This window comes from Citricoccus sp. NPDC079358 (assembly GCF_040702545.1).
Taxonomy (GTDB): domain Bacteria; phylum Actinomycetota; class Actinomycetes; order Actinomycetales; family Micrococcaceae; genus Citricoccus.
Genome location: NZ_JBFBLI010000014.1, coordinates 1 through 57671, shown reverse-complemented (window position 1 = coordinate 57671; position 57671 = coordinate 1). Strand labels below are relative to the sequence as shown.

The 57671-nt window shown below is 70.0% G+C and carries 48 protein-coding genes (1 of these 48 running past the window's edge); 32 read left to right on the top strand and 16 right to left on the bottom strand.

All coding sequences use genetic code 11. From position 1 onward, the window contains the following. From secA to AB0333_RS14760, 5 genes are all read left to right on the top strand, one after another. Positions 1–1313: the end of a preprotein translocase subunit SecA gene (secA, locus tag AB0333_RS14780; RefSeq protein ID WP_366219462.1), read on the top strand. It extends 1477 nt beyond the left edge of the window; only the last 1313 of its 2790 coding nucleotides appear in the window; its start codon lies beyond the left edge, outside the window; it ends in the stop codon at positions 1311–1313. A 278-nt stretch (positions 1314–1591) separates the two neighbouring features. After that, positions 1592–3244 (top strand): response regulator transcription factor, encoded by a 1653-nt coding sequence (locus AB0333_RS14775; protein ID WP_366219461.1) that lies wholly within the window; start codon positions 1592–1594, stop codon positions 3242–3244. Positions 3245–3375: 131 nt separating this feature from the next. After that, on the top strand, positions 3376–3738 hold the full coding sequence (locus AB0333_RS14770) for a hypothetical protein (protein ID WP_366219460.1): 363 nt from the start codon (positions 3376–3378) through the stop codon (positions 3736–3738). Continuing rightward, the gene (locus AB0333_RS14765; protein WP_366219459.1) at positions 3665–4795 is read left to right on the top strand and encodes a class I SAM-dependent methyltransferase; all 1131 of its coding nucleotides are present in this window, start codon (positions 3665–3667) and stop codon (positions 4793–4795) included. The genes AB0333_RS14770 and AB0333_RS14765 overlap by 74 nt, the downstream gene beginning before the upstream one ends. Positions 4796–4798: 3 nt before the next feature. Next, a complete protein-coding gene (locus AB0333_RS14760) occupies positions 4799–4951 on the top strand; it encodes a hypothetical protein (protein ID WP_366219458.1) in 153 nt (50 codons plus the stop codon). A 44-nt stretch (positions 4952–4995) separates the two neighbouring features. Here the strand turns inward: AB0333_RS14760 and AB0333_RS14755 are convergent, their stop codons facing one another. Together AB0333_RS14755 and AB0333_RS14750 are read right to left on the bottom strand one after the other, a co-directional pair. After that, on the bottom strand, positions 4996–5562 hold the full coding sequence (locus AB0333_RS14755) for an Rv3235 family protein (RefSeq protein ID WP_366219457.1): 567 nt from the start codon (positions 5560–5562) through the stop codon (positions 4996–4998). A 92-nt stretch (positions 5563–5654) separates the two neighbouring features. After that, positions 5655–6434, bottom strand: a complete 780-nt coding sequence (locus AB0333_RS14750; protein WP_366219456.1) for a hypothetical protein — start codon at positions 6432–6434, stop codon at positions 5655–5657. 240 nt (positions 6435–6674) lie between these two features. Between AB0333_RS14750 and AB0333_RS14745 the strand changes: the two genes are divergently transcribed. Further along, positions 6675–7238 (top strand): hypothetical protein, encoded by a 564-nt coding sequence (locus AB0333_RS14745; RefSeq protein ID WP_366219455.1) that lies wholly within the window; start codon positions 6675–6677, stop codon positions 7236–7238. On the opposite strand, the gene AB0333_RS14740 is transcribed toward AB0333_RS14745, so the two are convergent. Beyond that, complete coding sequence (locus AB0333_RS14740; protein ID WP_159551548.1) at positions 7220–7450, bottom strand: helix-turn-helix domain-containing protein; 231 nt, start codon at positions 7448–7450, stop codon at positions 7220–7222. The genes AB0333_RS14745 and AB0333_RS14740 overlap by 19 nt on opposite strands. 205 nt (positions 7451–7655) lie before the next feature. Between AB0333_RS14740 and AB0333_RS14735 the strand changes: the two genes are divergently transcribed. The 4 genes from AB0333_RS14735 (at position 7656) to AB0333_RS14720 (ending at position 16645) form a co-directional block, all read left to right on the top strand. Beyond that, positions 7656–8294: a flagellar biosynthesis protein FlgA gene (locus tag AB0333_RS14735; protein ID WP_366219454.1), complete on the top strand. Its 639-nt coding sequence runs from the start codon at positions 7656–7658 to the stop codon at positions 8292–8294. 8 nt (positions 8295–8302) lie between these two features. Next, entirely contained in the window at positions 8303–9955 is a 1653-nt protein-coding gene (locus AB0333_RS14730) for an ATPase (RefSeq protein ID WP_366219453.1), read from the top strand. Positions 9956–10114: 159 nt separating this feature from the next. Beyond that, positions 10115–15028 (top strand): NAD-glutamate dehydrogenase, encoded by a 4914-nt coding sequence (locus tag AB0333_RS14725; RefSeq protein WP_366219452.1) that lies wholly within the window; start codon positions 10115–10117, stop codon positions 15026–15028. 9 nt (positions 15029–15037) lie between these two features. Beyond that, the gene (locus AB0333_RS14720) at positions 15038–16645 is read left to right on the top strand and encodes a histidine kinase N-terminal domain-containing protein (RefSeq protein ID WP_366219451.1); all 1608 of its coding nucleotides are present in this window, start codon (positions 15038–15040) and stop codon (positions 16643–16645) included. Positions 16646–16758: 113 nt separating this feature from the next. Here AB0333_RS14720 and AB0333_RS14715 read toward each other — a convergent pair whose 3' ends face one another. Further along, positions 16759–17007, bottom strand: coding sequence for a WhiB family transcriptional regulator (locus AB0333_RS14715; protein ID WP_010144519.1), 249 nt, complete (start codon positions 17005–17007; stop codon positions 16759–16761). Positions 17008–17335: 328 nt separating this feature from the next. Here AB0333_RS14715 and AB0333_RS14710 point away from each other — a divergent pair, with 328 nt between their 5' ends. Continuing rightward, positions 17336–17767, top strand: a complete 432-nt coding sequence (locus AB0333_RS14710; RefSeq protein ID WP_366219450.1) for a hypothetical protein — start codon at positions 17336–17338, stop codon at positions 17765–17767. A 182-nt stretch (positions 17768–17949) separates the two neighbouring features. Here the strand turns inward: AB0333_RS14710 and AB0333_RS14705 are convergent, their stop codons facing one another. After that, entirely contained in the window at positions 17950–18321 is a 372-nt protein-coding gene (locus AB0333_RS14705) for a DUF1844 domain-containing protein (protein ID WP_366219449.1), read from the bottom strand. A gap of 248 nt (positions 18322–18569) precedes the next feature. Here AB0333_RS14705 and infC point away from each other — a divergent pair, with 248 nt between their 5' ends. The 4 genes from infC (at position 18570) to AB0333_RS14685 (ending at position 21563) form a co-directional block, all read left to right on the top strand. After that, positions 18570–19739: a translation initiation factor IF-3 gene (gene infC, locus AB0333_RS14700; RefSeq protein ID WP_366219448.1), complete on the top strand. Its 1170-nt coding sequence runs from the start codon at positions 18570–18572 to the stop codon at positions 19737–19739. Between the two features lie 126 nt (positions 19740–19865). Further along, positions 19866–20060: a 50S ribosomal protein L35 gene (gene rpmI, locus AB0333_RS14695; protein WP_159551536.1), complete on the top strand. Its 195-nt coding sequence runs from the start codon at positions 19866–19868 to the stop codon at positions 20058–20060. 88 nt (positions 20061–20148) lie between these two features. Continuing rightward, positions 20149–20535 (top strand): 50S ribosomal protein L20, encoded by a 387-nt coding sequence (gene rplT, locus AB0333_RS14690; protein WP_159551534.1) that lies wholly within the window; start codon positions 20149–20151, stop codon positions 20533–20535. 56 nt (positions 20536–20591) lie between these two features. Then, the gene (locus tag AB0333_RS14685; protein WP_366219447.1) at positions 20592–21563 is read left to right on the top strand and encodes an RNA methyltransferase; all 972 of its coding nucleotides are present in this window, start codon (positions 20592–20594) and stop codon (positions 21561–21563) included. 110 nt (positions 21564–21673) lie between these two features. Here the strand turns inward: AB0333_RS14685 and AB0333_RS14680 are convergent, their stop codons facing one another. Both AB0333_RS14680 and AB0333_RS14675 read right to left on the bottom strand, forming a co-directional pair. Beyond that, positions 21674–21949: a GlsB/YeaQ/YmgE family stress response membrane protein gene (locus AB0333_RS14680; protein ID WP_366219446.1), complete on the bottom strand. Its 276-nt coding sequence runs from the start codon at positions 21947–21949 to the stop codon at positions 21674–21676. A 133-nt stretch (positions 21950–22082) separates the two neighbouring features. Further along, positions 22083–23336 carry an MFS transporter gene (locus AB0333_RS14675; protein ID WP_366219445.1) on the bottom strand — a complete coding sequence of 418 codons (1254 nt, stop codon included), beginning with the start codon at positions 23334–23336 and terminating at the stop codon, positions 22083–22085. Between the two features lie 110 nt (positions 23337–23446). On the opposite strand from AB0333_RS14675, the gene AB0333_RS14670 reads away from it, so the two are divergent. After that, positions 23447–23953: a (deoxy)nucleoside triphosphate pyrophosphohydrolase gene (locus AB0333_RS14670; RefSeq protein WP_366219444.1), complete on the top strand. Its 507-nt coding sequence runs from the start codon at positions 23447–23449 to the stop codon at positions 23951–23953. 4 nt (positions 23954–23957) lie between these two features. Here AB0333_RS14670 and AB0333_RS14665 read toward each other — a convergent pair whose 3' ends face one another. Beyond that, on the bottom strand, positions 23958–25076 hold the full coding sequence (locus AB0333_RS14665; RefSeq protein ID WP_366219443.1) for an Rv2578c family radical SAM protein: 1119 nt from the start codon (positions 25074–25076) through the stop codon (positions 23958–23960). Between the two features lie 56 nt (positions 25077–25132). Between AB0333_RS14665 and pcp the strand changes: the two genes are divergently transcribed. Continuing rightward, complete coding sequence (pcp, locus tag AB0333_RS14660) at positions 25133–25858, top strand: pyroglutamyl-peptidase I (RefSeq protein WP_366219442.1); 726 nt, start codon at positions 25133–25135, stop codon at positions 25856–25858. A 122-nt stretch (positions 25859–25980) separates the two neighbouring features. Here the strand turns inward: pcp and AB0333_RS14655 are convergent, their stop codons facing one another. Continuing rightward, positions 25981–27180 carry an MFS transporter gene (locus AB0333_RS14655; protein ID WP_366219487.1) on the bottom strand — a complete coding sequence of 400 codons (1200 nt, stop codon included), beginning with the start codon at positions 27178–27180 and terminating at the stop codon, positions 25981–25983. Between the two features lie 395 nt (positions 27181–27575). Between AB0333_RS14655 and AB0333_RS14650 the strand changes: the two genes are divergently transcribed. Continuing rightward, positions 27576–28565, top strand: a complete 990-nt coding sequence (locus tag AB0333_RS14650; RefSeq protein ID WP_366219441.1) for an LLM class flavin-dependent oxidoreductase — start codon at positions 27576–27578, stop codon at positions 28563–28565. A 42-nt stretch (positions 28566–28607) separates the two neighbouring features. Here AB0333_RS14650 and AB0333_RS14645 read toward each other — a convergent pair whose 3' ends face one another. Beyond that, entirely contained in the window at positions 28608–29093 is a 486-nt protein-coding gene (locus tag AB0333_RS14645; RefSeq protein WP_366219440.1) for a hypothetical protein, read from the bottom strand. 145 nt (positions 29094–29238) lie between these two features. On the opposite strand from AB0333_RS14645, the gene pheS reads away from it, so the two are divergent. The 3 genes from pheS to AB0333_RS14630 all read left to right on the top strand — a co-directional run bounded on the left by pheS (position 29239) and on the right by AB0333_RS14630 (position 33853). Next, positions 29239–30330, top strand: a complete 1092-nt coding sequence (gene pheS, locus AB0333_RS14640) for a phenylalanine--tRNA ligase subunit alpha (RefSeq protein WP_366219439.1) — start codon at positions 29239–29241, stop codon at positions 30328–30330. Positions 30331–30336: 6 nt separating this feature from the next. Continuing rightward, positions 30337–32961, top strand: a complete 2625-nt coding sequence (gene pheT / locus AB0333_RS14635; RefSeq protein ID WP_366219438.1) for a phenylalanine--tRNA ligase subunit beta — start codon at positions 30337–30339, stop codon at positions 32959–32961. 151 nt (positions 32962–33112) lie between these two features. Next, positions 33113–33853: a 4'-phosphopantetheinyl transferase superfamily protein gene (locus AB0333_RS14630; protein WP_366219437.1), complete on the top strand. Its 741-nt coding sequence runs from the start codon at positions 33113–33115 to the stop codon at positions 33851–33853. Here AB0333_RS14630 and AB0333_RS14625 read toward each other — a convergent pair. From AB0333_RS14625 to AB0333_RS14615, 3 genes are all read right to left on the bottom strand, one after another. Further along, a complete protein-coding gene (locus tag AB0333_RS14625) occupies positions 33845–35389 on the bottom strand; it encodes a M1 family metallopeptidase (protein WP_366219436.1) in 1545 nt (514 codons plus the stop codon). The genes AB0333_RS14630 and AB0333_RS14625 overlap by 9 nt on opposite strands. Beyond that, on the bottom strand, positions 35386–39561 hold the full coding sequence (locus AB0333_RS14620; protein ID WP_366219435.1) for a Pls/PosA family non-ribosomal peptide synthetase: 4176 nt from the start codon (positions 39559–39561) through the stop codon (positions 35386–35388). Before AB0333_RS14620 ends, AB0333_RS14625 begins: the two co-directional genes overlap by 4 nt. Positions 39562–39737: 176 nt before the next feature. Then, positions 39738–40733 (bottom strand): quinone oxidoreductase, encoded by a 996-nt coding sequence (locus AB0333_RS14615; protein ID WP_366219433.1) that lies wholly within the window; start codon positions 40731–40733, stop codon positions 39738–39740. 179 nt (positions 40734–40912) lie between these two features. Between AB0333_RS14615 and argC the strand changes: the two genes are divergently transcribed. The 6 genes from argC to argR are packed head-to-tail and all read left to right on the top strand — an operon-like array spanning position 40913 to position 46950. Beyond that, positions 40913–41953: an N-acetyl-gamma-glutamyl-phosphate reductase gene (argC, locus tag AB0333_RS14610; RefSeq protein WP_366219431.1), complete on the top strand. Its 1041-nt coding sequence runs from the start codon at positions 40913–40915 to the stop codon at positions 41951–41953. Next, entirely contained in the window at positions 41950–43110 is a 1161-nt protein-coding gene (gene argJ / locus AB0333_RS14605; protein WP_366219430.1) for a bifunctional glutamate N-acetyltransferase/amino-acid acetyltransferase ArgJ, read from the top strand. The genes argC and argJ overlap by 4 nt, the downstream gene beginning before the upstream one ends. Positions 43111–43127: 17 nt before the next feature. Then, positions 43128–44111 (top strand): acetylglutamate kinase, encoded by a 984-nt coding sequence (gene argB, locus AB0333_RS14600; protein WP_366219429.1) that lies wholly within the window; start codon positions 43128–43130, stop codon positions 44109–44111. 6 nt (positions 44112–44117) lie between these two features. Then, positions 44118–45428, top strand: a complete 1311-nt coding sequence (locus AB0333_RS14595) for an acetylornithine transaminase (RefSeq protein WP_366219428.1) — start codon at positions 44118–44120, stop codon at positions 45426–45428. A gap of 2 nt (positions 45429–45430) precedes the next feature. Then, on the top strand, positions 45431–46456 hold the full coding sequence (argF, locus tag AB0333_RS14590; protein WP_366219427.1) for an ornithine carbamoyltransferase: 1026 nt from the start codon (positions 45431–45433) through the stop codon (positions 46454–46456). Beyond that, positions 46453–46950 (top strand): arginine repressor, encoded by a 498-nt coding sequence (gene argR / locus AB0333_RS14585; RefSeq protein WP_366219425.1) that lies wholly within the window; start codon positions 46453–46455, stop codon positions 46948–46950. The genes argF and argR overlap by 4 nt, the downstream gene beginning before the upstream one ends. Positions 46951–47042: 92 nt before the next feature. Here the strand turns inward: argR and AB0333_RS14580 are convergent, their stop codons facing one another. From AB0333_RS14580 to AB0333_RS14570, 3 genes are all read right to left on the bottom strand, one after another. After that, positions 47043–47807 (bottom strand): hypothetical protein, encoded by a 765-nt coding sequence (locus AB0333_RS14580; RefSeq protein ID WP_366219423.1) that lies wholly within the window; start codon positions 47805–47807, stop codon positions 47043–47045. 225 nt (positions 47808–48032) lie between these two features. After that, on the bottom strand, positions 48033–48764 hold the full coding sequence (gene rpf, locus AB0333_RS14575) for a resuscitation-promoting factor Rpf (protein WP_366219422.1): 732 nt from the start codon (positions 48762–48764) through the stop codon (positions 48033–48035). Between the two features lie 259 nt (positions 48765–49023). Continuing rightward, positions 49024–49488: an ankyrin repeat domain-containing protein gene (locus AB0333_RS14570; RefSeq protein WP_366219421.1), complete on the bottom strand. Its 465-nt coding sequence runs from the start codon at positions 49486–49488 to the stop codon at positions 49024–49026. A 222-nt stretch (positions 49489–49710) separates the two neighbouring features. Here AB0333_RS14570 and AB0333_RS14565 point away from each other — a divergent pair, with 222 nt between their 5' ends. From AB0333_RS14565 to tyrS, 5 genes are all read left to right on the top strand, one after another. Next, positions 49711–50958, top strand: a complete 1248-nt coding sequence (locus tag AB0333_RS14565; protein ID WP_366219420.1) for an argininosuccinate synthase — start codon at positions 49711–49713, stop codon at positions 50956–50958. A gap of 93 nt (positions 50959–51051) precedes the next feature. Further along, on the top strand, positions 51052–52455 hold the full coding sequence (gene argH / locus AB0333_RS14560; RefSeq protein WP_366219486.1) for an argininosuccinate lyase: 1404 nt from the start codon (positions 51052–51054) through the stop codon (positions 52453–52455). After that, positions 52452–53192 carry a DNA-3-methyladenine glycosylase gene (locus tag AB0333_RS14555; protein WP_366219418.1) on the top strand — a complete coding sequence of 247 codons (741 nt, stop codon included), beginning with the start codon at positions 52452–52454 and terminating at the stop codon, positions 53190–53192. Before argH ends, AB0333_RS14555 begins: the two co-directional genes overlap by 4 nt. Positions 53193–53328: 136 nt before the next feature. Beyond that, positions 53329–55569: an AAA family ATPase gene (locus AB0333_RS14550; RefSeq protein WP_366219485.1), complete on the top strand. Its 2241-nt coding sequence runs from the start codon at positions 53329–53331 to the stop codon at positions 55567–55569. 82 nt (positions 55570–55651) lie between these two features. Beyond that, positions 55652–56998 carry a tyrosine--tRNA ligase gene (gene tyrS / locus AB0333_RS14545; protein WP_366219417.1) on the top strand — a complete coding sequence of 449 codons (1347 nt, stop codon included), beginning with the start codon at positions 55652–55654 and terminating at the stop codon, positions 56996–56998. The last annotated feature ends 673 nt before the right edge of the window (positions 56999–57671 follow it).

Here is a 57671-nt window from a genome sequence, read left to right as displayed (position 1 = left end):
CCGACATCATGCTGGGCGGCAACGCGGAGCACAACGCCGTCGACGCGATGCAGAAGCGTGGCGTGGACCCCGTCGAGGACGCCGAACGCTATGAGGAACTGTGGGACGAGGTCCTGGCCGCCGCCCAGGAGGGCGTCAAGAAGGAACACGAGGAGGTCCTCGAACTCGGCGGACTCTACGTGCTCGGCACGGAGCGCCACGAGTCCCGGCGCATCGACAACCAGCTGCGCGGCCGTTCCGGGCGTCAGGGTGATCCGGGCGAGTCCCGTTTCTACCTCTCGTTGACAGATGACCTGATGCGCCTCTTCAACCCGGGTGCCGCATCCCGCATCATGAACTCCGCCTCCGTGCCGGACGATATGGCGCTGGAGTCGAAGATGGTGTCCGGAGCCATCCAGAACGCGCAGCAGCAGGTCGAATCGCGCAACACCGAGCAACGCAAGAATGTGCTGAAGTACGACGACGTGATGAACCGCCAGCGTGAGGCCATCTACACGGACCGCCGGCACATCCTGGAGGGGGAGGATCTGCGGTCCAAGATCCAGAATTTCCTCGAAGATGCCGTTTCCACCGTGGTGGATGAGGCCACGGGTGTCGGGCACGCCGGCGACTGGGACCTGGACCAGCTTTGGACGGATCTGAAGCAGATGTACCCGGTGGGCGTCACCGTGGACGAGGTGGTGGAGGAGTCCGGCGGTCTGACGAAGCTCAAGGCCGAGGACCTGAAGCGCGAGCTGGTCTCCGACGCCCGGCTGGCCTACGAGGACCGCGAGAAGGCCATCGGGCCGGACACCTTGCGCGAACTGGAGCGCCGTGTGGTGCTCTCGGTGATCGGACGGAAGTGGCAGGAACACCTCTACGAGATGGACTACCTCAAGGAAGGCATCGGCCTGCGGTCCATGGCCCAGCGTGATCCCCTGGTGGAGTACCAGCGAGAGGGTTTCATCCTGTTTGAGGCCATGATGGAGGCCATCCGGGAGGAGTCGATCGGCTACCTGTTCAACCTGGAGGTGCAGACCGCTCCTGCTCCGACCTCCTTGCCCGGAGTCCAGGACGCCCGGTCCGCGACGATGACGCCGGTCTTGAACGTCAAGGGCCTCGACGCGCCTCGCCAGCCGTCCACCCTCCGGTTCTCCGCGCCGTCGGACTCCGGTGAGGTCACCACTCAGGTGCGCCGCACCGATGGTGCGACCGGCGGTCAGACCCCTGCGGGGGCCGCTGACGAAGCCGGTCGGAATGGCTCCGGCAACGGGACCGGTGGGGCGAAGAACGCTCCGCGCGGTGTCAAGAAGTCCAAGAAGAGCCGCCGCTGACTGTCCTTGACTGTCCTTGACTGTCCTGACGTGGCACGTGAGGTACGGATCAGGACAGCGAGCAGTCGCCCCACGGCGTGGCCTCAATCAGTCCGTATTCCGCCCGCCCGTCGAGTAGCTGCGGGATGATCGCCGTGACGGGCTGGGCCACGGTGCAGGCCGGGGCGCTCAGCGCGCCTCTCTGACGTCCATGTCCCCGGGGGCAGGCCCTCGTGGCCCGCACCGGCGGCATGGTCCTGAGCCCGGCGACGGGGCTACCCTGAGTCAGGAGCCCCTCCATGACCGATCACCCCCTCGACACCGATGTTCCGCTGGCCACGGCGCGGACAGCGTACGCCCGCGGTGACTGGGACCGTGCCGTGCGGGAGTACTCCCGCATCCATGCCGCCGAGGGGCTGGCGCTGGAGGACCTCGACCGGCTGGGCAGTTCCCTGTGGTGGGTCGGCGAGACCGCGGAGTCGTTGGTCATCTCCGAGGATGTCTACCACCGTTACGAGGACTCCGGCGAGGATGCCCGGGCAGCCATGAAAGCCCTGAAGCTGGGCCTGCTGTGGTTCATCCGCGGGGACCAGGTCATCGCCTCCGGCTGGGCCAGCCGGGCCCGGCGCAATCTCGCGGTGCTCCCGGAGTCCGCCGAACACGGGTTCCTGCTCTATCTGGATGCCGCCGTTGCCTTCTCGGAGGGCGATACCGGACCGGCCCGGGACGCCGTGGTGCCCCTGGAAGAACTCGGCCGGAGGGTCCACGCGCCACCGTTGCAGGCGTTGTCCCTGGTGCTCGCCGGCATGGTGGACCTCGTCGAGGCCCGCACCGTCACCGGCTTCGCCAAACTGGACGAGGCCATGCTGCCGGTCCTGGCCGGGCAACTGGACCCGGAGTGGGCGGGCGACGTCTACTGCACGGTCATCCATGCCTGCCATCGGCTCGCGGACGTGCCCCGGATGCGGTCGTGGACCCGTGCCACCGAGCAGTGGTGCCGACAGTTCCAAGGCGAGGTGGTGTACACGGGCATCTGTCGGGTGCATCGGCTCCAACTGATGTGCGCGGAGGGACACTGGGGCGAGGCCGAAGAAGCCATCGAACGCTGCGGCGCCGAACTGGTCGGCACGAACAACTGGGTGGCCGGCGAGGCCTACTACCAACTGGGGGAGATCCGCCGGCTGCGCGGCGACCACGCCGCGGCGGTGGCCGCCTTCGGGCGGGCCCGGGACCTCGGCACGGATCCGCAGCCAGGCGAGGCCCTGCTTCAGCACGCCGACGGGCTGACGGAGGCCGCCTGGTCGGGTTTGTGCTCGGCGCTGGCCGGCAGGGACCGGCTCGCGGCCGCTTCACTGTTGGGGGCCGGCGTCGGGCTGGCCCTGGCGTTGGGGAAGGGCGAGGAGGCCGAGTACCTGTGCGCCGAGCTGGAGGCGACGGCCGAGGGGTTCGGGTCCCCGGGATTCCGGGCGTGGGCGGCGCACGCGCGTGCAGCACTGCTGGTGGCCGAGGGCCACTACGGCGAGGCGATTCCGGTGCTGGAGGGCGTGGCTGCAGACTACCGAACGCTACGCCTTCGCTACGAATCGGCGGGCGTGCAGGAGCTGCTCTCGAGGGCATTCGAGGGGCTGGGGGATGCCGGGGCGGCCGCCACGCACCGGTCCAGGGCGCTGGCCACCTACCGGGAGCTGGGCGCCGCCCCGGACATCGCCCGGCTTGACGCCGCCGAAAGGCTACGGGTGGGTGTGTCCCGGGCCGGCGCACCCGGGGGCCTGACCGGCCGGGAGGTCGAGGTCCTGCGGCAGATCGCCGGCGGTGCGAGCAACCGGGCGGCGGCCGAGGAGCTGTTCATCAGCCAGAAGACGGTGGGCCGCCACCTGGCGAACATCTTCACCAAGATCGGGGTGTCTTCCCGGACCGCCGCGGCGGCGTGGGCCCATGAACACGGCCTGTAGCTCCCTGCAGCAAACGCCCCATGCGGTCCGCCGAGAATGGGTGCTCTTCCCGATGCCGCGATCCCGTGAGCTTTCTATCGTTGTGGGTGTCACGACGAAGGCTTAAGGACGAAGGCTTAAAGAGGCCAGCCATGGACGTCACCCCGGCGGTCATCGCGGGAAGCATCTCCTCCGTCCTCTTCGCCGCCAGCGTCATGCCGATGGTCTTCAAGGCGTTCCGCACCAGGGACCTGAGCTCCTACAGCCCGGGAAACCTCGTGATGGCCAACATCGGCAACCTCGTGCACTCCGTGTACATCTACAGCCTGCCCATGGGGCCCATCTGGGTCCTGCACGGCTTCTACCTGATCACCACCGGTTTCATGCTGGCCATGTATGTGCGCCACCGGAATCCGGCCACCCCGGAAGGCAAAATCAACCATGAGCACCGACCTGAACACCCAGAACACCCAGAACACCTCGGCGTCCGCCGTCTGGGTGTCTCCGTCCGTTGACCCGGCCGCAGCCGAGGCCTTCGGCAACCGCTGCGTCGGCATCATGAACGATGCGGCCATCGCCCTGCTGATCAGCGTGGGCCACCAGGTCGGCCTCTTCGACGAGCTGGCGCAGAACCCTGGATCGACCAGCGGGCAGTTGGCCGAGAAGGGTGGCCTGACGGAACGCTACGTCCGCGAGTGGTTGGCAGGGATGGTGACCGCCGGGATCGTCCGCCTGGACCCCGGCACCCGGACCCACACCCTGCCCCCGGAGCACGCCGCCGTGCTGACCACGGCGGCCGGGCACAACAACATGTCCCACCTGATGCAGTACATCGCGATGTTCGGCGAGGTGGAGCAGAAGGTGGTCGAACGGTTCCGCCAGGGTGGCGGGCTGTCCTACGGCGACTACCCGAACTTCCACCGGGTCATGGCGGAAGAGAGCGCGGCCGTCAACGATGCAGCCCTGATCGAGGTGATCCTGCCTCTGGCGGACGACCTCCCGGAACGATTGGCGGCGGGGATCGAGGTGGCGGACATCGGCTGCGGCTCGGGCCATGCCGTCAACCTCATGGCCCGTGCCTACCCGGCCAGCCGGTTCACCGGGTTCGACTTCTCGGACGAGGCCATCGCCACCGCGCGCCGAGAGGCCGCTGCCTGGGGACTGGACAACGCCCGCTTCGAGGTCCTGGACGTCGGCGGCTGGGCGGCCGAGGAGGCCTTCGATGCCGTCACCGCCTTCGACGCCATCCATGACCAGGCACATCCCGCGCAGGTGCTGGCCAATATCCACCGGGCGCTGCGCCCGGGTGGGATCTTCCTCATGGTGGACCTCACCGCGGAGACCGCAGTCGAGGACAACATCGACCTGCCGTGGGCCAGCTACCTCTACGCCATCTCCCTCTTCCACTGCATGACGGTCTCTCTGGGGCTCGACGGCGACGGGCTCGGGACCGCCTGGGGACGCCAGCTGGCGCTGCGGATGGTCTCGGAGGCCGGCTTCGCGACGGTGGAGGACAAAGACATCGACACCGATCCGTTCAACACCTACTACGTCGCCCGCCGGGGTGGGTGAGGCGTGCGAGACAAGGAGGTCGAGCGGTTCAACCGCAGCGTACTGGAGGAAGGCGCCCACGCCTGCCCCTACACCTCAGAGGTCCAACGCATCGCGGGCCTTGGCGGTTTCCTGCACCGCCACCATCATCTCGGCGGACACACCGCACTCCAGTGATTCTCACCGGCAGGCCGTGTAACCGACCTGGGCGGATAGTACCGCTAGCCGAGTTCCAATGCCGTGACCTTCCACCGGTTGCGGTGCTTCTCGATGCGTAAGGCCATGGCCCGGGCGCGGTCGGGCAATTGGACGGTAGCACTGGCTTCGTAGGCCTCCTGGCCCAGGCGACAGGCCCGGGCCCCGAGCGCCTTCGGGGCCGCGGCGGGGCCATCCGTCCGCGTGGCCCGGATGCGTTGGGCCAAATCGGCCCGACGGATCATCTTCTGGTAGGTGGCCAGGTCGAGCCAGGCGGACAGCTGACGTGCCGGCCGCAGCCCGAGTTCGGCCTCCACGCAGGCCAGGGCCACGATCCGCGCCAGGGAACGGACATGGCGTTCTTCCTCCCTCCGGCGCTCGGCCTGGGCACGCTCGGCCGTCGCGGTCTTGTCGAGTGGTCGCTGCCGGGGCGCCCACGCCGGGTGCGGCTGACTCCGGGAGGGTCGGGAGGCGAACCCCCGGGTGGTTCCGGCCGCGGAGTCCAGGGGTGGCTGGGCCGCGGGGACGGCGGTGACGGTCAGGACGGGAGTCCGCTCCGGGGCCTGCTCTGCGGCCGTGGTCAGGGTCGTCATGGTTCCTCCGGTTGTACTGGGATCAAGCGTGGACGGGGATCGGTGGTGCTGCGGCCCGGTGAGCGGGTCCGTGGTGCGGTGCGGGACGCAGCCTAGCTCAGGGGCGGTGCCGTGAGGACGGTGCCGGGGATGAGCAGATCGGCGTCGCCGCCGATGACGGCGCGGTTGTGGTCGTGCCACTGCCGCCATCGGCCGTCCACTTCCAGGACGGTGGCTGTGGGACCGAGTTCGTGTGCGGCGATGTCCCACAGACAGTCACCCCGGCGCACCGTGATGGTCTTGGCGTCGTCCGTGGCGGCCTGGCCCGAGCGAGGTGCACCGGGCGCGGACGGCACCGGGGCCGAGGGTTTCCACGTGGGCGACGGCACCTGCTGCTCGTCCGGCAGGGAGGCCGAGGCACCCGAGAGCCAGCCCGGATGGGGGAGCGCGGTGGGTGTGTACACGGAGGCCTCCTGCGCGGTGGAGTCCTGGGCCACCGGAAATGGCGCGAGGGCGGAACCGGGCGTGGCCCACGCCCCGGGTGCCAGCAGTAAGTTGACTCCCAGGACTGACGTCGCCACCCGGCGGAGGAAGGCGGGGGAGACAGCGCTGCCGCAGCGGATGAGGAGGAGCGACCTGGTCCGGTGACCCAGAGCCGCCACGGCCGTGCCGAGCACGGCGAGAAGCCACCAAGCGGCGACGACGGCGCCCGCTCCGGCGCAGAGGGAGGCGACCAGCCGTTCGACGAGGGGCAGACCCGCGCTGGGAACGGCGCCTCCCACTCCGGTGGAGCCGAACCACCACAGCAACGGTCCGGCCACAGTGCACAGCAGGGTCAGAATCAGATCCTCGCCCCGGAGGGCCGGGTGGCGGTTCTCAGACGATGCACTCACGTGGTGCCCCTTCAGCCTCGCGGGCGTCGGGCGCCCTCATTCTTCGTCGATGGACTAAGGCAACAGTAGGTCGCTACAGATGTCAATAGACGAAGTACAGTGGTGATCGGTGCCGTTTGATTTCGTTTGATGTGCTGGGGCTATATCGGGTGTACGAGAGTCGCCAGATTCCGGACCGTCGGCGGCACGTGCCGTCCGCCCGTTGAGGGGGTCGCCATGTCACCGGTTTAGGCTGGGGAGATGAGATGGGACGGTCTGTTTGCCGATCTGGAGGCCCAGCTGGCCCAGGGGCACTGGCAGGACACGGAGGCCGAGGCGGCCGAGCTGACGCGCGGCGAGCGATCCGCGATCGCCCTGATCGATCGATTGCGCGGTGCGGTGGGGTCGACGCTGGCGCTCGTGCTAGCAGACGGCCAACGGCTGGAGTTGACCCTCTCCACCGTGGGATCCACGTGGATCGGCGGGACGGACCGGAGCGGAAGCCTGGTGGTGAACCTCGCCGCCGTGGTGGCCATCGACAGTCCTCTGGCGGCGGTGGTCCCGGAAGCATCTCCCGGGCGACGGAAGCTGGGCATCGGCTTCCTGTACCGGTCGTTGTCCCGTGCCCGCGTGGCCCTCGTGGTCGCCGGCCGGGACGGGCGGCTGCTCGGAGAGGGGACCATCGACCGGGTGGGGCTGGACCACCTCGACCTGGCCGTCCACCCTCGAGACGAACAGCGTCGCGGGCGCAATGTCCGCGGGGTCAGGGTGATTCCCTTCGATGCCATCCACCTCGTGCGTTCGGCTCAGGCGTCCTCGGTCTGAGGTGCACCGGCCTTTCGGGCCTCGGCCTTGGCGGCCTGCTGCACGTAGAGGTCCTCGATGTACTCGTCGAGCTTGACCTGTTCCACCCGCCACTGGCCACGACCGCCGATCTGGATGGCCGGCAGCTCCCCACTGCGCACCAGCGCGCGGGCCTGCGCCATGGAGACCTGCAGCTCCTCGGCGACATCGGTCAGGGTCAGGAAGCGCGGCATGGGTCCTCCGGGTCGAAAGTGGGCATCGGTCACTGTCATTCTTCCACGGTCACCGTGGGTGCAGGGGTTGTCCACAGGGGCGGTCCGGTCCGCTGGGTCCACCCCGACTTGTCCACACCCTCGCCTGGGCGGCGTGGGGCTTGGATAAGGTGGTCAAGGATGTCGGCGGCGCATGAGGCGGCCGGACCGGAGAGGGAGGACGCCCGTGGAGGCGACGAACACGGCGGAGGCTCCGCGGCTCACGCGGCCGGGGTGGAAGGATCCCCGGTTGCTGGCCGGGCTCCTGCTGGTGCTGCTGTCGGTGGCCGGCATCGTGGCACTGGTGCAGTCACTGGACCGCTCGGAGGGCTATTGGGCCGCCGGACAGGACCTGGTTCCAGGCAGCGTGGTCGAGACCGACCAGTTGACGGTGGTGCAGGCGCGGCTGGGCGACGCGGCCGACGACTACCTCCCCGCGGACGAACCGTTCCCCGAGGACCAGGCTGTGGTGGGCACGGTACGCCAGGGCGAACTGCTCCCGGCCGGTGCCGTGGCCAGGGTGGACCCACAGTCACGGCAGGCCGTGTCCCTGACCGTGGCCGATCCGCTCCCTGAGGGAACGGCCCCCGGTGGCCGGGTGGATGTGTGGATCGCCGCCCAGGACGGCAATCAGGGGTTCAGCGAACCGGAACTGGTTGCCCCGTCCGCCGAACTGGCCGAAATCACGGAGGCCACCGGTTCGTTCGGCTCCACGGGTGGGATCAACGTGCAGATCCTCGTGGGTCCGGAGCAACTGCCACAGGTGTTGGACGCCAAGGGCAATGGGGCGCGCATCAGCGTGGTCCCGTCGCTTGCCGGACAGTAGGAGTGCTCGTGCGCAAGGTCTCGGTGGCCACCACCATCATGCCCGGCTTCGACCACGTCTCCGGACTCGAGCGGCTGCGGGGGCCCGTCACGGTGATCCGCCGCTGCGAGAGCCTCGCCGAACTGATCTCCGTGGCCCGCACGGGACTGGCGGATGTTGTGCTCGTGGCCGGCGACACCGATCAGCTCACGTTGACGTTCCTGGAATCCCTCAGTGCCGGAGGGGCGAGTTCCCGGACCGCTGCGGTGGTGGCGCTCAGCGAGGTGGCCGCTGAACGAGTCCGCCTCTCCGGACTCGGTATCCCGGTGGGCTCGCCTGACCTGTCCGCGGAGGAACTGGCCATGCTGCTGACCGACGCCGCCTCCCAGGATCAGCAACGTCAGCGCATCACGGCTGAACCTGGGGCTCGCGGCCGCCGGTCCGCCCAGAACGGCGCTGACGAGCCGGCCGGGCCCGAACGTCTGACGACGCCGGCACGTCCGGCCGATGACGAGGTGCTCTCTCCCCCGAGGGGAGCAGGCCATGCACCGGCTCAGTCCGCCGCCGTCATGAAATCTGAGACCGTCGGGGCGGAGGCAGAACGAGGTGGCGCAGAACCGGATGGCCCAGCAGAACGGGATAGCGCAGAACGGGGTGCCCCAGCACGGGGCGATGCCGGCTCCGCCGCGCCCGGCGACCTGGTGCCGGACCCCGGTGACGAGCCGGACACGGAGGCTCCCTCCGATCGGGACGGTGAGCCGGAGGCCCTGGTCTCCGGGGGAAGTGCCACCGAAACCGCGGCGCCGCCCCGGGTGACCGCCGTCTGGGGTCCCGCGGGAAGCCCGGGCCGTACCACGGTGGCGGTCAACCTGGCGGTAGAACTGGCCCTGTCCGGGCGCAGGACGCTGTTGATCGATCTAGACACCTATGCGGCCTCTGCGGGCATCCACCTGGGTCTGCTGGACGAATCCGCGGGCATCGCCCAAGCCTGCCGGACCGCCGACCAGGGAGGGATCTCCCCGGAGGGGATCGGGCGAGCAGCGCTCCGGGCGCGGGTGGCTGGGACCACCCTGCAGGTGCTCACGGGCCTCACCCGGGCTGACCGGTGGCCGGAGCTGCGCCGCGCCGCCCTGGACGACGTACTGTCGGCGGCTGCCGCCGGCTGGGACGAGGTCGTGCTGGACTGCGGGTTCTGCCTGGAGGAGGATGAGGAACTCAGTTTCGACATCCCGGCTCCACAGCGCAACGCGGCCACGTTGGCCGGGTTGGCGGCCGCGGACCGCATCCTGGCCGTCGGCACCGGTGATCCGGTGGGGCTGCCCCGGCTCATCCACGGTCTGGACGAGCTGGGGCTGCAGGTGGACACCGTGGAGCGGAGCCGGGTGGAGGTGGTCGTCAACCAGGTCCGGCCGGATGCCTCGGGGGTGGCCCCGCAATCACAGATCACCGGCGTCCTCGACCGCTTCGGCGGGTCGTGGACCGTCGGAGGGTTCCTGCCCTGGGACCGCCGGGCCTTGGACCGTGCGCTGCTCGGCGGACAGGTGCTGGCCGAGGCTGCACCGAAGTCGGCCCTGCGCCGCGCCGTGGCCCGGCTGGCCGGTACGGCCGCCGGAGCCGTCCAGACCAGATCCGCCACGGCCGCCGTCGGACCGGGTCTGCGGACGTTGCTGCGGCGCAGCTGACCTCCGCACCGCTCTGCAGCGGGCACGTCGTTCACGCTTTGACCTGCGGGCCGTTAGGCTCGCCGTAGTGGACCAAGGACGTTCCACTCATCCGGTCGCACCCGGCCCAGGCCCGGTGCCTCCGGTACAGCTGCAGCGATGGAAGAGGACAACCCCCAGATGTCGTCGTCAACCCCTTTGTGGACCGATCAGCAGGCCGCCGGCACCCCGGATGCCCCCCTCGGTCTCGAGCACCTGGCCCGCGCGTATTTCGAGCATGTCTCAGAGGCGGACCTGGCCGAGCTGGACCCGCCCACGCGTGAGAGGCTCGTCGCCACGCACGTGGAGATGGCTGCCGGCCGTGGCACCAACGAAGCTGTCGTGCGGGTGACCCCCAGCAGGCCCCACGGCTTCGTCCAGATCGTGCATGCGGACATGCCCTACCTCGTGGACTCCGTCACGAGTGAGCTGACCCGTCAGGGGCACGCCATTCGCATGGTCGCCCATCCGACCGTGATCACCCATCGGGCCAAGGACACCGGGCAGCTGACCGCGGTCCACCGCGTCCCCACCCAGCAGGGCACCGCCAGCGGTGACACCACGGCAGCGCTCGCGGACCTCGGCCCGCTGGTCACCGGTGATGGCGCACGTGCTGGAGTCGAGTCCTGGATCGGCGTGCAGACCGTCGGCCCGCTGGACGATGAGGAGGCCGTCCGGCTTGAGAAGGGCCTCGGCCACGCACTGGCGGACGTGCGCGCCGCCATCGCCGATGCTGACCGCATGCGAGCGGCGGCCTTCACCGCCGCCCGCACCCTCACGCACGATGCCCCGGCGACGGTGCAGGGCGTGCGCGAGAGCAGTGAGCTGCTCAACTGGATGGAGGACGGCCACTTCACGTTCACCGGCTACCGGGAGTATGTGCTGCACAGTGGGGACAACGGCCAGGTGCTGGTCCCGGTGGAGGACACGGGCCTGGGCATCCTGCGCCGGCGACCTACCACGCCGCCGGCGCCGCTGTCCATCGCTGGTCGCAACCAGATCGAGCGCCCCATCCCGCTGATCATCACCAAGGCGAACTCGCGCTCCCGGGTGCAGCGTTCCGCCTACATGGACTACGTGGCCGTGAAGACCTACGACCGTGACGGCAAGGTCACCGGAGAGCGCCGGTTCGTGGGGTTGTGGGATCCCAAGGCGTACTCGGTGTCACTCGAGGACATCCCGCTGGTGCGGGAGAAGGCGGCCGAGGTGCTGCACCGGTCCGGCTTCCCACGGGACTCCCACTCCGGAGCCGAGCTCCAGCAGATCCTCGAAACCTACCCCCGTGACGAACTGTTCCAGGTGGGCGTGGATGAACTGTGGGACACCTGCCGGCAGATCCTGCAGCTGCAGGAACGCCGCCGCACCAGGTTGTTCCTGCGGCCGGACACCTACGGCCGCTTCATGAACGCCCTCGTCTTTCTGCCCCGCGACCGCTACAACACCGATGTGCGCGGCCGCATCCAGAACGTGCTCCTCGACGCCCTGGGCGGGGAGTCCTTGGACTTCCAGGTCAGGCTCACCGAGTCCGTGCTGGCACGCCTGTACTTCCGCATCCGGCTGCCGCGCGAGCGCGAACGCGCCGCACCGGTGGACGCCAAGGACCTCGAGGAGCGGCTGGTCCGGGCCGTCCGATCCTGGAAGGAGGGGGTGGACGAACAGGCGGTCGAGGCGTTCGGCGCCGACTCCGGCGTGGATGCCGCCCGCTTGTGGGATGAGGCCTTTCCGCCCGCCTACCGGGTGGCGTACGAGATCGACAACGCTCTCGAGGACATCGGCCGGTTCAACGGGCTTCCGGGGGAGGGCGCACCCGTGGTGCATGTCGTGCCGGAACACCAGGACGAGCGATCGCGGATCGCCGAGGAACGGGTCACCGACCGGACGATCGGGCGCATGAAGGTCTATTCCGACCGGCCGCGCACGCTCACGGAGATCCTGCCCGTGCTGCACAACCTCGGCCTGGCCGTCCTGGATGAGCGGCCCTTCGAGGTGGAACCCGCAGACGGGCGCAAGTTCTACCTCTACGACTTCGGTCTGGGCTATCCGGTGGGCTCGGAATCCGAGGCCACGGCCGGGCTGCTCGAGGACGCGGTCGTCGCCGCGACCACCGGTGTCTCCGAGTCCGACGCCCTGGATCGCCTCGTCCTCGCCCACGGCCTGGACTCCCGGACCGTGAGCGTGCTGCGCGCCTACGCGAAGTACCTGCGTCTGCTCGGGATGCAGAACTCCTTCGACTTCATGGCGGACGCGCTCCTGGCCCACGAGGCCGTGACACGGGCCCTGGTCGACTACTTCTTCACCCGCTTCGATCCGACGACCCCCTCGGCCGCGGACGACGCCGGCCCGGATGCCGGCGAGACCCGTCGCCGGAGCCTGGAACAGGTTCGCGAACGGGCCGACGAGGCGCTGGAGGACGTCGCCACCCTGGATGCCGAACGTGTGCTGCGGGGTTTCCTGACCGTGATGCAGGCCACCCAACGCACCAACTTCTTCCAGGGGCACCGGCGCCTGAGCTTCAAGATCGCGACCTCGGAGATCGACTTCGCTCCGCAGCCCCGGCCCGCGCGGGAGATCTGGGTGTACGACCCGGAGGTCGAGGGCGTGCACCTGCGGTTCGGTCCCATCGCGCGCGGCGGGTTGCGCTGGTCGGACCGCCGGGAGGATTTCCGTACCGAGGTCCTCGGACTCGTCAAGGCCCAGCAGGTCAAGAACGCCGTCATCGTCCCCACCGGGGCCAAAGGCGGGTTCTTCGCCAAGCGGCTGCCGGACCCGGCGGTGGACCGCGGTGCCTGGATGGAGGCGGGCCGGGAGGCCTACCGGACCTTCATCCGCGGCCTGCTGGACATCACCGACCAGCAGTCGCGCAGCGCCGACGGAACCGAGATGGTCTTCTCCACCCGGGAGCGGATCGTGCGTTATGACGAGGACGACGCCTACCTCGTGGTGGCGGCGGACAAGGGCACGGCGTCCTTCTCCGACACCGCCAACGCCATCTCGGCCGAGTATGGCCACTGGCTGGGCGACGCGTTCGCCTCCGGCGGTTCGGTGGGCTATGACCACAAGGCGATGGGCATCACCGCCCGCGGAGCCTGGGAGTCGGTCAAGAGCCACTTCGCGTCTCTCGGCCGGGATACCCAGAGCGAGGACGTCACCGTGGTGGGGATCGGAGACATGTCGGGCGACGTGTTCGGCAACGGGATGCTGCTCTCCGAGCACATCCGCCTGGTGGCGGCCTTCAACCACCTGCACATCTTCCTGGATCCGAATCCGGACCCGGCCGTGTCCTTCGCCGAGCGCCGTCGGCTGTTCGACCTGCCCCGGTCCTCCTGGTCCGACTATGACGGGTCGCTGCTCAGCGAGGGCGGTGGCGTGTATGACCGCAGTGCCAAGTCGGTCCCGGTGAGCCCCCAGGTCCGGGACCTGCTGGATCTGCCGGCGAGCGTCACCGAGTTACGGCCCAACGAATTGCTCCAGGCCATCCTGAAAGCTCCCGTGGACTTGCTCTACAACGGCGGCATCGGCACCTACGTCAAGGCAGAGACGGAGGTCCATGCCGAGGTCGGGGACCGGGCCAACAACGCGATCCGCATCAACGGCGGCGAGTTGCGTGCGGCCGTCGTCGGGGAGGGCGGCAACCTCGGTTTCACCCAGCGGGGCCGCATCGAGGCCAGCCTGTCCGGGGTGCTGATCAACACAGACGCGATCGACAATTCGGCCGGCGTGGACTGTTCCGACCACGAGGTCAACATCAAGATCATGGTGGACCAGCTGGTCTCGACCGGCGCGCTGGACGCCGACGATCGGTCCGGCCTGCTGGAGTCCATGACGGAGGAGGTCGCCGAACTGGTCTTGGCAACGAACGTCGACCAGAACACCCTGTTGCGCAATGACTCGCAGAAGGTGGCCGAATGGTTGCCGAGCTTCGAACGGCACATCCAGTGGTTGGTCGAGCACGCGGATCTGGACCGCGAGTTGGAGGACCTGCCCAGCGACGACGAGCTGGGCGAACGCCTCGAGCAGGGCCAGTCCCTGGCCACGCCCGAGCTGGCGGTGCTGGTGGCCTACGCGAAGACGAACCTGTCCGACCAGTTGCTGGACTCATCACTGCCGGATGATCCCTGGTACGACCAGACCCTGGACGCCTACTTCCCCTCCGCTCTGCGGGAACGGTACGCCGAGCAGATCCAGCAGCATCCGCTGCGCCGGGAGATCATCGCCACCGTCGTGGCCAACGACGTGGTCAACACCGGAGGCACCACCTTCGTGTTCCGGGCCATGGAGGAGACGGGGGCGGATGCCGCGGCCGTGGTCGCCGCCTACTCGGCGATGAAGGAGATCTTCGGCTACGGCGACTACTTCGAGGCGATCCGGGCGCTGCCCGCCAGCGTGGACGGCGAGGTCAAGGCCCGCGTCTACCTCGATGCCCGCCGACTCCTCGACCGGGCGGTGCGATGGCTGGTCAACCACCGCGCCGAGGGCGAGGGCATCGGCGCGGTCGTCGAGTCCTACGCCGCCCCCCTACAGGCCCTTGTCGAGGACCTGCCCCAGCTGATGCAGGGCCAGGACGCCGAGCGCTTCGCCGCATGGCGGGACGCCTCCCTGGAGGCCGGCCTGCCGTCAGGCCTGGCCAACAGGCGGTCCATTCTGTTCGAGTCCTTCGGTCTGCTGGACGTGGTCCGCCTGGCCCGGCAGGCGGGACGGGAGCCGCGGCACGTGGCGGATGTGTACTTCCGTCTCTACGACCGGTTCGACGCCGAGGCGATGCTCAACCTGATCACGGAGCTGCCCCGGAGCGGACGCTGGAAGGCACTGGCCCGAGCCGCCCTGAGGGATGACCTGTACGCCCTGATCGTCAACGCCACCACCGACGTCCTGGCCGGCGAGTCCGAGTCGGACGCGGCCGACGGGGCCCGCCTCGTCGAGGAATGGGAGGAGGAGAACGCTGCCCGGCTGGAGCGGGCCGAGCGCTTCCTCGAGGAGATCCGCGAGTCGGGCTCAGACGATCTGGCCTCCCTCTCCGTGGCGTTGCGCCAACTGCGATCGGTGACGGCCCAGTAGAACTGTTCCATGGCCCTGTTCACCGACCCCCTCCACGACAACCCCGACCTGGCGGAGGGCGATGTCGACTGGCTGCACATGATGGTCGGTGAATGGCAGCTCATCGCGGATCTGGACTTCGCGGACCTGGTGCTGTGGTACCCGGTCGCGGGCTCGGAGATCACCGGCCGCGGCTTCGTGGCCCTGGCCCAGGCTCGGCCCTTCACCTCGCAGACCTCCCTGCACCGGGACATCGTGGGCAGCCGGGTCCGCTCCGACCTGAAGTCCCTGGTGGACCAGGCCTGGACCACCGGGGAGCCGACAGCCACGGCGCCCTCGGTCCACGGACCGGACAGTTCCATGCGGGTGGCGGTGTGGCCCGTGGTCCGCCATCACCGGTGCATCGGGGTGGTCACGGTTCATCAGAACCTCACGGGCCAGCGCACGCCGTCCCGGCTCGAGCTGGTCTACCGGGAGAGCGCCACGCAGCTGCTGACGATGCTGTCCCGCGGCCAGTGGCCGGAGGCGGACGACCCCGTCAGCAGCTCTCACCGGGGCTCGCCCCGGGTCGGGGACGGTGTCCTGCGCCTGACGGCCGAGGGGGTGGTGGACTTCGCCACCCCGAACGCCGTCTCGGCCTTCCGCCGGCTGGGGGAGACGGAGCCCCTGGAGGGACGGTCCCTGGCGAGGATCGTCACGGACCTGCAGGATGAACGCCGGCCCGTGGACGAGTCTCTGCCGCTGGTGCTGACGGGCAAGGCCGCGGCCCGCGCCGAACTCGACGTCCGCTCGGTCAACCTCACCCTTCACACGGTGCCGTTGCGCGATGACGCGGGACGTTTCGGGGCTCTGGTGCTCCTACGGGACGTCACGGAGCTGCGCCGGCGGGAACAGCAGCTCATCGGCAAGGACGCCACCATCCGGGAGATCCACCACCGGGTGAAGAACAACCTCCAGACCGTGGGGTCCCTGCTGCGGATGCAGTCGCGGCGGATGCACTCCGAGGAGGCAAAGAAGGGCCTGGAACAGGCCATGCGCCGGGTGGACACCATCGCCCTGGTCCACGAGACGCTGTCCCGGGGCCTCGAACAGCAGGTGGACATGGACTCGCTGCTCGGGCGCCAGTTCCGACTCGCCGTGGAGGTGGCCGGTGATGGCCGGGAGATCAGCACGGAGTTCCGGGGCGGTTTCGGCCAGCTGCCCTCCGACCTGGCCACCCCTCTGGCCCTGGTGATCAATGAGCTCGCCATGAACGCGGTGGAGCACGGGACCGGGCCGGAGGGTGGCCACGTGGGGCTCTCGGCTCGCCGGACGCAGACGCCCTCCGGCGAGCGGCTGGAGGTCCGCCTCTGGGACAGCGGAACGGAGGCCGGTGCGGGAGGCCATGACCTGGTGCCCGACGGCGGCGGCGAACCCGAGCGGGAAGCCGGCGGTCTGGTGACGGGCGCCGGAGCCGATCCCCGGAAGGCCAAGGGTGACCCCGCCGGCGTCGTTCCAGCACCGGGGCAGAGCCCCGGCCTCGGTCTGCACATCGTCCGCACGCTGGTGGCGGGGGATCTGCGGGGCACCATCGACTGGATGGTGCTGGAGTCCGGTGGCACCGAGGTGGTCATCCAGGCACCGGTCCCGGAACATTGACCACTGATGGCGTGCCCAGAGTATGGACAGGACACGCCACAGGCCCCGACCTCACGGGGTCAGGGCCTGTGGCGTGGTGCTGAGGCGGGAGAGTTCCCGGTCTGGCTTCCGGACTAGGAGGCGCGGCGGGCGCGGGCCGCGCGGCGCTTGAGGGCGCGGCGCTCATCCTCGCTCATGCCGCCCCAGACGCCGGAGTCCTGTCCGGACTCGATGGCCCACTGCAGGCACGTGTCGACCACTTCACAGGTGCGGCAGACAGCCTTGGCCTCTTCGATCTGGAGCAGGGCCGGACCCGTGTTCCCCACCGGGAAGAAAAGTTCCGGGTCCTTGTCCAGGCACGCTGCCCGGCTACGCCAATCCATGCTGATCGTTCACTCCTTCGCTGCCGGGCACACGGGTGGCCCCGGCAATACTGTCTCGGGTCATCGGACGGTAGTCCTCAAGCGGGGACTGATCTGCCGCATCCTGTCGATGGCAACAAAAAAGGGCCGTTGCGACGACCCCCGCTGAACTTCGTGAAATATCTTTTCATGTCGATGACGAGTAAACAAGAGGCCCAGCAGGTAAACGTGCGGTTATCATGCGATGTTGATCACAGCGCGGAACGGGTGCCGTAGACTATTCCGGCCCGCCGTCACCACTGTCAAGGGTGCGGCCGTCAGCCCACAGAGCAACAGAAAGCCGGATGCCGTGCCCACGCCAGAACACCAGACCACCCCCCGGTCATCGACCACCCGCGGACCCGGGCATCGGCCGCCGGCCGTGGTGGCGCTGACTCTGCTGCTCCTCCTCCAGGCTCTCGCGGTCCTCGGTGTCGCCGTGGTGTTCGCTCTCGAGATCGGCAGCGGCGTGTTGAACCTGGGTGCGCAGATCTTCCTGGTCGTCCTGGTCGTGGCCGCCGGGGTCTGGATCGGTGCAGCCGCCTTGAGCCTGTGGGCCGGCCGGGCCTGGGTCAGGGCAGCCGTGGTGGTGATCGAGCTGTTCGCCGTGATCCTGTCCGTCAGCTTCTTCTCCGCCGGGAATGTGGCGACTGGGCTGCTCTTCCTGGTGCCGGCCGCCGGGATCCTGTTCCTGATGTTCAGCCGACAGGTCGCCGAGCACCTGGCGGGCCTCCACCGCTGACAGCCCGTGACCCAGGGGGGTGACGCTCAGGGCCGTCGTGGCGTGCGGGGGCTTCCGGACGCCACAGGGGCCCGGTGCCGTCCGTGGTCGGCACCGGGCCCCTGGTCGGTCCCCTCACGGCGAGGCCGCTGATGCGGCCATACCGTGGCGGTCAGGTCGTCATACGGTCCTTCGGTCGGCGGTCAGTTCACAGCGCCGGTGTACTTCTCGCCCGGACCCTTGCCCGGGGCGTCCGGGAAGGGCGAGGCCTCGCGGAACGCCAGCTGCAGCGAACGCAGACCGTCGCGCAAGGGACCGGCGTGCTGGCTGCCGATCTCCGGGGCGGCGGACGTGACCAGGCCGGCCAGTGCGGTGATCAGCTTGCGCGCCTCGTCCAGGTCGATCAGTTCCTCGGCGTTGGACGTGTCCGCCAAGCCGACCTTCACCGCGGAGGCGGTCATGAGGTGCACGGCGGCGGTGTTGATGAGTTCCACGGCCGGGACCTCATGGATCTCCCGCACCCGATCGTTGACGGGATCGTCCGCGGGGGTGGGATTCTGCTGTTCGTCATTCATGCTGGTAAGCTTGTCACAGACCAGCTGGTCCCGTGTCCCATTCCACCGCAGTACTGGTGTGAGATGGGTGACGAGACCAGTTATCGAAGTGGAGGCCATCTCCCACCCGCGTCAGCAGGACGCCCGCTCCGGCGGGCCGAGTTGCCGGGTCACCGGTCGGACGGCCCCGGAAGGGAACCGTCCGCCGATGGGTCGTCGGATACGTCCGTCGGCCAGGCCTCCGTCTGCGTTGAGCACGGAGGCCTTAGTTGTCTCCGGGTCTGCGCAGGGAGCCGCACCGGGAAGGTGGCCCCGTATCCACAGCGTCCAGAAACAGGAGTTGCAAGATTAGCGAGCCAAGAATCAACGAACGGATCCGCGTGCCCGAGGTGCGCCTGGTCGGCCCCCAGGGCGAACAGGTGGGAATTGTGCGCATCGAGGATGCGTTGCGTCTAGCCGCCGAGTCCGATCTGGACCTCGTTGAAGTGGCCCCCACGGCCAAGCCGCCGGTCTGCAAGCTCATGGACTTCGGCAAGTGGAAGTACGAGGCTGCCGTCAAGGCCCGTGAGGCCCGGAAGAACCAGACCAACACGATCCTCAAGGAAGTCCGCTTCCGCCTGAAGATCGACAAGCACGACTACGAGACCAAGACCGGTCATGCCCGCAAGTTCCTCACCGCTGGGGACAAGGTCAAGGCCATGATCCAGTTCCGTGGACGTGAGCAGCAGCGCCCCGAGTTGGGCATCCGCCTGCTGCAGAAGTTCGCCGAGGACGTGGCCGATGTCGGCATGGTCGAGTCGAGCCCGCGCCAGGACGGCCGCAACATGGTCATGGTGATCGGTCCGCTGAAAAACAAGTCCGAGGCCCGTGCCGAGGCACGCAAGCATCAGGAGCCGAAGCAGGAACGCGTCGGCTCCCGCCGTGACGTGGCGGCCCGCGAGGCGAAGCAGAAGGTCGCTGAGGACACCTCCTCGGCGCCGCTGTCCAGCACGATGTCGGACGCCATGCCCGAAGAGCTGAAGAAGCTGGCCCAGGCTGGTACCGAGGCTCCGTCCGCTCCGGTGGAGAAGCCGGCCGAGAAGCCTGCAGTTGAGCAGGCCCCGGCCCAGGCTGCTCCGGACGCCGAAGCTCCGGTGGACCCGGCAAGCAAGCCGGCTCCGGCGGACCAGCCGGCCCCGGCGAAGGCGGCTCCGGCGAAGGCGGCTCCGGCGAAGGCGGCTCCGGCGGCCAAGCCGGCGACCGCGAGGCCAGCCGTTGCCAAGCCTGCTGCGGCGCCGAAGCCCACGGTGACCAAGCCCGCCGCGGCACCTAAGCCTGCGGCGGCCAAGCCCGCCGCGAAGCCGGCACCGGCTCCCAAGCCGGCCATGCCGAAGCCGTCGGCGGCACCCAAACCCGGTGCTACGCCGAGGCCCGGTCCCAAGCCGGGCGGAAGCAAGTAGACCAGCACCACCCTTTCGTCACCGGCTTCTGGCCGGGACGGACCAGATCGGCCCCACCTCCGGGAGGGTCCACGTAGCACTGTCCGCCCGACGGGCGGACAGCCAACATGAAGGAGAACGGCAGCCATGCCGAAGATGAAGACCCACAGCGGAGCCAAGAAGCGCTTCCGCGTGACCGGTTCCGGCAAGCTGATGCGTCAGCAGGCCAACCGCCGCCACTACCTGGAGCACAAGCCCTCCACGCTGACCCGCCGTCTGGCCTCCGACCAGTTGGTCTCCAAGGCCAACGTCAAGACCATCAAGCGGATGCTGGGCATCTGACATTTCCCCGTGGCCCTCTCGGCCGCACACAGCTAGCCGCCGCGACTGACGAAGGACGCGGTGGGCATCGATTCGAAGGAGTACGCACGTGGCACGTGTGAAGCGGGCAGTCAACGCCCACAAGAAGCGCCGGGTGGTCTTGGACCGCGCGGCCGGTTACCGCGGACAGCGTTCCCGCCTTTACCGCAAGGCCAAGGAACAGCTGCTGCACTCGTATGTCTACAACTACCAGCACCGCAAGAAGCGCAAGGGCGACTTCCGCCGCCTGTGGATCACCCGTATCAACGCGGCCTCCCGCGCCAACGGCATGACCTACAACCGCTTCATGCAGGGCCTCAAGCTGGCCGGCATCGAGGTGGACCGCCGCATGCTCGCCGAGCTGGCCGTGTCCGACTCTGCCGCGTTCGCCGCCCTGGTGACGGCCTCCCGTGCAGCCCTGCCGGCTGACGTCAACGCCCCGGCAGCCGCGAAGTAGAGACGCGTACCCGGTGACGGTGGCGGCCACACGGCCGACACCGGACTCGGAACACCATGAACGAGCGCCCCGATCAGGACGTGATGACCAACCCCCGGGCAGACCGGGTCCGGAAGGTCGCACGCCTGGCGGGGCGCTCGTCGCGTTCCCGGGAGGGTCTGTTCCTGGCTGAGGGCCCGCAGTCCTCCCGGGAGGCGCTGCGGGCACACCTGGGGATGCTGAGCCCTCGTCCCGAGCGCGATGCCGACCCTGCCCAGCCCGCCGACGGCCGGCCCCCTCGTCCGCCGAGACCCACCCAGTGGATTCCGGGCCGGGTCGTGGAGTCCGTCTACCTCTCCACCCGGGTGGCGGAGCGTGACGCTGAGCTGGCGGACCTGGTCCGCCGTGCCGCCGACCGGGGCGTGCCGGTGCGGTGGGTGACCGACGAGGTCCTGGACGCCATGGCCGATGCCGTCACCGGGCAGGGCATCCTCACCGTCTGTCACCTGCCGGACACCGGCGCCGCACCCATCCTCGCCGCTCTGCCGGAGCCACGTCTGGCCGCCGTCCTGTGTCGAGTCCAGGATCCCGGCAACGCGGGCACCATCCTGCGGGCAGCGGATGCCTCGGGCGCCGGTGTGGTGGTGCTGACGGCTGGATCCGTGGACGTGTTCAATCCCAAGGTGGTGCGCTCCACGGCGGGGTCGCTGTTCCACGTACCGGTCGTCACCGGGGTGGAGGCCGCCAACGCCGTGGATGCGCTCCGCGACCATGGTCTGGCGGTGCTGGCGGCGGACGGCTACGGGTCCGTGGTGCTGGACCGGCCGCCGTCGGGCCTGCTGGCCGCGCCGACCGCCTGGTTGTTCGGCAACGAGGCCCAGGGTCTGTCCGCCGAAGAATTGACCCTGGCCGACGAACGGGTGGCGGTTCCGCTGTATGGTCGGGCCGAATCGCTCAACGTGGCCACGGCCGCCACGGTCTGTCTCTACGCTTCGGCGATGGCGCAGCACGCGCCTGATGACACCGCGGCCGGAGAAGATCTGGTCTGAGGCGATCCCGGCCGAGGCCGGAACTACAGCTCCGGCGCCCTCATGAGACGACGCAGGGCGCCCCTGCTGAGGGGGCGCCCTGCGCGTGGTGACGTGGTAGCGGAGGCAGGTCAGGCCTTGGCGCGGCTGGTCCGCCGGGTGATGGCCTGCCAGATGAAGGCGACGATCACACCGCCGATGATGGCGAAGACCCAGGTCCAGAAGTCGAAGAAGCCCTCGTTGAGATCGAGGCTGAACAGGGCCCCGCCGATCCAGCCGCCGAGAATGGCGCCGAGGATGCCGGTGAGGAGGGCACCGAGCCAGCCGCCGCCCTGTTCGCCGGGAAGGATGAGCCGGGCGATGGCACCCGCTACGAGGCCCATGATGATCCAGCTGATGATGCTCATGATGTTTACCCCTTCGTGCTCGTGAAGCAGTACGGATACGGATAGTGTCCGTCTACGGCGTGCTCCCAGTCCACGGTTGATGAACGGTCAGGGACCCCGCCTGAGCACAACAGAGCAAGCCGGAGCGGAAATCTCAGGTGTTGCGGGACCGGAGTAGGACCAGGGACAGCAGGAGCCCGACGCCGGCGAGAGCGGCTCCGGCGCCTGCGGGCACCTGGAGGCCGAGACCGGCCTGGATCACGGCGGCTCCCACCCAGGCGCCCATGGCATTGGCGAGGTTCAGGGCCGAGTGGTTGAGTGCCCCGGACAGCTGGGGTGCCTGCGGGGCGGCGTCGACGAGCAGAACCTGGAGGGACGGGACCAGGGCCGAGGCCGCCATGGCGGCGGCCAGCAGCGGCACCAGGGAGAGGATCCACCACTCAGCGGTCAGGCTGAAGCAGGCCAGCGCCACGGCGACGATGGCCAGCATCCACTGCAGGGTCCGCCGCGCCGAGCGGTCGGACAGGGTGCCGCCGACCAGGGTGCCCACCACCATGCCGACCCCGTAGAGGGCCATGATGACCGGCACCAGCTGCGGAGCCATGCCGCCGACGTCCGTGAAGACAGGAGCGATGTAGGTGTAGAGGGCGAACATGCCGGCGAAGCCGATGATGCCGACCACGATGGCCCGCCAGAGTGCCGGAGACCTCAGGGCCGTGAGCTCGCTGCGCACGGAGGCGCCGGGGGGAGCCGGGACGCGGGGGACCAGCCACGCCACGGCGGCCAGGGTGGCGACACCGAAGAGCCCCGTGACGATGAACATCCACCGCCAGCCGAAGTTCTGGCCCAACCAGGTAGCCAAGGGAACGCCGATGAGGTTCGCGACGGACAGTCCCGCCATGACCCAGGCAATGGCCTGACCGCGGCGGGCCGGCCCGGCCAGGTGGGCGGCGGCCAGGGCGGCGGCCGAGAAGTACGCCCCGTGCGGCAGGCCGGAGATGAACCGGGCCACGAGCATGGTGGTGAAGTCCGGGGCGAACAGGCTGGCCGCGTGGCCGACGACGAACAGTGCCATCAGCCATAGGGCGGAGGTACGCCGATCGATCCGGGCCATGCCGGCGGCCAGCAGCGGCGCCCCGACGACCACGCCGAGGGCATAGGCCGAGATGAGGATGCCGCCGGCGGGCAGGTCGACGCCCAGATCCGCGACGGCCTCGGGGAGCAGGCCCATGATGGCGAACTCGGTGGTGCCGATCGCGAAGCCGCCGAGGGCCAGCGCGAGGATGCCCGGCAGGATGGCGCGACGGCCGGACCGGTCGGACCGGTCGGAGTGCGGGCCTGAGCGGGAGGCGGACGATGACGTGGACGGTGAGGTGGAGGAGGGGTCGTCGGCAGCGGTGTTTGGCACTGATCCAGACTACGGTCCCCACGCGCTCACGCGCTCACGCGCTCACGCGCTCACGCGCTCACGCGCTCACGCGCTCACGCAACGCCGTCAAGGGTCGGTAGGCTCGCGTGATGAGTGACATCACCTCGGACTCTCCGGCAGTGCGCGTCCCCGGGCAGGAGGCCAACGCCGGCTCCCGCCCCGTCGCCCGATCGCCCCGGCCGGTCGTCGGGGCTGCCGTGGTGGACGAGCTGGCGGCACCGACGGTGCTGCTGGCCGCCCGGCGAAGCGCACCGGAGGCCCTGGCGGGCCTGTGGGAATTCCCGGGCGGCAAGGTGGAACCGGGGGAGGACCCTCGCGAGGCGCTGATCCGGGAGGTGCGCGAGGAACTCGGGGTCCTCGTCCGGCTGGACCTCGAGGTGACCGCCGATCATCCGGAGGGCTGGCTGCTGGGTAATGGGGCCAGGATGCGGGTGTTCACCGCGGTGATCGTCAGGGGCGACCCCCAGCCGCTGGAGGACCACGACCTGCTCGAGTGGCGTGCCCTCGACCGGGCCACACTGCAGGAACTGGAGTGGATTCCGGCGGACCGGCCCATTGTGGATGCGCTGGTGGAACTCGTGCGCCCCGAAGGCTGAGACCTTAGAACAGCGCCGGTTGCGGGGCGGGGACCGGCTGGGCTGGCCCCGTGGTCCCGGCCGGAGCCCGGTGGTCATCCGCGCCGGGGCGATGGGCGGCCGGACTCGGCCCGTCCCCGTCCGGGCGGGTGAGGCGGTGGGCCCCCTCGTGGTGCAGGCCGTGACGCCGGGCTGCGGCGGAGGCCCGCCGGCCGAGGGCCTTGCGGTAGGACGCGGGCGCGTAGGAGCTGCGGCCGTAGAGCTGGCGGTATCCGGCCAGCAGGTGCGGGTGGTCCTCCTCGATCCACTGCAGGTACCACTGCCGTGCCCCGGGCCGCAGATGCAGGGCCCCGGCCAGGACGGATTGCGCCCCGGCCCCGGACAGCGCGGCCATGAGGTCCTCCAGCTGGCGGTCTGAATCGGTGAGCCAGGGCAGCAGGGGCATGGCCATGACCGTGACCTGGGCGCCGGCCGAGGACAGCTTCTCGATGAGCTTGAGCCGGGCCGCCGGGGTGGGGGTGCCCGGTTCGACCCGGTGGGCGAGTCCCGCGTCCAGCATGGCCAGGGAGACGGAGACCTGCACCGGCACCCGGCGAGACGCCGAGGCCAGGAGGTCCAGGTCCCGTCCCAGGAGGGTGCCCTTGGTCAGGATGGAGAAGGGGGTGCCCGCATCCGCCAGGGCGGTGATGATGCCGGGCATGAGCCGGTACCGGCCCTCGGCCCGCTGATAGGGGTCCGTGTTGGTGCCCAGCGCCACCAGCTCGCGGGTCCAGCTGGGGCGTGCCAATTCCCGCCGGAGGATCTCGGGGGTGTTCACCTTGACGACGATCTGCTGATCGAAATCGGTGCCCGCATTGAAGTCCAAATACTCGTGGGTGCTGCGCGCGTAGCAGTACCGGCACGCATGGGTGCAGCCCCGGTAGGGGTTGACGGTCCAGCGGAAGGGCATGGGAGAGGAGTCAGGGACCTTGTTCAGGGCCGACTTGGCCACGACCTCGTGGAAGGTGGTGTCCGCGAACTCCGGCGTGGTGATGGAACGCTGCAGGCCGGAGAGCGGGAGCAGGGCGGCCGGTGCGGCCGGAGTGCCGCCGTCGCCCTGCTCGATCCCGTCCCCGGCCTGCAGTGTCTGCGCTTCCCATCGCATGCCTTGATTAGAACACATGTACTAACGGGGGTGCAAGGGGGCGCTACGCTGGAGCCATGACCGGTCCCGCCACCGCAGCACCCCACGACCCTGGCCTCGCACCCCTCCTGCTCACCGGCTTTGAGCCCTTCGCGGGGGATGGGCACAACCCGTCCTGGCCCGCGGTGCAGGAGGCGGCCCGCCGACTCCGAGACCGTGGCGTCGACGCGGTCGCCGTGAGGCTGCCTTGTACCTTCGCCGGATCCACCGAGGTCCTGGAGCGGGCGCTGGCCGAACACCGGCCCGGGATCGTCATCTCCTGCGGCCTGGCCGGCGGCCGGACGCGGGTGGCCGTGGAGAGGGTGGCCGTCAACCTTCAGGATGCCCGCATCCCGGACAACGCCGGTGCCCAGCCGGCAGGACGGGCCGTGGACGACGCCGGCCCCGCCGCCTATTTCTCCACCCTCCCGGTCAAACGCATCGTCGCCGCGCTGCGCGAGGCCGAGATCCCGGCCGAGCTGTCCCTGAGCGCGGGCAGCTTCGTCTGCAACCACCTCTTCTACGCGCTGATGGCACGGGCCGAAACCAGTTCCGTGCGAACCGCCGGGTTCATCCACGTGCCGTGGGACGAGAGCGCGCCGCGACGACCAGGGCGGGTGGGCGCGCACGCCGATGACGGGGACCGTCCGGAACCGTGGCCGACCGTACCGGGAACCCAGCTGGCAGAGGCGCTCGTGATCGCCGCGCTGGAAGCGGCGCGGCCGACGTCGGACCTCGACGAGCCAGATGGCTCGCTGTACTGATCACCGTCCAGCTGGACCTGCAGTACGCGTTGTACTCGCTGGATTCGCGCTGCTGGTGGGACGCACCGCCCGCACCGCAGCGGCGCGGTTCGGAGTTCCGGGCCGCAGACGAGGGCCGCGAATTAAGCCGGGGTGGAACCCCGCTGCCGGGGCCCGGGCATGCGCCCGGCGGCCTGGACGGCCAGCAGCCCCGCGATGGTGAAGGCCAGGGTGGCGGCGAGGACCAGCAGGATCGGGGCGGTCCAGCCCGCGGTGGCGGTGTGCAGCCAGCCGGCGAGCGGCGGGGTGATCGTGGCGGCCAGGTAGCCACCCGTCTGGACGAAGGCTGAGCCGGCGGCGGCCTCGGAATCGTTGCCGGCCATCCGGGCGATGATCGAGAAGATGGCCGTGAAACCGCCGCCCTGCGCCACACCACCGGTCAGTGACCACAGCGTGTAGGCGTCGGGCGCCAGCAGCAGGCCGAGCGGCAGGGACAGCCACAGGGCCGCCACCACCGCCATGGGGACCCAGGGCCTCGTCCGTGCCGCCAGGAGGGGAACGCCCAGGGCGCCCACGATGGCGGCGACCTGGAACAGGGACGCCGTGGCGCCGGAACCCGCGGTGTCCAGACCCTGGGAGTCCGCCAGGATCGAGGGCAGCCACGTGGTGGTGGTGTAGTAGCCGGCCGACTGGCCGCTGAAGGCGATCACCAGCAGCCACGTGACGCGGCGGAACGGCGGAGTCGGCCGGCCGCTGGCGCTCCGGGCCGTAGGACTGGCGCTCCGCGCCGTAGGAGCTGTCTGCGCGGAGGCCGGGCCCGCCTCGGAGGAGCCGGGCTGCCTGCCGGGGACCGTTCGCAGGCGCCGCCGGACCAGGGCCAGCCAATAGGCCATCCCGACCACGGCGAGCACGCTCCAGAGCGCGAGGGCCCAGCGCCAGCCGACGGCGGCGGCCAAAGGTCCGGTGCCGATCAGGGTCGCCATGGAGCCCACGTTCATGCCGGCGGAATACAGCCCCGTCGCCAGGGAGACCCGGTCCCACGGAACCTCCCGGCGGATGATGACCGGAACCACGATGTTCCCCAAGGTCAGCGACAGGCCGATGACGGCGGTGCCGGCCAGGACCATCCACGCCGGCCCGGCGGAGCGGAGCACGGTCCCGGCCAGCACCCCCGCCAGGCAGGCGAACACCGTGGCCTCGGACCCCCACCGGCCGATGGTCCGGGTGGCCAGGGGGGTGGCCAGGGCGAAGAGCAGGATCGGCAGCCCGGTCAGCAGCCCCGCCCCGACGGCGTCCAGTCCGGTGTCGGCCTGGATGTCCCCGAGAACGGCCGTGGGCGCGATGATCGGAGCTCGGAGGTTGAGGGCGAGGATGACGATGCCGACGATGATCCACGGCAGGATCGGGCTGGCTGTGGGTGGGCGGCGCGAGGTGACTCCCTACGGAGAGCGGACGGGGGAGGAACACGAATCAAGGACCGGAACAAGTACAAAAACAAGAACAAGAACAAGAACCGGACCGACTCCGGAACGTGTCGATCTTAGTCAACAGACACCGACGCCGGCCCCCGGCCACGGCGACCCACATCAGCCGACGCGAATCGGCTCCGAACACACGGCTATCACGTGGAGCATGGCAGGAGCATGTCAGGGAAGACGTCCGTGGAATAGAAAGGCCGTCAGCGGTGGTTGTCCCTGACGAACACACCTGCTTCTGCCAACGTGAGGAACGTCCACCATTGTCTGTGCCCTTGAGCATTCTTGACCTGGTCTCCATTTCCGAGGGGTCCACTGCCCGGGACGGTATCGCCGCCTCGATGAATTCGGCCCGCATCGCTGATCAGTTGGGCTTTCGCCGGATCTGGTTCGCGGAGCACCACAACACCCCCAATCTGGCGTCCAGTGCCACCGCACTGCTGATTTCCCAGGCCGCCTCGGTCACCGAGCGGATTCGGCTGGGGTCCGGCGGAGTGATGCTGCCCAACCATGCCCCGCTGATGGTGGCCGAACAGTATGGGACCCTCGCCAACATCCATGGGGACCGGATCGACTTGGGCCTGGGGCGTGCACCGGGAACGGACATGATGACCGCCCAGGCCTTGAGCCGCTCCTCAGCCGAGCCGCAGGCCTTTGCCCAGAGCATCTACGATCTGCAGGGCTGGTTCGGTGAGACCGGAACCGCCCACAGCGTACCGATCGTGTCCTCCGTATCCGCTGGGACCGAGGTGCCCATCTGGGTCCTCGGGTCGACCGTCAACGGAGCGTCCATCGCCGGCCAGCTGGGCCTGCCGTTCTCCCTGGCCTCGCATTTCGCCCCCGACCAGATCGATCAGGCCATCCAGGTGTACCGGGACTCCTTCACTGCCGATGCACCCACCGCGCAGATCGACGAGCCCTACGTGATGGCGGGCATCAACGTGATGGTGGCCGCCACCGACCAGGAGGCAGCACGGGAGCACACGGTGCTCGAGCAGATGTTCCTCGACATCCAGCGCGGGCAACGCCGCAAGATTCAGCCGCCAGTGGACCCGGCCACCATTGCCGGGCCAGGCGGAGAGGGCAATCCGATGCTGCGGATCAAAGCCGTGGGCGCCCCCACGACGGTGAAGACCCAGCTGGAGGAATTCGTGGAGCGCACCGGCGCCGATGAGCTCATCACCGTCACCTATGCCTTCGACCCTGCCGTGCGGGACCGCTCTCTGGAACTGCTGGCCGAAGCCTGGCTCTGAGTCCCACAGGGCAGGGCGGACCGGCATCGGCCGACCAGCCACCTACCGCCGCCGTGGCCACCGCACCGGGCGCTCGCGGTAGCCGCCGGCCGCCAGACCGGCGTGGCGCTCGAACAGGTTCCGTGAGGCCGGATCACCGGTGCGCAGCACGGACCAGCCGGCCGCGGTGAAGTACAGCACCAGGAAGGGCAGGCCCAGGCACCAGGCGTACTGGGTGGCATGCCGTCCTTCGTGCTCCAGCAACCGGGCCGTCGGAGCGGTGTGGGGCCGGAACAGCACGAGGTTGCCCACGGTGAAGGCGCCGCCGTCGGGAAACGCCCACCGGTAGCCGAACGCGAGGATCAGTCCCTCCGGGCCCCGCTGGATCCGGCAACCGGAGGCCAGGGCCAGCACGAGTCCCAGGGGCGTGGTCAGGTTGGCGGCGTTGCACAGCTGGCGCAGTCGCAGCCCAGCGGACCAACGGGAGGACGCAGACAGTGAGCTCGGCGTGCGCGGAGGGTGCGGCCGGGAGGACGCAACGGTGGGCATGGCAGTAAGTCTAGGACGCCGGTGTGCGGCGGTCCTCGGACGACTACTAGACTGGCCGAGGCCTCCTGCCGGGTGCGGGTGGCCAGGGACCAGCCCCACCTCAGTGCCACATCCGAACCTCAGAACATGAAGGTCGTTGCCCGCCATGACGGAAACCCCCCAGGACCGGGCCGGAACCCCGGTCGACACGGTCGAACAGCCGGAGATCTCCCCGGCGGACGAAGCCGCGGTGCACGCCGCCGTCGAGCAGGCCCTGGCGGCCTTCGCCGCCGCCGCCGACCTCGACGAGCTCAAGGCGGCCCGACTGGCCCACACGGGGGAGAAGGCGCCGCTGACGCTGGCGAACCGGGGGATCGGCCAGCTGCCCAAGGACCAGAAGGCCGTGGCCGGCAAGCTCATGGGCGGGGCCCGCAAGTCCATGGAACGGGCGCTCGCGGCCCGCACCGAGGTCCTCGAGGCCGAGCACGCCGCCCGCATGCTCGTCGAGGAGACCGTGGACGTCACCACGGCCGTGCGCCGCCGGCGTGTGGGCGCCCGGCACCCGCTGTCCGTGCTGCAGGAGCGGGTCTCGGACATCTTCATCGGCATGGGCTGGGAGATCGCCGAGGGGCCTGAGCTCGAATCGGAGTGGTACAACTTCGATGCGCTGAACTTCAAGCCGGACCACCCGGCCCGCGAGATGCAGGACACCTTCTTCGTGGACCCGGCCGAGTCCCACCTCCTGCTGCGGACGCAGACCTCGCCCGTGCAGATGCGCGCCATGCTCGAGCGTGGCGTCCCCGTGTACGTGCTCTCGCCGGGCCGGACCTTCCGCACCGATGAGCTGGACGCCACCCACACCCCGGTGTTCCACCAGTTCGAGGGTCTGGCCGTGGACAAGGGCCTGACCATGGCGGACCTGCGCGGCACCCTCGAGTACTTCGCCCGTCAGATGTTCGGGCCCGAGGCCACGATCCGGCTGCGCTCCAACTTCTTCCCGTTCACCGAGCCCAGCGCGGAGATGGACATCTGGCACCCCGGCGCCAAGGGCGGTCCGCAGTGGATTGAATGGGGCGGCTGCGGCATGGTGCACCCGAACGTGCTGCGTGCCGCCGGGCTGGACCCGGAGGTCTACTCCGGTTTCGCCTTCGGCATGGGCGTGGAACGCACCCTGATGTTCCGCAATGAGGTCCTCGACATGCGAGACATGATCGAGGGCGACGTCCGCTTCTCCCAGCACTTCGGAATGGAGATCTGATCACCCGTGCGCATCCCGCTGTCATGGCTACGTGAATATGTCCCGGTCCCGGCGGACGCGACCGCCGAGGACGTCATGGCCGACCTGGTGAGGGTCGGCTTCGAGGAGGAGGACGTCCACCGTCCCCTGGACGAGCTCTCCGGCCCCCTCGTGGTCGGCGAGGTCCTGGAGATGGTCCCCGAGCCGCAGAAGAACGGCAAGACCATCAACTGGTGCCAGGTCCGCGTGGTGCCCGAGGGCCAGGAGCAGACCCTGTCCGGCGAGGGCATCGACCCCTCCGGAGTGCAGGGCATCGTCTGCGGCGCCCACAACTTCCAGGTGGGGGACAAGGTCGTCGTCACCCTGCCCGGCGCCGTGCTCCCCGGTGACTTCCGCATCACCCCGCGCCAGACCTACGGCCACCTCTCCGCCGGGATGATCGCCTCGGCGCGCGAGCTGGGACTGGGCGAGGACCACGAGGGCATCATCGTGCTGTCCTCCCTCGGCTTCTCGCCCGAGAACGGCAACGACCCGGAGCCCGGTACGGACGTCTACGACCTCCTGCACCTGAGGGATGAGGCGGCCGAGATCAACGTGACGGCGGACCGCAGCTACGCCTTCTCGATCCGCGGCGTGGGCCGTGAATACGCGCACGCCACCGGGTTGCCCTTCACCGACCCGGCCTCCCTGGTCACGGCTCCCGAGCCGAACGGCCAGGGCCACCCGGTACGTCTGGAGGACGAGCACCCCATCTACGGCGTCCCCGGCTGCGACCGCTTCGTGACCCGGACCGTCACCGGCCTCGACCCGAGCCGCCCCACCCCGCCGTGGATGGCCCAGCGGCTGCGTCTGGCCGGCATGCGGTCCATCTCCCTGGCCGTGGACATCTCCAACTACGTCATGTGGGAACTCGGGCAACCGCTGCACTTCTATGACGCGGCGAAGCTGCAGGGCCCGATCGTGGTCCGCCGCTCCGCCGAGGGCGAGGCACTGACCACCCTGGACGGCAAGTCGCGGACGCTGTCCGCCGAGGACCTGCTCATCACCGACGACCGGGGCCCGATCGGCTTGGCCGGCGTGATGGGCGGCGGCGAGACCGAGGTGTCCGAGTCCACCACCACGATCGTCATCGAGTCAGCGCACTTCGATCCCGTGTCCATGGGCCGCACCCGCCGCCGTCACCGTCTGCCCTCCGAGGCCTCCAAGCGCAACGAGCGCGGCGTGGACTGGGAGATCGCGGACGAAGCGGCCGAACGGGCCGTCCAGCTGCTCGTCCAGCTGGCCGGCGGCACCGCGGACGCGGGGATCACCGAGGTGGGCACCCGCCCGGAGCCGAGCGTCATCGAGCTGCCGGCCTCCTACCCCGTCGCCCGCATGGGCATCGAGTACACCGAGGACCAGATCGAGACGACCCTGCGGGACCTGGGCGCCACGGTCGCCCGCGGCACGGCACCGGAGGCGGGACATCACGACGCCGGCCCGGCCGGGACGGTCTTCACCGTCACCGCCCCGACCTGGCGCCACGACCTGGAGATCCGGGACGACCTGGTCGAGGAGATCGCCCGCCTGATCGGCTACGACCAGATCCCGTCCACCCTCCCGGTGGCCCCCCCGGGGCGCGGGCTGACCCGGGAGCAGGCGGCCCGACGCCGGGTGGTCCAGGGCCTGGCCGACGCCGGGATGACCGAGGTGCTGGCCTACCCCTTCGTGACCGAGGCGCAGAACTGCTTCTTCGGCTCCGCCACCGAGGACGAGGGAGCCGCGCAGCGGATGGTGCACTTGGCCAACCCGATCTCCGCCGAGTTCGGGTACCTGCGCACCTCCCTGTTGCCCGGGCTGCTGGACATCGCCCGCCGCAACCACTCCCGCGGTTTCCGGAACCTGGCCCTCTACGAGTCCGGGCTGGTGTTCCTGCCCGGTGAGCAGCTGGGCTCGGCCACGATCCCTCCGCTGGGCGCCCGCCCCGCGGAGGAGGTGCTGGCGGACCTGGAAGCCGGCATCCCGGACCAGCCGCGCCACCTGGCCGCCGTGCTCACCGGACACGACTCCGCGCCCGGTGCCGGCCATCAGCCCCGCACGTATGACTGGCAGGACGCCCTCGGCGCCGCCCTGGATGCCGCGGCGATCCTCGGCGTGGACCTGCGGGTCGTCCAGGGATCTCACCAGGCCTTCCACCCGGGCCGCACGGCCGAGCTGCGCTTGACCGGATCTGGAGACCCGGTGGACGGTCCCGTCATCGGCGTGGCCGGAGAACTGCTGCCGTCCTGGCTTGAGGACGCCGACCTGCCCGCCCGCACCGTGGCCATGGAACTCGACCTGGACGCTCTGATCGCCGCAGCGGCCGACGTGGTGGTGGCCCGGCCGATGTCCACCTTCCCGCTCACCAGCCAGGACGTGGCCCTCGTGGTCGCGGACGACGTGGTGGCGGGAGATGTCCTGGAGACCCTGCGGGAGGGGGCGGGGGAGCTGCTCGAGGACATCAGCCTCTTCGACGTCTACGCCGGGCCGGGCGTGGAGGACGGCCGCCAGTCGCTGGCCTTCTCGCTGCGGTTCCGTGCCCCGGACCGCACGCTGACCGCGGATGAGGCCTCCGCCGCCCGCGCGGCCGCCACCGACCTGGCCGCCCGGCGCCATGGAGCCGTCCAGCGCTAAGGTGGACTCGGCCACGAGGCCGGGAACACCGCCAAGAGGGCGGGCAGAGCAGGCGGAGCAAGCCGGGCAGGCAGCGCAAGCCGGGCAGGCAGCGCAGGCCGGGCAGGCAGCGCAAGCCAGGCCGGCACGGGACGCAGGGAGGGCGGGGTCCATGGGCACAGGCGACGAGCCGGCGTCGGGCCCGGGATGGCATGTGGTGGTCACCGGTCCCCGGGCTGGTGACCAGCGCCGTGAGGCCCTCGACTTCCTCGCCGTGTCCCTGGGGCTGCGTCCGGGGACCTTCGAGGTCACCCACCGCTGCCCTCACTGTGGGTCCGAGGACCACGGCCGGCCGGGGCTGCGTCACAGCCGGCTGGCCCGGCGCCGGCGGGGCCCGGATGCTCTCGCGGCGGGGGACCTGGCCGCGCCACTGCCGGCCGTGAGCTTCAGCCGGGCCGGAGGATGGCTGGCCACCGCCTGGCTCGGGGCAAGGGACGCGGCGGCGGGCTGGCGAATCGGGGTCGACCTCGAACAGGCTGGGTCCGCGGCCTTCACCGGACCCTCCGAACTGGCCGGCGTCGCCTTCTCTGAGGAAGAGGAGCAGCTGATCGGTGGCCTGGAGGACCAGGTGCGTCCGGGAGCCCGCGGTCAGCTGTGGTGCGCCAAGGAGGCCCTCGCCAAGGCTCGCGGCACCGGTTTCATCGGCGACCCGGCCGACGTGGCGGTCACGGTGCCCGGGACCCTGGAACTGGCGGTGCCGGACCAACCGGGATCCGTCGTCGTCCCGGACCGCGACTGGCCAGGGGGCCACGCCCCCGATCACCTGCTCGGCGCCGTCGTGCTCCTGCCGCCCGCCGGGCCCCGGCCTCCGTCCGGCACGGAAGCGGAAGGAACGCCCGCAGCGTCAGCGTGAGGCGGGGAAGGCCGGCAGCCCGGGCTCGCACAGCCAGGGGCGCATGACCGCGCGGGCATGACCGGCCGGGTGACCGGCCGCCTCGGCCTGCCGGTCGGCATGGTCCAGGAACATCTCGGTGTCCACGGAGGCGTGCCGGTGCTCGGCCACCCAGGAGCGGATCAGGTGGGTGAACACCTCGTCCCCCACGGCCCTGTTGAGGGCGAACAGGGCCAGCGCCCCGCGCTTGTAGATCCGGTCGTCGAACATCAGATCAGGCCCCGGGTCCGCCACCACCAGGTCCTTGGCCTTCAGCGCCAGTCCTCGCCAGGCGGTGCGGGCCAGGGAAACCAGCGTGCCATGCCCCGATTCCGCGCCCCACAGCCACTCGCTGTAGCAGGCGAACCCCTCGTGCAACCAGATGTCCCGCCACCGGCGCAGGGTCAGCGCGTTGCCGAACCACTGGTGCGCCAGCTCGTGGGCCACCAGCCGCTCGGCGGCCCAGGAACCCGTCAGGTGATTGGACCCGAAGATGGACAGGGACGCCGCCTCCAGCGGGATCTCCAGCGCGTCGTCCGTCACCACGGCCGTGTACCGGTCGAAGGGGTAGGGACCGAAGTGCCAGCTGAAGCACGCCATCATCTCCGTCTGCCGCCCCAGGGCCTCCAGGGCGCGGTCCTGCAGGGCCGGGGAGACTGCGAGGAACACGGGAGCCGGCTCGTGGTCGGCCACGCCCGCGAGGCCCATCTCGCCGTGGCCCTCGCCCTCGTTCCGGCTCTGGTCCTCCTGGCCTTCTCCGGCCTTCGGGAGATGACCTGGCCGCCATTCCCCGTCCGTGCCAGGCAGCAGGTCCTGCACCAGGCCCTGCACCCGCTGCCGGAAGGACCCGGTGGCGCGGTGGCGGCCCGTGGGGTGTTCCGGCACGGCGACCAGCTGGTACCGGCCGATCTGCAGGGTGACCAGGTAGGTGGGGGCCGGGTCACGCAGCTCCCAGGTCCACTCCTCACGGGAGGACCGGCGGCGGTGACCGGTGGGCAGGCCGTTGCAGACCGGCAGGTAGCCGGCGTCCGTGGCCACGGTGAAGTGGTAGGTGGACTTCACGGACGGGTGGTCCACGCAGGGAAACCAGGTGGCTGCGCCGTTGGGCTGGCCCGCCACCAGCACCCCGTCGTCCAGTTCTTCCCAGCCGATCTCGCCCCATGGCCCGTCCAGCATCTTCGGCACCCCTGCGTAGGTGACCTCGAGGGTCAGGGGGGCACCGGCGTCGAGCCTGGTGGCCAGGTCGACGACCAGCCGGCCCCTGCGCACAGCGGACTTGGCGACCTTCACGGTACGGCTCTCCGAGGCAGCGGTGACCTTGCTGACCGAGAGGTCATGCAGATCGAGCTCGATCCGCTTGGCCGGCCGCAGGACGGTCCCCTCGAGGCGGGCCTTCCCGGCGATCCGGTTGGCGGCCAGCTTGACCTCCAGCTGCAGGTCGTAGTGGCCCACCGTGAAGTCCGGCGTCCCCGATCCAGGGATGTACGGATCGGGCAGAACCGGGGTTTCCACACTCACGGGCGGCTGTGCTCCTCAGGGTCTTCGGCCGCAGTCGCGGCTGTTGTCTCGGCGGCTCGTTCGGCGGCTCGCCTTTCGGCAGCCCTCTCGGCTGTCTTCTCGGCCTTCTCCTCGAGCCGTTCCAGTCTAGTGATGGCCGCAGCGCGGCCCTTGACCTTGGGCCCCTTCCAGGGCGCCACCGGGTTGCCGGTCCACCACGAGTGGCCCGGGACCACCTCCCCGCGCATGATCAGCGATCCGGCGCCGACCGTACCGCCGTCGTCGATGGCGGCCGCGGGCAGGATCACCGAGTTCGGGCCGAGGGTGGAGCCCTCGCCCAGCGTCACGGTGTCCAGGGACATCACGCGGTCATGGAACAGGTGGGTCTGGACCACGCAGCCCCGATTCACGGTCGAGGAGTCGCCCAGGGTCACCAGGTCGGCCTCCGGCAGCCAGTAGGACTCGCACCACACGCCGTGACCGATGCGGGCGCCGAGCGCGCGCAACCACCAGACAAGGGAGGGAGTGCCGGAGGCGATCCGCCCGAACCAGGGGGCGGAGACCACCTCGATGAAGTTGTCCACCACCTCGTTGCGCCAGATGAAGGAGCTCCAGAGGGGATGCTCGCCGGCGCTGACCCGCCCGACCAAGACCTTCTTGGCCAGCACGGAGGAGCCGGCCGCCAGCGCGCCGGCCAACATCAGGACCACACCGCCGAGCACGGCGGCGAGCCACCAGCCCCCCGGCCCGGCCCCGTCTGCGGCGCCGCCACCCAGCTGGGCGAGCCCGTCGAGGGCGACCACCACGGCCACGGCGATGACCACGGAGCACCAGACGGCCAGCAGGCGCAGGGACTCCCACGCGCTGCGCACCAGCTTGAGTCGCGCCGGCGGGGCATAGGTGAGGGCGTCGTCCGCCTCGACCTCCGTCCGGCGCAGGCGCACCGGAGGGGACCCCAGCCAGGAGGAACCGGACTTGGTCTTCTTCGGGGTGGCGGACAGAACAGCCACGAGGGAGTTCTTGGAGAGCTTCCGCCCGGCGGCGACCATGCCGGAGTTGCCCACGAAGGACTTCTTGCCAACCTTCGCTTGGCCCACGTGCATCCACCCGCGTTGGAGTTCGTAGGAGCCGATCATGGTGTCGTCGGCGAGGAACGCGCCGTCGCCGATCTGGGTCAGGGCCGGCTGCAGGATGACCGTGGAGGCCTCCACATTGGTGCCGACGTCCGCCCCGAGCCACCGCAGCCACACCGGGGTGAAGCGGGAGGCATACACCGGGAAGAGCAGGTCACGCGCCGTGTCCAGCACCCGTTCCGTGGCCCACAGTTGCCACCCGATGCGCGAGCGCACGGCGTGGTGGCCTTCCGTGACCCCGAGGGACAGCAGCCGCACGGAGGCCACGGTGAAGAGCATGTTCGCCCCGAACCACACTGCGGCGATCAGCGGGCTGGCGGCCAGCAGCCGCCACGCGGAGCCGACGGCGGTCTCGGGCGCGCCGGCCGACCCGAGCGACTCCAGCTCGCCGGCCCGGCCGGACGGTGGTGCGTCCGGCCACCAGGTCAGCGACCACAAGCCGACCAGGGCCGCGGCCAACGCCGCGGCCACGGGCAGCAGGGCCAGGACGCCGGAACCGATGGTGGACAACACGAGCCATCCCGTGGCGCGCGGCGGATCGATGTTGGGGCCGTGGTACCGGGCCTTGCCGAGCCGTTGCGCGGGGGAGCCGGCGTACTCGAGGCCGTCTTTGGCCTTGCCGATCACCGTGGAGCCGGGCTGGACCACGGTGCCCGTGCCGATCACGGCGCCGGGCATCAGGGTGGAACGGGTGCCGATCACGGCGTCCTGGCCGACGGTGACGGCACCGATGTGGACCACGTCGCCGTCGATCCAATAACCGGACAGGTCCACTTCGGGTTCGACCGAGCTGCCCGGACCAAGGTCGAGGAGGCCGGTGACCGGGGGGACGGAGTGCAGATCCACGTTCCGGCCGATGCGGGCCCCGAGCAGCCGGGCGTAGGTCGGCACCCACAGGGCGCCGCCCAGGGACACTGGGTCGACGAGGTCGGAGATGTGCTGCGCCAGCCACAGGCGCAGATGGACCTTGCCGGACCGCGGGTAGGAGCCGGGTCGCAACCCGCGCAGCAGCAGCCGGGCCGCCACCACGGAGATCGCCATGCGCCCCGGCGGGGAGACGAAGACCAGCCAGCCGGCCAGCACCCACCACCAGGAGACGGTCGGTGCCCCGGGCAGGACACCCCAGGCCGCGGCCAGATTGGCTCCGGCGGCCAGGTAGACGACCCAGCGCATGGCGACGAGGATGACCAGGGGGATGCCCATCAGCGTCTGGAACACCTGGGCCCGGCGGGCGGTGCGGACCACCGGACGCGGCTCCACGGGTTCCGCCGGTTCCACCGGGCGGCCATCATTGCCGGTGACGGCCTCCAACAGGGCTCCGGCGCGGGGGTGGGCGTAGACATCCCGCACGGTGACGGAGGGATATCGCGTGCGCAGCCGGGACACGAGCTGGGCGGCGGCCAGCGACCCGCCGCCGGAGGCGAAGAAGTCGGTGTCCAGGTCCTCCGGGGCTACGCCCAGCACGTCGGACCACTGGGACAGTACCCAGCCGCCGGGGGACTCGGGATCCAGGGGGAGGTCGGAGTTCGGGCCGGAACCGCCGTGGCCGGAGCCCTGTCCGGACTGGCCTGGCAACGGCCACGGCAGGGCGTTGCGGTCCACCTTGCCGGAGGTCTTGGTGGGCAGGGTCTCCACCGTGACCAGGCGGGGGACCAGTGCTCCGGGCAGTTCCTTCTCGAGGAGCCGGCGGAAGGCCTTCAAGTCGGGTTCGCCGTGTTCCGTCGTCGACGCCGGCACCGCCAGGTACCCGATGAGCAGTTGGGTTCCGGCGGGGGTCGTCTGGACCGCGGCGGCCCCGCCGGCGACGCCCGGCAGGGCCTGGAGGGCCGCATCGATCTCTCCGAGTTCGATGCGGCGGCCGCCGAGCTTGACCTGCTCATCGGCGCGGCCCACGAACAGCAATCCGTCCGGGTCCCAGACCACGAGGTCCCCGGAACGGTAGGCGCGGTCCCACCCGAGGGACTCCATCGGGGCATACTTCTCGGCATCCTTGGCCGGGTCGAGGTAGCGGGCCAGGCCGACGCCGCCGATGATGAGCTCTCCGGTCTCGCCCTCGGCCACGGGGATACCGGTGGCGGGGTCCACGACTGCCAGGTCCCAACCGTCCAGGGGCAGGCCGATCCGCACCGGCCCCTGTCCGTCCAGGGGGGCTGCGCAGGCCACCACGGTGGCCTCGGTGGGTCCGTAGGTATTCCAGAGCTCACGGTCGTCCTCCGCCAGCCGGGCCGCGAGCTCCGGTGGGCAGGCCTCGCCGCCGAAGATCAGCAACCGGACGTTCTCCAGGGCCTCCGGGGGCCAGAGGGCGGCCAGCGTCGGCACCGTGGAGACCACGTTGATGGAGCGGGAGACGAGCCAGGGGCCGAGGTCCATGCCGGAGCGGACCAGGGAGCGTGGGGCGGGGACGAGGCAGGCACCATGACGCCAGGCCAGCCACATCTCTTCGCAGGAGGCATCGAAGGCGACGGAGAGCCCGGCCAGGACCCGGTCGCCGGGTCCGAGGGGGTCGTTCTGCAGGAAGATCCGGGCCTCGGCGTCCACGAATGCCGCGGCGTTGCGGTGGGTGACGGCCACGCCCTTGGGCGTGCCGGTGGACCCGGAGGTGAAGATGATCCAGGCATCGTCCTCCGGCCCGGGTGGGCGGGGGCTGGGGGACGGCTTGGGACGCTTCGAGGACGTCTGCACCCGGCCCTGACCGGAGAGGATGGCGGCCACTTTGGCCTCGGAGAACACCAGCCGCGCCCTCTCGTCCGGGTCGTCCGCGTCCACCGGGACGTAGGCGGCTCCGATGTACAGGGTGGCCAGGATGGAGACGTAGAGCTCCACCGTTCCGGAGGGGATGCGGATGCCGATCCGGTCCCCCGCGCCGAGGCCGGCACTGTGCAGGGCCCGGCCTGTTACTTTCACCTCGTCCAGCAGTTCGGCGTAGGACAGGACGGTCTCGCCGTCGTCCAGGGCCGGCGCCTCGGGGTGCTGCCGGGCGGTGGCCTCCAGCAATTGGACCAGGGTCCGGACCGGAGGGGCCTTCTCGGCGGAGGACAACTGGGGCACATGGGGGGACACGGTGGCGTTCGGCCTACTTCCGACTCAGGTTCAACGGGATCGAAACGGGATAAAAGTGCGGATCGAAAAAAGAATGCCTGTCATCTTATCGTGATTCCTGACCATCGGTCCGGAGATGTCGCCGCCTGACGGCCGCCCGGGGATGCGCTCGGCCGGTGTCCCGGCCGCCGGCTGGTCTACGGCAGCAGCAGGGACTTTCCGGTGGTGCGGCGGGATTCGAGGTCCCCGTGCGCCCGGCCTGCCTCGGCCAGGGGGTAGGTAGCTCCGATCCGGAAGTCGAGGGTGCCGGCGTCGAGGGCGGAGAACAGTTCCCGGGCCCGCCACCGGGTCTCCTCGGCCGTCAACGTGTGGTGCGCCAGGGTGGGGCGGGTGAGGAACACCGAGCCGGCGGAGTTGAGGCGCTGGGGGTCCACCGGTGGCACCGGCCCCGAGGCGCCGCCGAAGAGGGCCAGGGTTCCACGGATCCGCAGGGACGCCAGGGATTCGTCGAAGGTGTCCCGGCCGACCCCGTCGAACACGGCGTCCGCGCCGCGTCCGTCGGTGAGGTCCCGCACGGAGTCGGCGAACCCCGAGTAGTCGAGGACATGGCTGGCGCCTGCCGCGCGGGAGAGCGCCTTCTTCTCCTCGGTGGAGGCCGTGGTGATGACGATGGCGCCGTGGGATACGCATAACTGGGTCAGCAGCAGGCCCACGCCCCCGGCCCCAGCATGGACGAGGACCGTCTGGCCCGGCTTCACCTCCACGGTGGACCGGCACAGATAATGGGCGGTCATGCCCTGCAGGGGGATGGCCGCGGCCTCAGCCAGGTCCACTCCGCTCGGCACCGGCAGCAACTGGTCCACCGGGGCGGTGAAGTACTCGGCGTAGGTCCCGGACCCGGCCGCCGTGGCGACCACATCGCCGACCGCCGCGGACGCACCGTCGGCCTCGGGGCCGAGGGCGACCACCGTCCCCGATCCCTCGGAGCCGGGAGTGAACGGGTGGGACATCCGGTACACGCCCGAGCGCTGGTAGGTCTCGATGAAGTTCAGGCCGGCGGCCGCCGTCCTGACCAGGACCTCCCCGGGGCCCGGCGAAGGGACGGGGACCTCCGTCCACTGCAGGGTCTCGGGCCCTCCGGAGGCGTGGACTCGAACGGCGTGCTGGGTGCTGGGGAGGGGGGTCTCGGTCATGGGGCCTACCGTAGTCGCGCCCGGCGGTCCGTGGGGCGGTGATGCGTAGACGGTGCGTGGTCCCACGGTGACCGTCGGGTGAACAACCCGCCATTGCCGGACCGCCCGTCGAAGGTGTGCACGCGGCACGGTCCTGCATAAATATTGGCATCACTGCATATTTCACCTAGCATGGGCCCATGAGTCTCACAGTTGCCGTCTCCGGCGCCAGCGGATATGCCGGAGGGGAAGTCCTGCGTCTTCTCCTCTCCCACCCCGAGGTGGAGATCGGGGCCATCACGGCCCACTCGAACGCCGGGGAGCGCTTGGGCGCGCTCCAGCCGCACCTGCACGCCCTGGCCGACCGTGTCCTGCAGGAGACCACCGCTGAGGTGCTGGCCGGCCACGACGTCGTCTTCCTGGCCCTGCCGCACGGCGCCAGCGGTGCCATCGCCGCCGAGCTCGAGCTGCTCTCGCCCGGCACCCTGGTGATCGACGCCGGCGCGGACCACCGCCTGCAGTCACCACAGGCCTGGGAGACGTTCTACGGCTCCGACCACGCCGGGACCTGGCCCTACGGCCTGCCCGAACTGCCCGGACAGCGAGCGGAGATCGCCGGGGCATCCCGGATCGCCGTCCCGGGCTGCTATCCGACCACCTGCCTGCTCGCCCTCGCCCCCGGTTTCACCGCTGGTGTCCTCGTCCCGGAGGACGTGGTGATCGTGGCCGCCTCGGGGACCTCCGGAGCGGGAAAGTCCCTCAAGCCGCACCTGCTGGGCAGTGAGGCCATGGGCTCCATGAGCCCCTATGGCGTCGGGGGTGGACACCGTCACACCCCGGAGATCGAGCAGGGACTCAGCCAGGCGGCGGGGGAGCCCGTCACGGTGTCCTTCACCCCGACGCTGGCGCCCATGCCGCGAGGGATCCTGGCCACCGCCACGGCCCGCCTGAAACCCGGCGTGGACGCGGCCGAGGTCCGGGCCGCCTGGGAGCAGGCTTACGGCCAGGAGCGGTTCGTCCACCTGCTGCCCGAGGGCCAGTGGCCCACCACCCAGTCCGTGCTGGGCTCCAACCACGTGGTCATGCAGCTGGCCGTGGACGCGCACGCCGGCCGCGTCATCATCACCGCCGCCCTGGACAACCTGACGAAGGGGACCGCCGGCGGCGCCATCCAATCCATGAACCTCGCGCTCGGCCTGGCCGAGGAGACGGGTCTGACCCAGCAGGGGATCGCACCATGAGCGTCACCACAGCCCAGGGATTCCGCGCCGCCGGTGTGGCCGCCGGACTGAAGTCGACCGGGAAACCGGACGTGGCCGTCGTCGTGAACGACGGGCCGGACCGCCACGCGGCCGCCGTCTTCACGTCCAACCGGGTGGCCGCCGCCCCCGTGGTCTGGTCGCGCCAGGTGGTCGCGGACGGGCGCGTGGATGCCGTGGTGCTGAACTCGGGCGGGGCCAATGCCGCCACCGGCCACCAGGGATTCCAGGACACGCACGCCACCGCGGAGCATGCCGCCGGAGCGCTCGGGATCTCCGCCGGAGACGTGCTCGTGTGCTCCACCGGCCTGATCGGTCTGCCCCAGCCGATGGATCTATTGATCCCGGGCGTGACCGCTGCCGCGGAAGCATTGGACGCCGACGGTGGCGTCGAGGCGGCCGAGGCCATCATGACCACGGACACGGTGCCCAAGACCGCGGTCCACCACGGCCCCGGCTACGTGATCGGGGGCATGGCCAAGGGAGCCGGCATGCTCGCACCGGGCATGGCGACCATGCTGTGCGTCATCACCACGGACGCGGTTGTGGACCCCGCCGGCCTGAGCGTGGCCCTGACGGAGGCGGTCCGGACCACGTTCAACCGCACGGACTCCGATGGCTGCATGTCCACGAACGACACCGTGGCGCTGCTCGCCTCCGGGGCCACCGGGACCCGGCCAGACGCGGAGGAGTTCCAGGAGGGACTGCGCGCGGTCTGCGCGGACCTGGCACGGCAGCTCATCGCCGATGCCGAGGGCGCCGCCCACGAGATCTCCATCCAGGTGGTCAACGCCAGCTCCGAGGAGGCCGCCGAGACCGTGGCCCGCGCGGTGTCCCGGTCCAACCTGTTCAAGGCCGCCGTGTTCGGTCAGGACCCGAACTGGGGGCGCGTCATCTCCGCCGTCGGCACGGTTCCGGAGGAACTGGCGCCGTTCGACGCCGAGCGTCTCGACGTGCACTTCAACGGCGTGCAGGTGTGCCGCGACTCCGGCGTGGGCGAGGACCGCGAGCTCGTGGACCTTTCCCCTCGGGAGGTGAGCGTGGTCATCGACCTGCACGCCGGCGAGGCCACCGCCACCATCTGGACCAACGACCTCACGCACGACTACGTGCATGAGAACTCCGCGTACTCGAGCTGAGGGCCACCATGAGCGAGATGACTGACACCACCGATACTCATGACGGCACCGCCACTCCCGGGGCTGCCGGTATCACCGGGGCCGCCGAGGCGGCGGGGTCGCCGGACGGTGCCGCCGCCAAGGCTGCCGTGCTGGTCGAGGCGCTGCCCTGGATCAAGCGCTTCGCCGGCACCACCATGGTGATCAAGTACGGCGGCAATGCCATGGTGTCGGATGAGCTGCGCCGGGCCTTCGCGGAGGACATCGTCTTCCTCCACCACTGCGGCATCCATCCGGTCGTGGTGCACGGCGGCGGCCCGCAGATCAACGCCATGCTGAACCGGCTCGGCATCGAGTCCGAGTTCGCCGGGGGACTGCGCATCACCACCGCTGAAGCCATGGACGTGGTCCGGATGGTGCTCACCGGTCAGGTGGGCCGGGAGCTCGTCGGACTGGTCAACGGGCACGGGCCCTACGCCGTCGGGATGTCGGGCGAGGACGCGGCCCTGTTCCAGGCCCAGCGGACCGGCACCGAGGTGGACGGCGAGCCGGTGGACCTCGGACTGGTCGGCGAGGTCACCCAGGTCAATCCGGGGGCCATCCGGGACCTGGTGGAGAACGGCCGGATTCCCGTCGTGTCCTCGGTGGCCCCGGAGATCCGCGCCGACGGTGTGGCCACGGGTGAGGTGCTGAACGTCAACGCGGACACGGCCGCTGCCGCTCTGGCCGTGGCGCTCGGCGCCTCGAAACTCGTGGTCCTCACGGATGTGGAGGGCCTGTACTCCCACTGGCCGGACCGGACATCACTGGTCTCGTCCCTGGCGGCCGGCGAGCTGCGCGAGCTGCTGCCCACCCTCGAGGCGGGGATGATCCCCAAGATGGCCGCTTGCCTTCAGGCCGTCGACGGCGGGGTGCCTCAGGCCCACATCGTGGACGGCCGGGCGCCGCACTCGATGCTGCTCGAGGTCTTCACCACCGCGGGCGTCGGGACCCAGGTGCTGCCCGATGACCACACCGACTGAGAGAACATGATGAACGATTCGACCTCTGATGCCCCTTCCCAGGCCGGACTGCTCGGGCGCTACTCCTCCTCGCTGACCGGCGTCTTCGGTGCCCCCAGCAGGGTCCTGGTCCGGGGCGAGGGCGTGCATGTCTGGGATGCCGACGGCCGCCGGTACACGGACTTCCTCGGCGGCATCGCCGTCAACGCACTCGGCCACGCCCACCCCGCCCTCGTCGCCGCGGTGACCGAGCAGCTCGGCACCCTGGGTCACATCTCCAACCTCTTCACCTCCGGCCCGCAGATCTCCCTCGCCGAGCGGCTGCTGGAGGTGGCCGACGCCCCGGACGGCTCGACCGTGTTCTTCGCCAACTCCGGATCCGAGGCCAATGAGGCCGCCCTCAAGCTGGCGCGCCGTCATGGCCGCGAGGACCCCTCCGGCCGCCGCACCCGAGTCCTGGCCCTCGAGAACAGCTTCCACGGCCGCACCCTGGGCGCCCTGGCCATGACGTGGAAGCCCGCCTACCGCGAGCCGTTCGAACCCCTGCCCGGGGGCATCGAGTTCATTCCCGCGGGTGACGCGGCCGCGCTGGAGGCCGCCCTGGATGAGACCGTGGCCGCCGTCATCATCGAACCCGTGCAAGGCGAATCCGGCGTGCACGGCTGGCCGGCCGGCTACCTGCAGGCCGCGCGGGACCTCACCCGCCGTCACGGCGCACTGTTGATCTTCGACGAGGTTCAGACCGGCACGGGCCGCACCGGAACCTGGTTCGCCCACCAGAACCCGGCGGTCACGGGCCAGGACGTGCCGGTGGTGCCGGATGCGATGACGCTGGCCAAGGGCTTGGGCGGTGGCATCCCGATCGGCGCCATGATGAGTTTCGGCCCGCGGGTCTCAGCCCTGCTCACGGCCGGTCAGCACGGCACCACGTTCGGCGGCAACCCTGTCGCCACCGCCGCCGGGCTGGCGGTGCTGGACACGATCGCCCGGACCGGTCTGCTGGAGCACGTCCATGACCTCGGCGCCCGGCTGGCGAGCGGGCTCCGGGCCGTGGACGGGGTCACCGCCGTGCGCCAGTACGGACTGCTCCTTGGCCTGGACCTCACCGTGCCGCCCAGCGCGGAGGCACCGGTGCCCGACGGCGGCCTGGCACCGGCCGTGGTCCGCGCCGGCCTCGAGGCGGGGTACCTGCTCAACGCCACCGGACCTTCCACCCTGCGCCTGGCCCCGCCCCTGGTCCTGGGGGAGGAGGAGGCCGACCGCCTGGTGGCGGACCTCCCGTCACTGCTGGACGCGGTCCTGCAGGCACACCAGCAACAGCACGATCAGGAGAACTGAGCATGACACCCAGCACCGCACCGTCCTCGGCGCCGCTCCGGCACTTTCTCGTCGACACCGACCTCACCGCGGCCGAGCAGTCCGAGGTCCTGGACCTGGCGCAGGCCATGAAGGCCGACCGCTACCTGCACCGGCCCCTGGCCGGACCGCAGACCGGCATCGTGTTCTTCGACAAGACCTCCACCCGGACGCGGGTGTCCTTCGCCGCGGGCATCGCCGACCTGGGCGGGCAGCCCCTGATCGTGAATCCCGGTGAGGCGCAGTTGGGCCACAAGGAGTCCATTGCGGATACCGCCCAGGTCCTGTCCCGGATGGTGTCCGTCATCGTCTGGCGCACCTATGGGCAAGCGGGACTGGAGGAGATGGCCGAGCACGCCACCGTGCCCGTGATCAACGCCCTCTCGGACGACTATCACCCCTGTCAGCTGCTGGCTGACCTGCTGACGGTGCGCGAGCACAAAGGGCGCACGGAGGGCTTGGTCATGACCTACCTCGGGGACGCCGCGAACAACATGGCCAACTCCTACCTGCTGGCCGGCGTGACCGCGGGGATGCATGTGCGGGTCACGGGCCCGTCGGGGTACCTGCCGGACGCGGCCGTGGTGGCGGCCGCCGAGGCCCGGGCCGCGGAGACCGGGGGGTCAGTGCTGGTCACGACCGATGCCGCGCAGGCACTGGACGGCGCCGACGTCGTGGTCACCGACACCTGGATCTCCATGGGACAGGAAGAGGAGAAGGAAGCCCGGCAGACCCTGTTCCGTGACTACGCCGTGGACGCCCGGGCCATGGTGAAGGCCGCGCCAGACGCGGTGTTCCTGCACTGCCTTCCGGCCTACCGTGGCCTTGAAGTCGCCGCCGAGGTCATCGACGGACCGCAGTCCGTCGTGTTCGACGAGGCCGAGAACCGCCTGCATGCCCAGAAGGCACTGATGGCCTGGCTGCTCTACCGTTCCGGTCTGGCCACCGCACCGGCTGGCGCGGGACGCGGCGGCGAACGTGTCTCCAGCGTCGGCTCTGCCGTCCGATGAGCGCCCCGGCCACCAAGACCGCACGTCAGGCGGCCATCAAGGAGGTCCTCGCTGCCACGGACGTGCACAGCCAGGCCGAGCTGCTGGCCGCACTGGGGTCCCGGGGAGTCTCGGTGACGCAGGGGACCCTGTCCCGTGATCTCGTCGAGCTGGGCGCCTACCGGGTGCGCGGTGACGGCGGACAGCTGGTCTACTCCGTTCCGCCGGAGGGGCCGGTGCCGGGCGAGGTCGCCGCGCGGCGAGCTCCGGAGGCCCTGGAGCACCGGCTCTCCAGTCTGTGCCGGGACCTGCTGGTGGCGGCGGAATCCAGCGCCAACCTGGTCATTCTCCGGACCCCGCCCGGCGCGGCGCAGTTCCTCGCCAGCGTCATCGACCAATCACGCCAACCGGACATCCTCGGCACAATTGCCGGGGATGACACGATCATGATCGTGACGCGTGCGCCGGACGGGGGAGTCGCCGTCGCCGGGCGGTTCCTCGAGTACGCGGGGTAGCCCCGAACGGTCCCGACGAGCGGCCGGGACCGTGAAGCCGTGACCTAGAGTCCCGGAGACCTAGAGTCCCGGAGACCTAGAGTCCCGGAGACCTAGAGTCCCGGGACGGAGAAGATCTCGTCTTCGGCGGGCATCTCCACCGTCTCCACGGCGTCCCACTCGGAGAAGTCGATCGTGCCGGTGCCGGACGAGGAGTCGGACGAGGCCGAGGGGGAGGCCGACTCGTCGTCGGAGGACGCCGCTGCGGCCTCGACGCGGACCAGTTTGTTGTCCTTGGACACGAAGACGCTCACGGGATCCTCGGAGTCCTCGGTGCTGCCGGTGTACTTGTAGACCTCTTCGCCGTTCAGATCGACAGCCTCGGAGGTGTACTCGGAGTCGTTGAACTCATCGGAGGAGGGGATGTCCTCGGTGAAGGCATCCCACAGGGAGGACATGGTGAAACCGCCCTGCTCGGCGGGCATCTCCAGCCACTTGTCACCCACCATCTCCTGCAGCTGGGCGCCGCCACCGTTCTCCTCGTAGAACGCGGTGTTCGGCTTCATGTAGGTGTACTCGTCATTGCCGAGGATCTCGACGGCAACGTCCCCCATCGCCACGTTGCCGGAGTAGGAGGAATCGTCGATCTGACCGGAGATGGCCACGGTCATGTCCTGGTCGCCCTGGCTCACGCTGCCGTCGATGGCCACGGAGGTGGCCTCCTCGATCGAGGCGTGGGCCTCGGGCCACACGTCCTCCAGTGGCGGAACGCCGGAGCCGGCGCAGCCCGCCAGGGCCAGGGCTGCGGTGGCGCCCAGTGCGGTGATGCCCAGGGCGCGGAGCGGCTGGCGCTGTGTGGTGGTGATGCTCGTCGGCATAGAGGTCCCCCTCGAGACTGTTGAACCGGTGATGTCCGGCCGCAGGGTGCGACAGGGCGAAACGATCACGGGTAGGTGGCCAGCCTATCGGCGTCCGGCACCAACGCAGAACGCGTTGGATGGGGAGTACTCCCCATCCAACGCGTTCGTTTCGCCGCTGGAACCGGACGGACCACTGGTCCGTCCGGTTCCGTCAGGCGGTGCTACAGATCTGAGCTGTCAGGATCAGGCCGGCAGGTGCAGGGTCTGACCGACGAAGATCAGGTTCGCATCAGCCACGGTGTCCGTGTTGGCCGCGTACAGGGCTTCCCAGCCGCCGTCGACCCCGTGGGCCTCGGCCAGCTTGGACAGGGTATCGCCGGCCTGGACGGTGACGGTTTCGTCCGACTTCTCGACCGGGGACACGGCGGAGGCGCGCTCCTCCTGGACCGGGGCCTGCTGCTGAGGTGCCTGCTGCTTCGGCTCAGCCTGCTTCGGCTCAGCCTGCTTCGGCTCGGCCTGGGGTGCGGCCTGCTCCTTCGGTGCAGCCTCCTGAGTCTGGGTGGAGGTCTCGGCCGACTGGGTGGTGACCTCGGCGCTGCCGCCGTTGCCGTAGAGGCCCAGCTTGGCGGAGCAGGCAGGCCAGGCGCCCCAGCCCTGCATGGAGAGCAGGTTCTCGGCCACGCGGATCTGCTCGGCCTTGGAGGCCTGGTGCGGCATGCCGGAGCCGCCGGCGGCGCTCCAGGAGCTCGGGGAGAACTGCAGGCCACCGTAGTAGCCGTTGCCGGTGTTGATGGACCAGTTGCCGCCGGACTCGCACTGGGCCAGGGAATCCCAGCTGGAGGCCGGGGCGGCGGTGGCGGGGGCGGAGAGGGCGGTCAGCCCGGCGCCGGCCACGGCAACGCCGGCGAGGCCTGCGGCCGAGCGGCGGATGATGGTGCGGCGGGTGGACTGGGAGGCAGTGGAAGTCTTCTGCATGATGGTTTCTTGGGTGTCGGCCCACCACTGCTCAGGTCGTCCCCGACCGTCCATGCAGCACCGTCCGCCGTCCGCGATGGATTTCACGGCACAGGGTTCCCAGGGGACGGTGCAGGTGGGGGAACCCCGCAGGCTTCCTGCCAGATCACGAACAGATCACGAAGCAGGACTAGGTCTAGTGAAATGCATCAGAACGATAACGTCAAATTAACTGTGGTGCGCGCGCGGATTCTCCTCCTGCTCTGCTCGTGCTCTCCGCCTACTCCCCAGCGCGGAGCCCAGGGTCGTCCAGGAGTGCCCGCATGGAATCGAGGCCGAACATGTCGACGGCTGCGCGGGCACTCACGGGGCCCTCGTCCGGGTCCGCCCCGGCCGCGAGGAGCGCCCGCACCGACTCCTCGTTCTGGACGAAGACCGCGCAGGAGAGGGCGGACTGTCCCCGGCCGTTGAGCCGGTGCACGTCGGCGCCGCGCTCGATCAGGGCGGTCACCAGGGCCGGATGATTGTTGTAGGTCGCGAGGATCAGCAGTGTGTCCCCCTTGGGGTTGGAGAGGTCGACCGGGACGCCCTGATCGAGGATGGGCAGCAAATGGTCCTCGTCCCCGGCGCGGGCCAGGTCGAAGAGGGAGTGCAGGAATTCCAGCTCCTCGTCGGTCAGCTCCGGGGCGCCGTTCGCAGTCGGCTGGTCATCGGACTGGCTGGCGTGTGGGGTATCGCTCGTCATGGCACCAGATTACGGTGAGGGCACGACGTCGTGGGTCCGTCGCGGGGAATGAACGGTGCGGTCTGGATCGCATCCGTGGGCGGTTCGGCATGCGTTGCATAAATATGTAGACTCTTGCATAGAGCAGGCCGGCCGTTCCGTACGCGGTGCGCGGCCCCGTGGCAGGCACCATCGCCGGCGGCAACGCGCCGGCACTATCGCAGGCAACAAAAGGAGTACGCAATGACAGAGCGCATCGTCTTGGCCTATTCGGGCGGACTGGACACGTCGGTGGCCATCGGCTGGATCAGCGAGGCCACGGGTGCCGAGGTGATCGCCGTGGCCGTGGACGTGGGTCAGGGCGGCGAGGACCTCGAGACCATCCGCCAGCGCGCCCTGGACTGCGGCGCCGTCGAGGCCTATGTCGCGGATGCCCGGGATGAGTTCGCCGAGCAGTACTGCATGCCCACGCTCAAGGCGAACGGCCTGTACATGGACGCCTATCCGCTGGTCTCGGCCATCTCGCGGCCGGTCATCGTCCGTCACCTGGTCGCCGCCGCCCGCCAGTTCGGCGCCTCCACCGTGGCCCACGGCTGCACCGGCAAGGGCAATGACCAGGTCCGCTTCGAGGTCGGGATTCAGACCCTGGGCCCGGACCTCAAGTGCATCGCGCCGGTCCGGGACCTCGCCCTGACCCGGGACAAGGCCATCGAGTATGCCGAGCGTCATGAGCTGCCGATCGTCACCACGAAGAAGAACCCCTTCTCGATCGACCAGAACGTCTGGGGCCGTGCCGTGGAGACCGGCTTCCTCGAGGACATCTGGAACGGACCGACCAAGGACGTCTACGACTACTCGGACGACCCGGCCTTCCCGCCGGCCCCGGACGTGGTCACCGTGACCTTCGACCAGGGCGTGCCCACCGCCCTGGACGGCCGTTCTCTCTCCGCGTTGCAGATCATCGAGGAGATGAACCGCCGCGCCGGCGCCCAGGGCATCGGTCGCATCGATATCGTCGAGGATCGCCTGGTCGGCATCAAGTCCCGTGAGATCTACGAGGCCCCCGGCGCGATGGCGCTCATGACCGCCCACCGGGAACTGGAGAACGTGACGCTCGAGCGCGAGCAGGCCCGCTTCAAGAAGACCGTGGACCAGCGCTGGACCGAGATCGTCTATGACGGCCAGTGGTTCTCCCCGCTGAAGAAGAACCTGGACACCTTCGTGGACGAGACCCAGAAGTACGTCTCCGGCGACATCCGCATGGAGATGCACGGCGGCCGCGCCACCGTGCAGGGACGCCGCTCCGACACCGGCCTGTACGACTTCAGCCTGGCCACCTACGACGAGGGCGATGCCTTCGACCAGTCCTCAGCCCGCGGGTTCATCGACATCTTCGGCCTGTCCTCGAAGGTCGCCACTGAACGCGACGAGCGCGTGGCCGGGGACGTGGACTCGCTGTCCGACGTCGCCCAGCTCTCGAACGAGAGCTGAGCCGTGCCAGAGAACGTGTCGGAGAACCACCCGGGCTCCGAGGCCGCAGGACGGCCCGGGCCGGCGGAACGCCACGGCACCAACGAGGGCTCATTGTGGGGCGGCCGGTTCGCCGGCGGTCCCGCCGATGCCCTTGCGGCGTTGAGCAAGTCCACCGACTTCGACTGGCGGCTGGCTCGGTATGACATCGCCGGATCCCGGGCCCACGCCCGGGTGCTGCAGGACGCCGGCCTGCTCGATGACGGAGAGCTCCGGGGCATGCTGGCCGCCCTCGACCGCCTGGAGGACGATGTCGTCTCGGGTGCCTATGTCGCCTCCGAGGCGGATGAGGACGTGCACGGCTCCCTGGAGCGTGGACTCATCGAGCGGGCCGGGCCGGAGTTGGGCGGCAAGCTCCGCGCCGGCCGGTCCCGCAACGACCAGATCGCCACGCTGGGCCGGATGTTCCTGCGCGACCACGCTCGGGTCATCGCCGCCCGCCTGGTGGAGACGATCGACGCCCTGGTGGCCCAGGCCGAGGCGTACCCGTACGCGCCGATGCCCGGCCGGACGCACCTGCAGCACGCGCAACCGGTGCTGCTGAGCCATCATCTGCTGGCCCATGCCTGGGCGATGGCCCGGGACGTGGAACGCTTCGTGGACTGGGACCGCCGTGCGGCCGTGTCGCCCTACGGCTCGGGTGCCCTGGCCGGGTCCTCGCTCGAGCTGGATCCGAACGCGGTCGCCACCGAGCTCGGATTCGACTCCGCGGCCTGGAACTCGATCGACGGCACCGCCGCCCGGGACGTCTTCGCGGAGTTCGCCTGGGTGAGCGCCATGGTCGGCGTGGACCTGTCCCGTATCAGTGAGGAGATCATCTTCTGGGCCACCAAGGAGGCCGGCTTCGTCACCCTGGACGATGCCTACTCCACCGGCTCCTCGATCATGCCGCAGAAGAAGAACCCGGACGTCGCCGAACTGGCGCGCGGCAAGTCCGGGCGCCTGATCGGCAACCTGACCGGGCTGCTGGCGACCCTCAAGGGGCTGCCGCTGGCGTACAACCGTGACCTGCAGGAGGACAAGGAGCCGGTCTTCGATGCCGCGGACACCCTGGAGCTGTTGCTGCCCGCGGTCTCCGGGATGATCGCGACGCTGACCTTCAACACGGAGAAGATGGCAGAGCTGGCGCCGCAGGGATTCGCCCTGGCCACGGACATCGCGGAATGGCTGGTCCGCCAGGGCGTGCCGTTCCGCGAGGCCCACGAGCTGTCCGGCGGGGCGGTCAAGCTGGCCGAGTCCCGTGGCGCGGAGTTGTGGGACCTCACGGACGAGGACTATGCCTCCATCTCCCCGGCGCTGACCCCGGAGGTCCGCACGGTCCTGTCCACCGAGGGCTCACTCAACTCCCGCAGCGCGCAGGGCGGCACCGCCCCGGTGGCCGTCGCGGCGCAGCTGTCCGAGCTCAAGTCCCAGCTGGAACCGCTGCGCGCCTTCGGGGACTCCTCGGTCCTTCCGTGACCCTGAGAGGACTGGAGCCCCTGGAACGCGGGAGCCTGCACGCGGCACCGCTGCTGCTGGGCTCCACGCTGACCGTCGCCCGTCAGGGGGCGCCGGTCAGCGTGCGCCTGACGGAGGTCGAGGCCTACGAAGGGGCCCGCGACCCCGGCTCGCACGGCTTCCGGGGGCGCACCGCGCGCACGGCCACCATGTTCGGGCCGGTCGGTCACATGTATGTGTACTTCACCTATGGGATGCACTGGTGCGTGAACATCGTGTGCGGACCGGAGGGCACCAGCTCGGGCGTCCTCTTGCGCGCCGGCGAGGTGGTCGCGGGGATGGACACCGCCCTCGCCCGCCGCGGTGCCGGTGCCGCGGCCGGCTCCGCAGGCCTCCTCCGATCCGCCAGGGCGGCCCGTCAGCTGGCCTCCGGGCCGGCCCGCCTGGCACAGGCGCTGGGCCTCGGTGCCGGCGACGACGGCTCCGCCCTGCTCCTCGGTCCGGCACCGGATCAGGTGCTGGTCCCGGACGCGGAGCAGCCGGCGCCGGACGGCATCTGGTTGTCCGGATTGCGGTCCCGACGCCGGCCCGGAACCCTGAGCGGTCCACGCACCGGGGTCTCCGGCGAGGGCGGCGGACCGGACTACCCGTGGCGCTTCTGGCTGCCGGACGAGCCCTCGGTGTCTCCCTACCGGGCCGCCAAGCCACGGCGACGGCGGGAGAGCCGGGGCGAGAGCGGGGATGAGACGCGCGATTAAGATGGCGTTCACCCCAACGGCTGTACCATGGATGGTCACTCGTTCCGAGGTGCCCAGGGGTTCTGACGGATTCGTCGGACCCTTCGGGCACCATCGATAGCCCTAAGGTGTGCAAGGCATGACTGATGTGGTTCCGATCCACCAGACCGAACTGGAGCATGAGCGCGAATACGTCGTCGGGCTCTATGAGCGCCTGGACGAACTGCGTGCCGAGAAGGAACGTCAGCTGGCCCGCGTCCGCAAGGACGGCCCGCAGGGTTCGGTGCAGAACGTCTCCGAGCGTGATGCGTTCGCCACCCTCTACGAGGATCGCCTCGCCCAGCTCTACGCCGTCGACGATCGGCTGGTGTTCGGCCGGCTGGACATGGACGACGGCGACGAACGCTACATCGGGCGCATCGGCCTGACGGACGAGGACCAGGTCCGGCTCATGGTCGACTGGCGGGCTCCGGAGGCCGGCGCCTTCTACCAGGCCACCGCCCATCAACGGCTCGGGGTGCGCCGCCGCCGCCACCTGATGCTGCGGGGGCGCACTGTGGCCGATCTCGAGGACGACGTCCTGGACGCCACGCTGCTGGACGACGAATCGACCCACCACGGTGCCGGTGCCCTCCTGGCGGCCGTCACGGCCCGGCGCACCGGTCAGATGGGTGACATCGTCGCCACCATCCAGGCCGAGCAGGACGCGATCATCCGCTCGTCCCTCAAGGGGGTGCTGGTGGTCCAGGGTGGTCCCGGCACTGGCAAGACCGCCGTGGCCCTGCACCGCGCCGCCTACCTGCTCTACACCCATCGAGAACGGCTGAAGACGGCGGGCGTGCTGCTCGTGGGGCCGTCCCAGTCGTTCATGCGCTACATCGACCGCGTGCTGCCTTCCCTCGGTGAGACCGGCGTGGTCATGTCCTCCCTCGGCCGGCTGATGCCCGGCATCCAGGCGGTCCCCGAGACGGACCGGCGCGTCGCCAAGGTGAAGGGCCGGCTGTTCATGGCCGAGGTGGTCGCCAACGCCGTGGCCAACCGCCAGCGGCTCCCGGACGGGCCGCGCCGGGTGGACGTCGGCGGGACCGCCCTGACCATCCGCCCGAAGCAGGTCCGCCGGGCCCGCGACCGGGCCCGGGCCACGGGCAAGCCGCACAACGAGGCCCGGGCCACGTTCGTCAAGATCATGGTGCGCGAGCTGGCCGACCAGCTGAAGGACAAGCTGGAGAAGTCCTCCGGAGCGGGCAACAACATCGACCGCGCCTACCTCTCCGAGGACGTCCGCACCTCTCGGGACGTGCGCATCGCCCTGAACCTGTGCTGGATGCCGCTGACCCCGGAGAAACTCCTCTCCGATCTGTTCTCCAGGCCGGGTCACCTGGAGATGGCGGCCCCGTTCCTCAAGGCGAAGCACCGCCGCCGCCTGTTGCGCGCCGCTGACGCGCCGTGGACCGAGGCAGACGTCCCACTGCTGGACGAGGCCGCCGAGCTGCTGGGGGAGTGGGACGCCAGCGCCGGGCGACACCAGGCCACCCAGCAGGCCGACCGCAAGCGGGACCTGGCCAATGCCGAGGCCACCCTGGAGAACGTCCACGCCATGCTCGAGGACTTCGGGGTGGACGGCGTGGTCTCCGCCGAGGCCCTGGCCGATGCCAACCAGGCCGGAGACCACTACGTCTCCGCCGCCGAGCGGGCGGCCACGGACCGGACGTGGACCTACGGACATGTGGTGGTCGACGAGTCGCAGGAACTCTCGCCGATGCAGTGGCGGTTGCTCATGCGGCGCTGTCCCCTGAAGTCGTTCACCATCGTCGGGGACATCGCGCAGGCCTCCTCGGCGGCCAACGTGACCTCCTGGGCCGAGGCCCTCGAGCCGTTCGTCCAGGACCGCTGGCACCTGGAGGAGCTGACGGTGAACTACCGCACCCCGGCCAAGATCACCCGGCTGGCGGCACGCGTGGCCCAGGAGGCCGGCCTACCGGTGTCCAACCCGCAGGCCGTGCGCGAGGGCGACTGGGAGCCGACGATCACCCGGGTGGCCCCCGCGGACCGGCAGGACGCACTGCTCTCCGGCATCGCCGAGGACCTGGAACGGATCGACGGCGGCCTGCTCGCCGTGATCGCACCCGTCTCCCTCGAGGGCCAGATCACCACCCTGCTGCGGGCCACGTACGGCGATCGGGTCGGCTCCGGCGGCGGGGGACTGGGCCAGGACATCGTGGCCACCACCCCCGGTGAGGCCAAGGGCCTGGAATTCGACGCCGTCGTCCTGCTCGAGCCCGCCCTGATCGTGGCCGAGGCCGGCGGCATCGTCGGCGACCTCTATGTGGCCATGACCCGCTCCACCCAGACCCTGCGGATCCTGGCCACCGGCGAACTGCCGGCCGGACTGGACTAGCCGCCGGGCCGGCGTCGGGCCCCACCGCCACCGACGCACCCGCTGACCCTGACGCATCGACACTCCCCGAGAGGCCCTCCCCGTGACCAGCACGTCCACCACCGGTGCCCCCACCGTGAACCCGGCCCTGGCCGGACAGACCAACGACCCCTCCTTCCCCACCCTCTGGCAGGAACTGCAGTGGCGCGGCCTCGTTCAGGTCTCCACGGACGAGGCGGCCCTGGAGGCGCTGCTCGACGGCGAACCGGTCACCTACTACTGCGGTTTCGACCCGACGGCGCCGTCCCTGCACCTGGGCAACCTGGTGCAGATCCTGCTGCTGCGCCGACTCCAGCTGGCCGGCCACCGGCCCCTCGGACTGGTGGGCGGTTCCACCGGGCTGATCGGTGACCCGCGGCAGAGCGCCGAGCGCGTGCTGAACGACCGGGACACCGTCACCGAATGGGTGGGGTACCTGCGCGGACAGATCGAGCGCTTCTTGTCCTTCGAGGGGGACAACGCCGCACGCATGGTCAACAACCTGGACTGGACCGGGCAGATGAGCGCCCTGGATTTCCTGCGGGACGTGGGCAAGCACTTCCGCGTGGGCACCATGGTCAAGAAGGAGACCGTGGCCAAACGTCTGAACTCGGACGAGGGAATCTCCTACACGGAGTTCTCCTACCAGGTGCTGCAGGGGATGGACTTCCTGAACCTGTACCGGGACTACGGCTGCCTGCTGCAGACCGGCGGCTCGGACCAGTGGGGCAACCTGACCTCGGGGACGGACCTGATCCGCAAGGTCGAGGGTGTCTCCGCCCATGCCATCGGCACCCCGCTGATCACCAACTCGGACGGGACCAAGTTCGGCAAGTCGGAGGGCAACGCCATCTGGCTGGATGCCCGGATGTGCTCGCCGTACACCTTCTACCAGTTCTGGCTGAACACCGCGGACGCGGACGTGATCGACCGGCTGAAGGTCTTCACCTTCCTGAGCCGGGAGCAGATCGGGGCCTTCGAGGCGAAAGTTCGGGACGAGCCCTTCCGGAGGGAGGCACAGAAGGTCCTCGCCTGGGAGGTCACTTCCCTGGTGCACGGAGAGGACGCCACGCGCAAAGTCATCGACGCCTCGGCGGCGATCTTCGGCCAGGGTGATCTGGACTCGGTGGACGAGGCCACCCTCGCGGCGGCCACCGCCGAGCTTCCGACGGCGGCCGCGGGCCTGGGGGCGCAGGGTCCCGTGGGCATCGTGGACCTGTTGGTCTCCACGGGGCTGTCGGGCTCCAACTCTGAGGCCCGTCGCACGGTCAATGACGGCGGTGCCTCGGTGAACAACACCAAGGTCACCGATCTGGACGCCACCTTCGGAGCGGATGATGCCCTGCACGGGAAGTACCTCCTGGTGCGCCGCGGCAAGAAGAACATGGCTCTGGTGGACCTGACCGCCTGACCGTCTGGACCCGCAACGATCGCCGGCCGCCTCCTGCATCGCGGCACCACGCTTCACCGACTGGCCGCCCCCTCATCAAGGGGGCGGCCAGTTCCGTCTCCGGCCGGCCCGGGGATACCGGGAGAGACCTGCCTCACAACTGCCACGAGCGTCGGCGTGCGAGTCAGGAAAAACCCCGGAATCATGGGGATCTGGGGACGTCGAACGGTGCCTCGGGGGGATTTTGCGGCCATGCGATTCCGTGTGTATAGTTCTTCTAGTCGCCAGCCGCGAAAGCGGAAAAACAGGTGGCCACCCCGAACTGAAATGCAGACCTAGACTACTGCGCCCTCAACGGTGTAACGTCAGGGTCCCGCACGAAGTACGGGCCATGTAGGAAGAAGCGATTGAGCCCCTGAGCGGCCGTTGTGGATCACCTGGATGGAAACAACCGAAGAACTGAGATTTGATTCGAAGAAATCGCCGGAAACGCCGATTTGACGGGATGAAATCGAAGGGATAAGGTTGAGAACCGCGGATGAGGAAAGTCGGAAAGCGGCCCAAAGAATTGGGTTTATCCGATCAGTATTTATTACGTACCTGTTGTTTGAGAACTCAATAGTGTGCCAAGTTTGTTGATGCCAATTTTTTGAATTGGTTGATTGGTTGCTGGGACACACCCCGTGTGTTTGCA

Excerpts from the sequence above, each read along its gene's own strand:
- AB0333_RS14725 (WP_366219452.1), top strand. The coding sequence starts at position 10,115 with ATGTCGTCGTCAACCCCTTTGTGGACCGATCAGCAGGCCGCCGGCACC.
- argB (WP_366219429.1), top strand. The coding sequence starts at position 43,128 with ATGACTGACACCACCGATACTCATGACGGCACCGCCACTCCCGGGGCT.
- rpmI (WP_159551536.1), top strand. The coding sequence starts at position 19,866 with ATGCCGAAGATGAAGACCCACAGCGGAGCCAAGAAGCGCTTCCGCGTG.
- AB0333_RS14770 (WP_366219460.1), top strand. The coding sequence starts at position 3,376 with ATGGACGTCACCCCGGCGGTCATCGCGGGAAGCATCTCCTCCGTCCTC.
- rpf (WP_366219422.1), bottom strand. The coding sequence starts at position 48,764 with ATGCAGAAGACTTCCACTGCCTCCCAGTCCACCCGCCGCACCATCATC.
- AB0333_RS14765 (WP_366219459.1), top strand. The coding sequence starts at position 3,665 with ATGAGCACCGACCTGAACACCCAGAACACCCAGAACACCTCGGCGTCC.
- AB0333_RS14705 (WP_366219449.1), bottom strand. The coding sequence starts at position 18,321 with ATGAATGACGAACAGCAGAATCCCACCCCCGCGGACGATCCCGTCAAC.
- AB0333_RS14565 (WP_366219420.1), top strand. The coding sequence starts at position 49,711 with ATGACAGAGCGCATCGTCTTGGCCTATTCGGGCGGACTGGACACGTCG.
- argC (WP_366219431.1), top strand. The coding sequence starts at position 40,913 with ATGAGTCTCACAGTTGCCGTCTCCGGCGCCAGCGGATATGCCGGAGGG.
- AB0333_RS14740 (WP_159551548.1), bottom strand. The coding sequence starts at position 7,450 with ATGCCGCGCTTCCTGACCCTGACCGATGTCGCCGAGGAGCTGCAGGTC.
- AB0333_RS14580 (WP_366219423.1), bottom strand. The coding sequence starts at position 47,807 with ATGCCGACGAGCATCACCACCACACAGCGCCAGCCGCTCCGCGCCCTG.
- argF (WP_366219427.1), top strand. The coding sequence starts at position 45,431 with ATGACACCCAGCACCGCACCGTCCTCGGCGCCGCTCCGGCACTTTCTC.
- AB0333_RS14715 (WP_010144519.1), bottom strand. The coding sequence starts at position 17,007 with ATGGATTGGCGTAGCCGGGCAGCGTGCCTGGACAAGGACCCGGAACTT.
- AB0333_RS14755 (WP_366219457.1), bottom strand. The coding sequence starts at position 5,562 with ATGACGACCCTGACCACGGCCGCAGAGCAGGCCCCGGAGCGGACTCCC.
- AB0333_RS14685 (WP_366219447.1), top strand. The coding sequence starts at position 20,592 with ATGAACGAGCGCCCCGATCAGGACGTGATGACCAACCCCCGGGCAGAC.
- AB0333_RS14595 (WP_366219428.1), top strand. The coding sequence starts at position 44,118 with ATGATGAACGATTCGACCTCTGATGCCCCTTCCCAGGCCGGACTGCTC.
- AB0333_RS14680 (WP_366219446.1), bottom strand. The coding sequence starts at position 21,949 with ATGAGCATCATCAGCTGGATCATCATGGGCCTCGTAGCGGGTGCCATC.
- pcp (WP_366219442.1), top strand. The coding sequence starts at position 25,133 with ATGACCGGTCCCGCCACCGCAGCACCCCACGACCCTGGCCTCGCACCC.
- AB0333_RS14745 (WP_366219455.1), top strand. The coding sequence starts at position 6,675 with ATGAGATGGGACGGTCTGTTTGCCGATCTGGAGGCCCAGCTGGCCCAG.
- AB0333_RS14670 (WP_366219444.1), top strand. The coding sequence starts at position 23,447 with ATGAGTGACATCACCTCGGACTCTCCGGCAGTGCGCGTCCCCGGGCAG.
- AB0333_RS14775 (WP_366219461.1), top strand. The coding sequence starts at position 1,592 with ATGACCGATCACCCCCTCGACACCGATGTTCCGCTGGCCACGGCGCGG.
- AB0333_RS14630 (WP_366219437.1), top strand. The coding sequence starts at position 33,113 with ATGGGCACAGGCGACGAGCCGGCGTCGGGCCCGGGATGGCATGTGGTG.
- AB0333_RS14720 (WP_366219451.1), top strand. The coding sequence starts at position 15,038 with ATGGCCCTGTTCACCGACCCCCTCCACGACAACCCCGACCTGGCGGAG.
- AB0333_RS14570 (WP_366219421.1), bottom strand. The coding sequence starts at position 49,488 with ATGACGAGCGATACCCCACACGCCAGCCAGTCCGATGACCAGCCGACT.
- argR (WP_366219425.1), top strand. The coding sequence starts at position 46,453 with ATGAGCGCCCCGGCCACCAAGACCGCACGTCAGGCGGCCATCAAGGAG.
- AB0333_RS14615 (WP_366219433.1), bottom strand. The coding sequence starts at position 40,733 with ATGACCGAGACCCCCCTCCCCAGCACCCAGCACGCCGTTCGAGTCCAC.
- AB0333_RS14645 (WP_366219440.1), bottom strand. The coding sequence starts at position 29,093 with ATGCCCACCGTTGCGTCCTCCCGGCCGCACCCTCCGCGCACGCCGAGC.
- pheS (WP_366219439.1), top strand. The coding sequence starts at position 29,239 with ATGACGGAAACCCCCCAGGACCGGGCCGGAACCCCGGTCGACACGGTC.
- argJ (WP_366219430.1), top strand. The coding sequence starts at position 41,950 with ATGAGCGTCACCACAGCCCAGGGATTCCGCGCCGCCGGTGTGGCCGCC.
- AB0333_RS14665 (WP_366219443.1), bottom strand. The coding sequence starts at position 25,076 with ATGCGATGGGAAGCGCAGACACTGCAGGCCGGGGACGGGATCGAGCAG.